Here is a 56136-nt window from a genome sequence, read left to right on the forward strand (position 1 = left end):
GGGCGCCGGTTCGGCGCCGTTCACGCCGACGCGGGGCCGGGACCAGGACGCGGCGAGCCCGGCCTCCGGCGGCGGCGCCTTCACGGCCGCCGCACGGGCGTCGACGACCCGCGGACCGGGACCGATGGGCACCTTGGCGCCCGCGAGACGCACGGGGCCGGTGTCGGGCGCCCCTACGGCGGCCGGGGCGTGCGCCGGGGGCGGAGGCACCGCCGGGCGCCCTCCGCCACTGCGTCCGCTTCCCGAGGCGGGCTGCTTGACCGGCGGACGGCCGCCGCGGCGCGTCTCGATCAGGCCGACCGCGCGCTCGGGCAGCCAGGCCGAGGCCGTACCGCTGTCGTCGGAGCCGGAGCCGAAGAGGTGGGGCGCGAGCTGGGCCTGGAGGTCGGCGGGGTTGGGGCGGGCCGTGGCGTCCATCTGCATGCACGACTCGATGAGCGGGCGCAGCTCGTCGGGCAGCCCTTCGAGGTCCGGGCCCTCGCGGAGCAGCATGAAGACCGTCTCGACGGGGTTGGCGCCGTGGAAGGGGGCGTGTCCCGTGGCCGCGAAGACGAGCATCGAGCCGAGCGAGAAGACGTCGCTCGCACCGGTGACGCTGCGCGAGTCCTTCGCCTGCTCGGGCGACATGTAGGCGGGGGTGCCGACGGCGACGTTGGTCATCGTCAGACGGGTGTTCGAGACGCCGGACGCGATGCCGAAGTCGATCACGCGGGGCCCGTCCTCGACCACGAGGACGTTCGAGGGCTTCAGGTCGCGGTGGACGAGCCCGGCGCCGTGGATCGACTGCAGCGCCTCGGCGACACCGGCCGCCAGCCAGCGCACGGCCTGGGCCGGGAGCGGCCCGCACTCGTTCACTATCTCCTCGAGCGAGGGCGCGGGCACGTAGGCGGTGGCCAGCCACGGCACGGCGGCGCGGGCGTCGGCGTCGACGACGGCCGCCGTGTAGAAGCCCGAGACGGCACGGGCGGCCTCGACCTCGCGCGAGAAGCGGACCCGGAACAACTGGTCCTCGGCGAGCTCGGTCCTGACCGTCTTGATCGCCACGCGCCGGCCCGAGGCCGAGCGCGCGAGATAGACCAGCCCCATGCCGCCGGCACCCAGCCGGCCCAGCACCTCGAACGGCCCGATCCGGCGCGGATCGTGCTGCGTCAGCTGATCCACCACTTGCCTGCCACCTCCCCGTACGGGTCACGTCATCCACGTATGAACGCGGCCCAGTGCAGCGTCTCACCACCGCACCGCCATGGCGGCACGCACCCCGATTCTTCCTGGCCGAGCCGCCGGTTGCGAACCCGGGGCCGGATCGGGGTGTCTTGTGACAAAACAACCGCCCCGGCAGAGGTACGGCCGCCAGGGCGCCCCGGTTCAGAGCCGAAATGCGCCCCTCACCCCAGAAGTACCCCGCCGCGGACCCAGGAAGTGCCGTCCCTCACGTCGAAAAGCCGTGCGCCTCGCCGCAGAAGCGTTTCGGCCTTTGCGGGCGAAGGACCCCCGGCGTCCTCCGACGGTGCGGCGCCCTCACCGCCGGCGCGGCGTCACGGCCGGCCGGGGCACCCTCACCGTTCGAGGACAGCGAACGACGCACCCTGATTGTCGCTGACGACGGCCACCCGACCGTACGACGTGTCGAAGGGTGTCACCTGGACACGTCCGCCGAGCCTGTTCACCGTCCCGAGTGTCTCCTCGCAGTCCTCGACTCCGAAGTGGACGAGGAAATGGGGCGGCATCTCGGCCGGAAAGACGCCCGTCACGGGAACGCGGCCGAAATCGGGGGTGGCCTCGGACCCGAACAGCGCGTCGTGGAACAGGGCGCCGTAGAAGCGGTCGACCGTCGCGGTGTCGCGCGCGTACAGCTCGGCCCAGCAGAAGGTGCGGCGCTCGTGCCGCTTGCCGAAGCCCGCGTGGGTGCCGGGCTGCCAGAGTCCGAAGACGGCGCCCTCCGGGTCGGTGGCGAGGGCGGAGGTGCCCAGCTCGCCGGACAGGCCCACGGCCGTGGGTACGGCGATGATCCCGCCGTCCGCGGCGAGGATCCGGCGGGCGAGCGCGTCCGCGTCCGGGGTCGCGAAGTACACCGTCCACACGGTGGGCATCCGCCCGTCGAGCTTGGGCGTGAGCGCGGCGACCGGCTCACCGTCCAGCTCCGCCCAGCCCTCCGGACCGGCCTCCTCGGGGAACGTCCAGCCGAAGAGCTCGCCGTAGAAGCGCTTGCCCGCCTCCACGTCGGGGAGCTGGGCGTCGACCCAGCAGGGCACACCCTCGGAGAACCCTGCGACAGCGGCAGATTCGGCCATGCGGCCAAGCTAACGGCCCTTCCGGCATCCCGCAGGGCGTGCGCACCTGCTCCGGTGACGCCCCGTGCCTGCTCAGGGGGCCCGCGAGGCGATCCGGGGCCCTGCTCGGCGCCGTTCCCGAAGCGCTCCCGGGGACGCTCCCCCGGACCTCCCCGGCAGCGTTCCCGTACGCGTTCCCCGGACCTGCCCGGGGGCTTCCCGTACGCGTTCGCGGGGCGTTCCCGGCGGTCTTCGCGTCCGCGTTCGCGGGGCGTTCCCGTACGCGTTCGCGGGGCGTTCCCGCCCGCCTTCCCCTCCGCGTCGGCGGGGACGCTCCCGGCGGTGCTCACGGCGGTGCTCCCCGCAGGCTCCCGGGTGCTCCCGGCGAACGTGTCCGGAAACGCGCGCAGGCCCTGCCGCGCCCCTCGTTGAAACCGCTCCGAACCCCCTCCGGACCCCGGCGATGTACGGCCGCACCCCATTTGCAGTCGGCCGAATCGCGCTCCGATCACCCCTCGGTAAGCTGACGGCATGACAGGACAAGTGCGTACCGTCGACGGCCGCGTGGCCGGACGACGTGGGCAGGCGACCCGGCAGAAGCTGCTCGACTGCCTCAGCGAGATGCTCAGCTCATCGCCCTACCGGGATGTCAAAGTCATTGACGTCGCCCGGAAGGCAGGCACTTCACCCGCGACCTTCTACCAGTACTTCCCGGACGTCGAAGGCGCCGTCCTGGAGATCGCCGACCAAATGGCCGCCGAGGGCGCCGCGTTGACCCAGCTGCTCGAAGGCCGTTCCTGGGTCGGCAAGGCGGGCTGGCAGACCGCGCAGGAACTCGTCGACGGCTTCCTGGAGTTCTGGCGGAAGAACGACGCGATCCTGCGCGTGGTCGATCTCGGCGCCGCCGAGGGAGACAAGCGGTTCTACAAGATCCGCATGAAGATCCTGAACTCCGTCAACAACTCCCTTACGGATTCGGTCACCGAGCTCCAGGCCAAGGGGAAGGTCGACAAGGACGTGAACCCGGCCGCGATGGCCGGCTCCCTCGTCGCCATGCTCGCGGCGGTCGCCTCGCACCAGAAGGGCTTCCAGACCTGGGGCGTCAAGCAGGCCGAACTCAAGCCGAATCTCGCGCTGTTGGTGTATCTGGGCGTGACCGGGAAGAAGCCGACGAAGTAGATTCCCGCTTCCGAACGCCCCAGCTCCTGTCATGCGGGCGGCAGTTCGCTCCGGAGGAACATTCCGGTGAACCGCCGCCCGCTGCGCTGTCCGGGCCCCGAGAACCCGCGGCCCGCCGGCCCCGCCGGAGCGTCCCCTCAGTCAGACCGGCCCCCGCCCTCCCCCGAGTCGGCCGGCACCGCACGGCGCACGATCCTGAAGAGCCGTATCTCCCTCTCCACCCGGGCCTGATACGTGGCGTACGGCGGCCAGAACGCCAGCACCGTCCGCCAGACCGCGTCCCTCTCCTCGCCCGTGAGGAGCCGGGCGGTCACGGGAATGTCCTCGCCCTTCCAGTTGATGACGGCGTCGGGCCGGGCGAGCAGGTTCGCGGTCCACGCGGGATGGTCACTACGCCCGAAGTTGGACCCGACGAGAATCCACCCGGCCTCGCCGGCACCGTCCGCACCGCTCGCCGAACCCGAACCCGGCACCCCCGCCTCCGGCATGCACGCCAGCGGGGTACGGCGCTCCAGACCGCTCCGTGCGCCGCGCGCGGTCAGGACGACCCCCGGCAGCATCTGGGCGCTGAGCAGCACCTTCCCCCGGGTGAGCCGGTGCACGGCACGGTCGAGGGCCGGGATGAGGTGCGGGGCGGTCCTGGCGAACAGCCGGGTGGAGGACACCCTCTGCACCAGCCGCACCCCGGGCATCCGTCTCGCCCCGGTCCCCGTCCCCGCGCTCCCGCCCGCCCCGTCCCCCGTACCGCCGCCCGTGCCCCTGCCGGTACGTCCACGCCCGCCCGCCGCCATCACACCGTCACCTCTCCGCCGTCGAAGAGCCGCGCCGCGTCGGCCGCGTGCGCGCGCAGCCGGTGGACGGGGCCGAAGAGCAGTTCATCGCCGGACGCGCGCTTGAAGTAGAGATGGACGTCGTGCTCCCAGGTGAAGCCGATGCCCCCGTGGAGCTGGACGCCCTCGGAGGCGGCGGTGCGCAGTGCCTCCAGCGCCTGGGCGAGCGCGAGCCCGCCCACGCGCTCGCCGCCCGTCCCGGTGGCCCAGGCCGCGTAGTACGCCGCGGAGCGGGCCGACTGCACGCCCACATACACGTCGGCGAGCCGGTGCTTGACCGCCTGGAAGGACCCGATCGCCCGCCCGAACTGCTCACGTCTGCCGACGTGTTCGACGGTGCGCTCCAGTACCCGGTCGGCGGCGCCCACGGCCTCGACGGCGAGGACGGCGGCGGCGGTGTCCCCGACGGCGGCCAGCGCCCCGGGCACGTCGGCGTGGTCCTCACCCAGCAGTTCGGCCTCCACGTCACGCAGTTCGAGCCTGGCCTGCGGCCGGGTCGCGTCCAGGGAGGTCTGCCGCGTGCGGACGAGCCCGTCGGCGTCGCCCCTCACCAGGAACAGCAGCGTCCGCGACCGCGCGAACCCGCCGGTGTGCGCGGCCACCAGCAGCAGCCCGGCGCTGTGCCCGTCGAGCACCTGCGCCGCCTGCCCGTAGAGCCGCCAGGCGCCGTCCGCGCGCCGCGCCTGGACGCCCCCCGCGCGGCCGCCGCCGGCCCAGTCGCCGCGGTTGTCGCCGACCAGCCCGAGGGCGGTGGCCAGGCCCGTGCCGGGTACCGCGAGGGCGGCGGTCAGCGCGCCCGAGGCCAGCGACGGCAGCAGGGCGGTGCGCTGCGCCTCGGTGCCGAGGGCCAGGATCAGCGGGGCGGCGAGGACGGCGGTGGACAGCAGGGGCGAGGGCGCGAGGACGCGGCCCGACTCCTCGCAGACGAGGGCGAGTTCGGTCGCCGAGCAGCCGGCGCCGCCGTACGCCTCGGGGAGGGCCAGTCCGGGCAGCCCGAGCCGGCGCGCGAGGGTTTCCCAGAGGGCCGGGTCGTGGCCGGCGGGGGTCGGCTCCGCGGCCCGCAGCTCCTGCGGTCCGCACCGCTTGGCCAGCACCTCCCGCAGCGTACGGCGGATCTCCTCCTGTTCCGCGGTGAGACGGGCGTCCATGGGCGGGCTCCTCCCTCGTCGGGGGGCTGATCCGGCAAGCCGATCTGACGGGGCGTCATGTTAGGGCGGAGGGAACCAGAAGCACAGGGGTGCGACGACCTCCCGGCGGACGGCAGATCTGATGTACCGTCAGATTCATGACGCATGCCACCTTGGGCCACAGCCGTCGGAAGGTCGCCGTCGTCGGCATATCCCTGTCCGACTGCGGCCGTGTGGACGAGGCGACCCCGTACGCGCTGCACGCGCAGGCCGCGCGCCGCGCACTGGCCGACTCCGGCCTGGACCGCTCGGTGATCGACGGTTTCGCGTCGGCGGGGCTCGGCGTCCTCGCGCCCGCCGAGGTGGCCGACTACCTGGGACTGCGGCCCACCTGGGTCGACTCGACCTCGGTCGGCGGGTCCACCTGGGAGGTCATGGCGGCCCACGCGGCCGACGCCATAGCCGCGGGCCACGCGAACGCCGTCCTGCTCGTCTACGGCTCCACCGCCCGCGCCGACATCAGGGCGGGCCGTCGCACCGGCGACCTCTCGTTCGGCGCGCGGGGCCCGCTGCAGTTCGAGGTCCCGTACGGCCACACGCTCGTCGCCAAGTACGCGATGGCCGCGCGCCGCCACATGCACACGTACGGCACCACGCTCGAACAGCTCGCCTCGGTGGCCGTCCAGGCCCGCGCGAACGCGGCCCGCAACCCGGAGGCGATGTTCCGCGACCCGGTCACCGTCGACGACGTGCTGGCCGGGCCGGTGATCGCGGACCCCTTCACCAAGCTGCACTGCTGCATCCGCTCCGACGGCGGCGCGGCGGTGCTGCTGGCGGCCGAGGAGTACGTGCGCGACTGCCGTACGGCCCCGGTGTGGGTGCTCGGAACCGGCGAACACGTCTCCCACACCACCATGTCCGAGTGGGCCGACTTCACCGTCTCCCCGGCGGCGGTGAGCGGCCGGCTCGCCTTCGGGCGCGCCGGGGTCCGCCCGGCCGAGATCGACTTCGCGGAGATCTACGACGCCTTCACCTACATGACCCTGGTGACCCTGGAGGACCTCGGCTTCTGCGCCAAGGGCGAGGGCGGCGCCTTCGTGGACGCGGCGAAGGGGCGGCTCCTGGTGGGTGGCGAACTGCCGGTGAACACCGACGGGGGCGGGCTGTCGGCCCAGCACCCGGGCATGCGCGGCCTGTTCCTGCTCGTGGAGGCCGTACGGCAGTTGCGCGGCGACCTCCCCCGGGAGCGGCAGGTGCGGCGCCCGGACGGCACCCTGCCCGAGCTGGCGGTCGCCTCCGGCACGGGAGGCTGGTTCTGCTCGTCGGGCACGGTGGTGCTGGGGCGGGGGTGAGGGGAGCCCGGGACACCGGGCGCTGAAGCGGGGTGAGGGAGGCCCGGATACCGGGCGCCGGGCCCGGGACACCGGGACACCGGGACACCGGGAGGAGATCAGGGACTCCGCGCTTACGCGCCTGCGGGCCAGCACGAGAGGCACCGGGCGACGCGCCGGGGTGAGCGGCGCCGGGCCGACGGAAAGAGATACGGGACGCCGGGCTTACGCGCCTGCGGGCCGGGACAAGCGCCGCGGGCGCGACAGGCCGGCCGGCCGACGGGCCGGGGTCAGGGACGCCGACCGGAGCGAGCGGCGCCGGGCAGACCGAGCGGAGTGAGCGAGGCCGAGCCCACCCGCCGGGATGAGGGCCACCGGCCGCCCCGGGTGATACTCGGAGCCATGGAACCGGATCTTCATGAGCTGCTGCGATCGCTGCGGGTGTGGGACACGGAGCTGCCCGCCTTCGCTCCGGAGGACGCTCCGGCGGACCCGCTGACCCTGTTCACCCGGTGGTTCGCGGAAGCGGTGGCGGCCGGGCAGGCCGAACCGCACACGATGACGCTCGCGACGGCCGACGAGGACGGTTCGCCCGACGTCCGGACGGTGATGCTGCACGGCGCGGACGACGACGGCTGGGCGTTCGCCTCGCACGTGACGAGCCGCAAGGGCCGCCAGCTCGCCGCGCGGCCGTACGCGGCCCTCGGCTTCTACTGGCCCGCGCAGGGCCGCCAGATCCGGCTCCGCGGCGAGGTCACCACGGCCTCTCCCGAGGAGAGCCAGGCGGACCTGCACGCCCGCTCCACGGGGGCACTGGCCGCCGCCCTGGTGGGCCGGCAGAGCGAAGTCCTGCCCTCGCGTGCCGAGTTGGACCGGGCCTCGGACGCGGCCTGGGAGCGGGCCGAGAGGACCCCGGACTCCCCCGCCCCCACCTGGACGCTCTACCGCCTCCGTCCGGACGAGGTCGAGTTCTTCCAGGGTGACGCCCGCAGGCGCCACGCCCGGCTCGTCTACCGCCGCACGGAGGCCGGCTGGACCACCGAACTGCTGTGGCCGTGAACCACCGGCCCCCCATTCCCCGCCTCCTCCCCCGCCCTACACCTCGTACGTGAAGTCGTACGCCGCGAAGTCGGAGACGGGCCGGTAGCCGATGCGCCGGTACAGACCGTTGCTGGTCGGGTTGGCGAGGTCGGTGAAGAGCAGCACCTCCTCGACCCCGGTGGCGACCGCGGCCCGGCTCACCTCGGCGGTGACGGCACCCGCGTACCCCCGGCCGCGCAGGTGGGCCGGGGTGTAGACGGGGGCGACTCGGAGCTGTCCGGCGACCGGCGGTGTCGCGCCCGCCATGGCGACGGGGGTGCCTTCGGGGTCCTCCCAGAGGGTGATGCCGCCGTACGAGATCCGGTCGTCGGCCCAGGCGCCGCCGTCGCGGTGGGCTCCCTCGCCGATGGCCTCGGCGAACTCCGTGTACCAGCGGGCGACCAGGTCCCGGTCGCCCGCGTCGGCGACCCGGGGACGGCCGGGCGGCGCGGGCTCGGGCACCACCAGGTCACCCAGACGGTAGAGCCGCTCGCTCCGCCGCGGCACCGCCTTCGCCCCGGTCCGCCGCGCCCAGGCCCCGGCGAAGACCTCGACGGTGTCCGTGTCGGCGGAGACCCCGGGCACCTCGGTTCCCGCGTCCGCCAGCAGCGCGGCGAGGGCCTCGGCGCCCGGCTCGTCCAGCGAGGTGAGGTTCAGCCGGTACGGCGGCGTACGGAAGAAGGCGGCCCGAACCTCCCCGTCCCGCTCCAGCGCTCCGAAGACGGGCACGTCCTTCCCGTACTCGCCCATCCCCCGCCTGCGCAGCGCCTCCGTCACGGTCAGCGCGACGGTGTGCCGTGCGGGACGCGAACGGAGGAAGTCTCCGGCCCGGGCGAGAAAGGCGTCGAGGTCGTGGGTGAGCTGCCATGCGTACGTCGCGGAGGTCATGTCCGATGATCTCTCGCGGCCCGGGAGCCGTGCCCCCGAATTTCGTCCAGCGAATGACCCGTGGGCCCGGAGGGGCTTGAATGGCTGGATGGCCGAAGCCCATGTGCAGTTCTCCGTCCAGCCCGCCCCCGAGCTGACGGGCCTCGGGCTGCGGCTGCGCCCCTGGGACCCGGAGTCCGACGCCGACGTGTCGGCCTATCTGCACGGGCTGACCGATCCCGAGTTCCAGCGCTGGAACACCCCGCTCAGGTTCGTCCGGGACATCGACACCGCCCGTGAGGCCCTGCGGACCCGCGTCGCGGCGGCGACCGGCGGGACCGGGGTCTCCTTCTGCGTCACCGACGCGGGGAGCGGCGAGACGCTGGGCCACATCGGCGTCAACGAGATCGACCACGTCATGAGCTGTGCCCGGGTCGGCTACTGGGTGCTGCCGGAGGCCCGCGGCGGCCGGGTCGCCACCCGCGCCCTCACCCTCGCGGCGCGCTACGGCTTCACCGACCTCGCGCTGCACCGCCTCGACCTGGGGCACGCGGTGGGCCACGAGGTGTCCTGCAAGGTCGCCGAGCGCTGCGGATTCCGGCACGAGGGGACCCTGCGGGGCGCGATGTTCGAGGCAGGCCGCCACGACGCGTTCCGCGACGTGCACCTGCACGGACGCCTCGCCACGGACCCCGAGCCGCCACCGGCCCGGAACCCGTCACCCCCCGGGACCTGAGGCCGGCCGGAACACGGGAATCCCGTCCCGGAAGGCCACCTCCAGCGCCATCCCGATCCGCAGCGCCGCCTCCTCGCACCCGACGACCTCGGTCATCATCCGGGGGCCCTCCGCGAGGTCGACGACGGCGGCCGTGTACGGCACCCGCCCGCCGAACGGCGGCAGGTCGTTGCGGTGGACGACGGACCAGGTGTAGAGCGTGGCGCGTCCGCTCACGGGGTGCCAGCTCACGTCCTCGCTCCAGCAGTGCGGGCAGAACTCCCTGGGGTAGTGGTGCACGCGGTCGCAGGCCGCGCAGTGCCGGATCAGCAGCCGCCCCTCGGCCGCCGCGTCCCAGTACGGCCGGGTGAACGCGTCCGCCTCGGGAACGTCGAACCCGCCCCCGGAGCTCCCCGCACGCGCGGCCCCGCTCACCGGAAGAGTCCCAGGGCGTCGTCCAGGGACCAGGTCTGCCAGGACATCGCGAACAGGGCGACGGCCGAGACCAGCGCCATCATCGCGTTCTGCCCCTGCTCCGCCCAGTCGTGGATCATGAGGGTGAAGTAGAGGACGTTGAGGAGCAGCCCCGCGACCAGCGCGACGGGGGTCAGCAGCCCGGCCACCAGCCCGAGGCCAAGAGCCAGCTCCGCGTACACGACGACGTACGCCATTGTCCGGGGGCGCGGCGCGACGATCGTCTCGAAGCCCGAACGCACCGCGTTCCAGCGGTGCTTGGACGCGACGTCCGCCGCCCACGCGATGCCGGTGCCGCGCTCGAACCACCCCTTCCTGTCCTTGTGCCGCCAGCTCTCGAGCCACCAGAGGCCGAGTCCGATCCGCAGCACGGCCATCCACTCCGCCCCGCCGAGCCAGATCGTGTCCATGGCCGAACCTCCCGCAGAAGCAGCACATCTGACGGTACGTCAGTTTCGATGCCTCGCAACGCCCGCGCAAGAGCCCGGCACCCGCCGACGGCGACCGCGCGGCCGCCCTGCCGCCACCCCCTCCCGCTCCACCCCTCCCAGGGGGCGCGCGAAGCCGGTCCCGCGCTCCCGCAAAGGACGTACGGGCCGCCGCTCACCTGCGACAACGACACACGTTTCCCACACCCGCACCCCACCGAAGTGACCTACGCCACCGGACCCACCCACCTCTCCCACAGTCGTGACCACTTCGCAACCGATTCCGGTCTTGACCGAGACCTATCAAGCTGAGTCGTGATTACGCTCGCGCTATGGCCGACTCGACTGCTTCCACGACCTCCCGCACGGTGCCCTCCCACGAGGACCGCCCCGTGTACGTCATCGGAGGCGGCCCCGGGGGGCTCGCGGCGGCGTACGCGCTGCGCGCCCGGGGTGTGCGAGCCGTCGTGCTGGAGCGGTCGGACCAGGTCGGCGCCTCCTGGCGGGGCCACTACGACCGGCTGCACCTGCACACCACACGCCGGCTGTCCGCGCTGCCCGGGCTGTCGATGCCGCGCTCGTTCGGCCGGTGGGTGTCACGTGACAACGTGGTGCGCTACCTGGAGAAGTACGCCGAGCACCACGGCCTGGAGATCGTCACGGGTGTCGAGGTCTCGCGCATCGAGCCCGCCCCGGGCGGCGACGGCTGGCTGCTGCACGCCACCGGCGGACGCGAGCTGACCGGCAGCGCGGTGGTCGTGGCGACCGGCCACAACCACACCCCGCGCGTCCCCGACTGGCCCGGCCGCGACACCTACACCGGCACGCTCCTGCACGCCGGCGAGTACCGCAACCCCGCCCCCTACGCGGGCCGCGACGTGCTCGTCGTCGGCATCGGCAACACCGGCGCCGAGATCGCCGTGGACCTGGTCGAGGGCGGCGCCCGGCGCGTACGGCTGTCCGTCCGCACCGTGCCGCACATCGTGCGCCGCTCGACGGCGGGCTGGGCCGCGCAGTTCACGGGCATCGCCGTACGACGGCTGCCGGTGCGGCTCGTCGACGCGCTGGCCGGGCCGATGGCCAAGCTGAGCGTGCCGGACCTGGCGTCGCGCGGCCTGCCCCGCCCCGACACGGGGCTCTACTCCCGCGTCAACGCGGGCTCCATCCCCGTCCAGGACGTCGGGATCATCGACGCCGTCTGCAAGGGGAAGGTCGAGATCGTGGCCGCGGTGGAGGGGTTCGAGGACGGCAAGGCCGTGCTCGCCGACGGAGGCCGGGTCGATCCCGACGTGGTGATCGCCGCGACCGGGTACTCGCGGGCGCTGGAGGGCATGGTCGGGCATCTCGACGTGCTCGACGGGCGGGGGCGTCCCGTCGTCCATGGCGGGCACGCTCCGCGGAACGCGCCCGGCCTGTACTTCACCGGCTTCACCAATCCCATCAGCGGGATGTTCCGCGAGCTCGCCCTCGACGCCGAGAAGATCGCGAAGGCGATATCCCGCCACCAGGCCAAGCCCCAGCCCACCAGCTGACCGTTCTCTCGCCCCCTCCGCCCCTACCCGTCCCGTACCTGGGGCTCCGCCCCAGACCCCCGCTCCTCAATCGCCGGAGGGGCTGGATTGTTGCCCCGTACCCGAGAGGTGGGCCCCTGGGGCTCCGCCCCGGACCCCGCTCCTCAAACGCCGGAGGGGCTGAACTTCTGCCGGCCGGGGCTGGAAACTTCCCTGGCCGGGCCTGAGGCTTTCGCCGGTCGGGGCTGGGACCGTCACCACGATGTACCCGCAGTCGGGATCCGGCCGGAGGGGACGTGCCGGTACATCGATGGCCGTCGCCACCAACGGTCACTTCTCTGCCCGACAGCGACGGCCTGATGCACCGGCACGGCCCCGACCCACCCACCGGACCGAAGCCGGTAGTACCCCAACAGAAGCCCACCCCTGCACAACGGTTCCTGACACGACGTCAGTTGCGTAATCTGACACTGCGTCAGTTAACAATTGGCTGTCACACAGGAGCGGGCGGACCGATGCTTGGATCAACCCACGGCACCCTCACCACCGACTCCCGCCGGGCCAGGGTCATCGCCTGCGGCGAGCAGCCCTCCCCGGTCGTGCACGGACGCCCGGCCGAGGTCGACGACCTGGACGTCAGCGGTCGCCCGCTGTACGCCACCGTCCCCGACCTGGACCGTTTCTTCCGTCCCGAGTGCGTGGCCGTCATCGGCGCCTCGGACGCAGAGGGACGGTCGAACACCGGGATCACCCGCCAGCTCATCGCCTGGGCCCAACGGGTCGGCGCCCGGCTCCACCCGGTACACCCCACCCGCCGCACGGTCTTCGGCCTGCCGTGCCTCCCCTCGGTGGCGGACATACCGGAGCAGGTGGACCTGGCGGTGCTCCTCGTGGCCGACCCCCTCCCGGTGATCGGGGAACTCACCGAGGCCAAGGTGAAGTTCGCGGTCGCCTTCGCGTCCGGCTTCGCCGAGACCGGGACCGAGGGCGCCGCCGCCCAGACCCGTCTCGCCGCCGCCGTCCACGGCTCCGGCCTGCGGCTGCTCGGCCCCAACACCAACCTCAACGCGTTCGAGAACTTCCGCGACGACCTCGACGGCCCCGCGGTCGCCCTCATCACCCAGTCCGGCCACCAGGGCCGGCCGGTGTTCGCGATGCAGCAGCTGGGCGTCCGCCTGTCCCACTGGGCCCCCACGGGCAACGAGGCCGACCTGGAGACCGCGGACTTCATCTCGTACTTCTCCGAGCGGCCCGAGGTCGGCGCCATCGCCTGCTACGTCGAGGGACTCAAGGACGGCCGCTCCTTCCTGCTCGCCGCCGACCGCGCCGCCCGGCGCAAGGTGCCCGTCGTCGCGGTGAAGGTCGGCCGCACCGAGACCGGCGCCCGCACCGCCGCCTCACACACCGGCAAGCTGACCGGCGCCGACGCGGTGGTCGACGCGGCGATGCGGCAGTACGGCGTGATCCGCGTCGACGGACTCGACGAACTCCAGGACACGGCAGCCCTGTTGGCACGGGCCCGCCCCCCGCAGGCCGACGGGGTCGTCGTCTATTCGATCTCGGGCGGGACGGGGGCGCACTTCGCGGACCTGGCGAGCGAGGGGGGCCTCGACCTGCCGGTGCTCTCGGAGGCCAAGCAGGCCGAGCTGCACACCTGGATACCGGACTACCTGAACGTCGCGAACCCGGTCGACAACGGCGGGCATCCCGTCGGCGACTGGCGCGGCCGGAAGATCATCGACGCGATCCTCGCCGACCCGGCGGTCGGCGTCCTGATCTGCCCGATCACCGGGCCCTTCCCGCCGATGAGCGACAAGCTGGCGCAGGACCTGGTGGACGCGGCGGAACAGACGGACAAGCTGGTCTGCGTGGTGTGGGGGTCGCCGGTCGGTACGGAGGCGGCGTACCGGGAGACGCTGCTCGGGTCGTCCCGGGTCGCCACCTTCCGTACGTTCGCCAACTGCATCACCGCCGTCCGCGCCCACCTCGACCACGCACGGTTCACCGCCGCCTACCGCTCACCCTTCGACGAGGCCCCGCGCACCCCGTCGCCCTCCTTCCGCAAGGCCCAGGCCCTGATGCGCCCCGGCCAGCAGCTGAGCGAGCACGGGGCCAAGCAGCTGCTGCGGGCGTACGGGATCCGGGTGCCGCGCGAGCAGCTGGTGACCAGCGCCGCGGCGGCCGTGCGGGCGGCGAGCCAGGTCGGCTACCCGGTGGTCATGAAGGCCTCCGGCGCGCAGATCGCCCACAAGACGGAACTCGGCCTCGTCAAGATCGGGCTGACCTCCGCCAGCCAGGTCCGCGACGCCTATCGCGAGCTGACCGACATCGCCCGCTACGAGGGCATCTCGCTGGACGGGGTCCTCGTCTGCCAGATGGTGGAGCGGGGCGTCGAGATGGTCGTCGGCGTCACGCACGACCAGCTCTTCGGGCCGACCGTGACCGTCGGGCTGGGCGGAGTTCTCGTCGAGGTGCTGCGGGACTTCGCCGTGCGGGTGCCGCCGTTCGGTGACGACCAGGCGCGGGCCATGCTGTCCGAGCTGCGCGGCCGGGCGCTGCTCGACGGGGTGCGCGGGGGTCCGCCGGTGGACGTGGACGCGCTGGTCGAGGTCGTGATCCGGGTCCAGCGGATGGCGCTCGAACTCGGGGACGACATCGCGGAGCTGGACATCAATCCGCTGATGGTGCTGCCTCGCGGACAGGGGGCCGTGGCCCTGGACGCGCTGGTGCTGTGCCGCTGACCCACGCTCCCGGCCTCCCCGCCTCGCCTCGCCCCGCCTCGCCTCGCCCCGCCTCGCCTCGCACGAAACGGAGCAGCTCCATGACCGACGTCCCGCGTGCGACCACCGCATCAGCCGCACCACCCCGGACACCCGCCGACTCGTCGATACGCCATTCCACCGACAACGCCGTCTCGTGGATCACCCTCGACCGGCCCGAGGCGATGAACGCGCTGACCTGGGACCAGCGTGAGCGGGTGATCGACCTGCTCGCGGCGGCGTCCGCCGACCCCGGCGTGCGGGCCGTGGTCATCACCGCCACCGGCCGCGGCTTCTGTGCCGGAGCGGATCTGCGGGGCGGTCCGCCCGCCGGGGAGCGGGTGCCCGGCGACGTCGCCCGGACCATCCGGCTGGGGGCGCAGCGCCTGATCGCGGCCGTCCTCGACTGCGAGAAACCGGTGATCGCGGCGGTCAACGGCACGGCGGCCGGGATCGGCGCGCACCTCGCCTTCGCGTGCGACCTCGTCCTCGCGGCCGAACCGGCCCGGTTCATCGAGGTGTTCGTGCGGCGCGGGCTCGTGCCGGACGGCGGCGGGGCCTATCTGCTGCCGCGTCTCGTGGGTCCGCAGCGGGCCAAGGAGCTGATGTTCTTCGGGGACGCGCTGAGCGCGGTGGACGCCGAGCGGATCGGGCTCGTCAACAGGGTTGTGCCGGCGGAGGAGTTGGAGAAGACGGCGCGGGCCTGGGCCGAGCGGCTCGCCGCCGGGCCCACCCGGGCGCTCGCGCTCACCAAGCAGCTCGTCAACGCCTCCCTCGACACCGACCGCGCCGCGGCCTGGGCCGCCGAGGCCGCGGCGCAGGAGATCAACATGACCACGGCGGACGCCAATGAGGGTGTGACGAGCTTCGTGGAACGCCGGGCCCCGCGCTTCAAGGGCCGCTGACGAACCGAACTCCGCACACCCGAATCCAGCAGAAGCGGGGGCCCGGGTCCGGGTCCGGCTTCGGGTTCGGCCGGTGGGTGGGTCGGGGCCGTGCCGGTGCATCAGGCCGTCGCTGTCGGGCGGAGAAGTGACCGTTGGTGGCGACGCCATCGATGTACCGGCACGTCCCCTCCCGTGCGTACCCGGCTGCGGGTCGTCGTGGTGACGGTCCGGGGCTGCTGCCCCAATTCCGTACGTGGCCTGGTGCGGGTGCGGCGGGGTGGCGGTCTGGTCACCCCCACCGCAATTCCGTGGGTGACCCGGTGCGCGTGTGCCGTGGTGGCGGTCCGGGTCACTGCCGGCGCAGGATGCGCAGGTCCCCCGCGTCGGGGTCGCCGAAGAGCACGAAGAGTTCCGGGTGGGTCCCGGTGCCGCCGATGGTCCAGTACGTGTCGTGGCCGCAGTCGGCGACGCGGACGACGACGCCGTCCCGTCGCTCGGAGCCGGGCCCGTCGGCGTACGGGTCGTAGCGCCCCCTGGTGTCGAGGAACCAGGTGCCGGCGCCGTCGCAGCGCGTGAACTCCTTGGTGGCCACGTCCCCGAACTCGGGCTGGGCGGGCACGGAGGAGAGTTCGGCCCGGCCGTCGGCGCTCAGCCGCAGCACGGCCCCGTGATCGCCGCGCCAGACGCCGGTGAGCCGGTCGGCGCCGAGCTTCGGGGGCTCGTACTCCCGGACGAGTCCCGTGGCCAGGCCCACCGTGCCCGCCGCCACGACCAGGACGCACGCCCCGAGGGCCACGAGAGCGGAGCGGAACCAGACACGCCCGCCGTCCGGCGGATGTCCGGCGACCCGTTCGCGCCGCCGCGACCGGGCGGCCGTCAGCACGGGTGGGACACCCGACACGGCGAGCAACAGGGCTCCGGGGCCGACGGGTTCGAGACCGAGGAGAAGAACGGCGAGCGCGGTCCAGAAGACGCCGAGCACCAGGACGAAGCTCAGGTGCCAGGCGCCCTCGGGGCCGGGTGCGCGGCGGCGCGCGAGACGGGCGAGCGTGGCCGCGGGCATCGTGAACGTCACCGCGTGCAGCAGGCCCAGGGCGGCGAGCAGGGGCGGCCCGAAGACCAGCACGCACAGCAGGCCGACGGCGGCGAGCCCGCCGCCGAGGCCGGCACCGTGGTCGTCGTCGTCGAACGTCCCGACCCACCGGACGGTGACGGCGACCGCGAGCTGCACCGCGCAGACCGCGGCGGCGAGGTTCACCTCCGCGCCGGTCCATGCCGACCGGGGGCGTGCGGGGCTCCCGGAGTTCGCCGACCTCATGGGGCGAAAGATACGCGGACGAAACACGCCGCACCGCGCGGGGGTTGCACCCGCACGCCTCTGTCCCGGCACTCCGCACCCCCGCACCGCGGGCGTCCCGAACCCCTTCCTATCTGACACTCCGTCAGCTTCAATGGTGGATGTGATGGGACACGCAGGGATGGCCGCCGCAGCCGTCCGCTACCTCAGGTCGGCCGGGGCCCCCACCGTCGCGGGGCCCGTCGAGGCGTTGCCGCGCCCGGATCTGCGCGCGGTCCGCGAGGACGAGCGGGCGCCGGTCGATCCGGCCCGGTTCCGCCACGTGCTGGGCCACTTCGCGACCGGCGTGACCGTCGTGACGGCACCGGCACCGGAGGCGGAGACGGAAGAACCGGCGGGCCCGGCCGGCTTCGCCTGTCAGTCGTTCGCCTCGCTGTCCCTGGACCCTCCGCTGATCTGCTTCATGGTCGGCCGTACGTCCACGACCTGGCCGCGCATAGCCCGCGCCGGCGTCTTCTGCGTCAACGTGCTCGGCGCGCACCAGGGCGACCTGTGCCGCGGCTTCGCGGTGAGCGGCACGGACAAGTTCGCGGGCGTGGCCTACGACGCCGCTCCGGTGTCCGGCTCCCCCCGCCTCGCGGGCGCCGCGGCCTGGATCGACTGCACGGTCCACGCGGTGCACACGGGCGGGGATCACCTCATCGTGGTGGGCCGGGTGGACGCCCTCGGCGCGAGCGGTGACGGCGAGGACGGCGAGGACGTGCCGCCGCTGCTCTTCCACAAGGGCAGGTTCCTCGTCTGACCCCCGTCACGCGGAAGCCGGCGCCACCATGGGTGCCCCCGGCACCGCCGGACGGCGGCGGCGGATGACCAGGGCCATCAGCGCGGCCGCGGCGCACAGCGCGCCCGAGGCGTACCAGACGACGTCGTACGAGCCGAAGTGGTCGCGGGCGACACCTCCGAGGAGGGCGACGAGCGCGGCGCCGACCTGGTGGGAGGCGAGGACCCAGCCGAAGACGATGGCGCTGTCCTCGCCGTACTGCTCACGGCACAGGGCCAGGGTGGGCGGGACGGTGGCGACCCAGTCGAGGCCGTAGAAGACGATGAAGAAGATCATCGGCGGGTGCACGCTGGGGGCCAGCAGCATCGGCAGGAACAGCAGCGAGATGCCGCGCAGGGCGTAGTAGACCGCCAGCAGGCGGCGGGGCTCGAAGCGGTCGGTGAACCAGCCGGAGGCGATCGTGCCGATCACGTCGAAGACGCCGATGACGGCGAGGAGCGAGGCGGCCGCGGTGATGGGCATGCCGTGATCGTGGGCGGCGGGCACGAAGTGCGTCTGGACCAGGCCGTTCGTCGAGGCGCCGCAGATCGCGAACGTGCCGGCCAGCAGCCAGAAGGGGCCGGTGCGGACGGCGGAGAGCAGCACGGTGACCGCGCGCCGGGCGGCGCCCCTCACCGGCTCGGGCTTGGGCACGAACTCCTTGGCCCCGTACGGCATCTGGCCCACGTCGGCGGGGTGGTCGCGCAGCAGCAGCCAGACGAAGGGGACGACCGCGAGGGCGGCGAGGGCGACGGTCACCGCGGCCGGGCGCCAGTCGTGTTCGGTGACGATCCAGGACAGCAGCGGCAGGAAGATGAGCTGGCCCGAGGCCGAGGCGGCCGTCAGGATGCCGGTGACCAGGCCCTTGCGTTCGGTGAACCAGCGGTTGGTGACCGTCGCCGCGAAGGCGAGTGCCATCGAACCGGACCCCAGACCCACCAGCAGGCCCCAGCACAGGAGCAGTTGCCAGGCCGCCGTCATCCACACCGTCAGCCCGGAGCCGACCGCGATCACGGTCAGGGCGACCGCGACCACCCGGCGGATGCCGAAGCGGTCCATGAGCGCCGCCGCGAACGGCGCCGTCAGCCCGTACAGCGCGAGGTTGATCGACACGGCCGCGCCGATCGTGCCGCGCGACCAGTGGAACTCCTCGTGGAGCGGGTCGATCAGCAGTCCGGGGAGCGACCGGAAGGCGGCCGCGCCGATGATCGTCACGAAGGTGACGGCCGCGACGAACCAGGCGCGGTGGATGCGGTGGGAGCGGGCGGGGCGGACGGGCCGGGCGTCCTCCGGGGCCTGCGCGGCTTCGGTTGTCTGGGTCACGTCCTAGAGCTTCGGGGAACGGACAGCGGTGAACCACTGGCCCGGAAGACAGCATTCGCTAGGATCGGGCCATGGCCCTTCCGGATACGTTGCCTCCGCACCGCGTCGTCGTCCTCGCCCTGGACGGTCTGCTCCCCTTCGAGCTGGGCATTCCGCAGCGCATCTTCGGCAAGGCGCGGGACGCGGACGGACGCCCGCTGTACGAGGTGGTGACCTGCTCGGCCCGGCCGCCGGGCCCGGTCGGGACGGACGCGGACTTCTCGGTCCTCGTCGGCAACGGGCCGGAGGCGCTGGCGACGGCGGACACCGTCGTCGTCCCGGCCTCGTACGAGCTCGGCCCCGTGCATCGCGAGGGCATCCTGACTCCGGAGCTGGCGGCCGCCCTCGCGCACATCCGCCCGGGCACCCGTCTCGTCTCCATCTGCACCGGCAGTTACGTGCTCGCCGCCGCCGGCTACCTCGACGGCCGCCCCGCCACCACGCACTGGATGCACGCCGAGCACTTCCAGCGGCTCTTCCCGCGGATCAGCGTCGACGCGGACGTGCTCTTCATCGACGACGGGGACGTCCTCACCTCGGCCGGGGTCGCGGCCGGGATCGACCTGTGCCTGCATCTCGTACGCCGCGACCACGGCGCCGCCGTCGCCAACGAGGTGGCCCGCCGGACCGTCGTCCCGCCGCACCGGGACGGCGGCCAGGCGCAGTACATCCAGCGCCCGGTCCCGGAGGCGCGCTCGGCCGGCACGACCGCCGCCCGCGCCTGGGCGCTCGGCCGCCTCCACGAGCCGATCCAGCTCCGTGACATGGCCGAGCAGGAGTCCATGTCGGTGCGCACCTTCACCCGGCGCTTCCGCGAGGAGGTCGGGGTCAGCCCCGGCCAGTGGCTCACGCAGCAGCGCGTGGAGCACGCCCGGCACCTCCTGGAGTCCAGCGACCTGTCCATCGACCACGTGGCCCGCGACGCCGGCTTCGGCACGGCCCAGTCGATGCGCCAGCACCTCCAGGCGACCCTCGGCGTCACCCCGACCACCTACCGGCGCACCTTCAGGTCGGGCACCGGGGCCGACCGCTGACCTCTGGACGGCCGCCCCGGGACCTGCCCGTCGGCATCCGCCGGGCGGGCGGTCAGAACGTGAGCACCGCCCTCGCCACCTTCCCCGCGTGCGCGTCCTCGGCCGCCCTCTCGAAGTCCTCGACCGGGTACGTGGCCGTCACCAGCTCGTCGAGGAGCAGCCGGCCCTCGCGGTAGAGCTCGGCGTACAGGGCGATGTCCCGCTGGGGGCGGGACGAGCCGTAGCGGCAGCCGAGGATGGACTTGTCGAGGTACATCGAGGAGACGAGGAAGGACGCCTCGGCCGTCGCCGGGGGGACGCCGAGGAGGACGGCCTGGCCGTGCCGGTCGAGCGCGTCGACGGCCTGGCGGATGAGTTCGACGCGGCCGACGCATTCGAAGGCGTGCTGGGCTCCGGTGGGCAGGATGTCCTTCACCCCCTCCACGGACGTCAGGAAGTGCGTCGCGCCGAACCGCCGGGCCACCGACTCCTTGGCCGGATTGGAGTCGACGGCGACGATCCGCAGCGCGCCCGCGAGCCGGGCGCCCTGGATGACGTTGAGACCGATGCCGCCCGTGCCGATGACCAGGACGGTGTCGCCGCGGTCGACCCGGGCCCGGTTCAGGACCGCTCCGACGCCCGTCAGGACCCCGCAGCCGATCAGCGCGGCCGAGGCCGGCGGGATGTCCTTCGGGATACGGACCGCCTGCACCGCCTTCACGACCGTGCGCTCGGCGAAGGCCGAGTTGGCGGCGAACTGGTACAGCGGTTCGCCCGAGCGCGAGAACGGCCGCTGGGGCATGCCGATCGCCTTGCGGCACATCGTGGGCCGCCCCCGGTCGCACTCGGCGCAGGTCCCGCAGTTGGCGAGCGTGGACAGCGCCACGTGATCGCCGGGCTCGACATGGGTGACGCCCGCGCCCACGGACTCCACCACGCCCGCGCCCTCATGACCGAGCACCACGGGAACGGGGAAGGGGATGGTGCCGTCCACCACGGAGAGATCGCTGTGGCAGAGCCCCGCCGCCGAGACTGCCACCCGGACCTCTCCGGGCCCCGGATCCCGTACCTCCAGGTCGTCCACGACCCGGGTCCTCTTTCCGTCGAAGATCACGCCTCGCATCGCGCCGGCTCCCCTCTCCCCGGGCCGCCCCGGGCTGTTCCTGGGCTGTTGGTTCCGGGGCCGGTCAGGGCCGGCCCCGGGGCTCCTTCGGCAGGCCGAGCGCGCGCTCGGCGATGATCGTGCGCTGGATCTCGTCCGAGCCGCCGTAGATCGTGTCGGCCCGGCTGAAGAGGAACAGGTGCTGGGAGTCGTCCAGTTCGTAGGGCAGCGCGGCCGACCAGTCCGCCGGACCCACCGCCGCCGCGGCCCCCCGCACCAGGACCGCCGCCTCACCGAGCCGCCGGTGCCAGCCGCCCCACAGCAGCTTCGCCACACTCGGCGCCGCCTCGCTCCCGGGACTCCCCGAACCGCCCAGCGTGCGCAGGGCGTTCCACCGCATCGTCCGCAACTCGGCCCAGAGCCGCACGAGTCGCTCGCGCACGAGGGGATCCCGGTCCGCTCCCGTCGCCGCGGCCGTCCGCAGCACGCGCCCCAACTCCTCGGCGAAGCCGATCTGCTGGGCGAGCGTGGAGACCCCGCGCTCGAAGCCGAGCAGGCTCATGGCGACCTTCCAGCCCTCGCCCTCACCGCCGACCACGTGCCCGGCCCGCGCCAGGGCTCCGTCGAAGTACACCTCGTTGAAGTCGCTCGTGCCCGTGAGCTGACGGATGGGACGGACCTCGACCCGGCCGGGCTGGTCCATGGCGACCAGGAGGAAGGACAGTCCGTGGTGGCGGGTGGAGCCCGGCTCGGTGCGGGCGAGCACGAAGCACCAGTCGGCCTCGTGGGCGAGCGAGGTCCAGATCTTCTGCCCCGTGACCCGGTACGCCCCCGGAGAACCGGCGCCCGTCTCCCGTACTGCGCTCGTGCGGACGCCGGCCAGGTCCGAGCCGGCTCCGGGCTCGCTGTACCCCTGGCACCACAGCTCCCTGCCCTCGGCGACCGGCGGCAGGAAGCGGCGCTTCTGCTCCGGTGTGCCGTGGGCGATGAGCGTCGGCGCCAGCAGGTTCTCGCCGATGTGCCCGGAACGGGCGGGCGCCCCGGAGCGGGCGTACTCCTCGGCCCACACGACCTGCCGGGTCAGGCCGGCGCGCCGGTTGCCGTACCCGTCCTCCGCCCAGCCGAGCCCGATCCAGCCCGCCTTCCCCAGTTCCCGCTCCCAGTCACGGCGTCCCGGGGTGCCGGTCAGGTGCTCCTCCAGCCAGGCCCGCGCCTCGCGCCGGAAGCTCTCGTCCTCGGGACCGAATGCGAAATCCACGCGCTCTCCTCCCCACCGGACCCGGGACACCCGGACCGGGAACGGTCACGCGTTGGGGCGCGCCTTGTCCGCGGCCGCCCGCGCCATCGCCTCCAGCTGTTCCAGCAGCGGCATCGGATCGACCCCGACGGTCCCGGGCAGGAAGTCGGCGATCTTCTCCGGGGTCCAGGCGCCCTCGGCGTACCCGGCGCGCAGTTCGCGCGGCTGGGCCCATACGGCGATCTTGGGTCCGGCGATCGTGTAGACCTGCCCGGTGATGCGTTCCTCGCGGGCCCGGTCCGACAGCAGGTAGACGACGAGCGCGGCCACGTCCTCCGGTTCGCCGATCTCCTTCAGCTCCATGGGCACGTTCGCCGACATGCGCGTACGGGCGACGGGCGCGACGGCGTTCGCGGTGACTCCGTACTTGTGCAGACCGAGGGCCGCGCTGCGCACGAGCGAGATGATCCCGCCCTTCGCCGCGCTGTAGTTGGCCTGCGCCACCGACCCCTGGTGGTTGCCGCTGGTGAAGCCGATCAGGGTGCCCGAGCCCTGTTTGCGCATCACCGCCGAGGCGGCCCGGAAGAGGGTGAACGTGCCCTTGAGATGGGTGGCGACGACGGGGTCCCACTCCTGTTCGGACATGTTGAAGAGCATCCGCTCGCGCAGGATGCCGGCCACGCACACCACTCCGTCGATCCGCCCGTACGAGGCGAGCGCGGTGTCGACGACGCGCTGCCCGCCCGCCATCGTCGAGATGTCGTCGGCGACCGCGACCGCCTCCCCGCCGGCGGCCTCGATCTCCTTCACGACGGCCTCGGCCACCGAACTCGTGGGCTCCTCGCCCTCGACGGACACGCCGTGGTCGTTGACGACGACGCGGGCGCCCTCCGCGGCCGCGGCGAGCGCGACCGCCCGGCCTATCCCCCGGCCCGCGCCCGTGACGGCGACGGCCTTGCCCGCAAGGAAGTTCCCCATGCCCGGCCCCTTCCCGCAGTTTCTGACGGTCCGTTAGATTCAACTCGGATTCTACGACCCGTCAGATACCTGGAGACAAGCCCCCGGGGAGGACTCATGTCGCAGCCGGCGCTCCGTCCGGAGTTCCACGAGATCGCCAAGCGCGTCAACAACTGGGGGCGCTGGGGGGCCGACGACGAGATCGGAACGCTGAACCTCATCACGGACGAGGTGGTGCGGGAGGCCGCCGGGACGGTGCGGACGGGGCTCCGGGTGCCGCTCGCGCTGCCGCTCCAACAGGACGGTGTACAGACCGGGATGATCCCGGGGCGGGTCAATCCCCTGCACACGATGGTGCAGATCAACCAGGAGATCTTCGGCCCCGGCACGGTGGCGTGCAGCGACGACGCCGTGACCATGGGCCTCCAGGCGGCCACCCACTGGGACGCGCTGCCGCACGTCTCGCACTCCGGCAGGCTCTACAACGGGCGCCCCGCCTCCACCGTGACCCCGCACGGCGGCGCCGAGTTCAGCGGGATCGACAAGCCGCGGCACATCGTCTCGCGGGGCGTCCTGCTCGACGTGGCGCGGGCACGCGGTGAACACCGGCTGGCCGGCGGGCACGCGGTCACGCCCGAGGACCTGGAGGCGGCGGAGGAACTGGCGGGCACGCGGGTGCGGGCGGGCGACATCGTGCTCGTACGGACCGGGCAGATCCAGGTGTACCTGGCGGGCGACAAGCACGGGTACGGGTATCCGTCGCCGGGGCTGTCGGTGCGCACCCCCGAGTGGTTCCACGCGCGCGATGTCGCGGCGGTCGCCAACGACACCCTGACCTTCGAGATCTTCCCGCCCGAGATCGAGGACCTGTGGCTGCCCGTGCACGCGCTCGACCTGGTCGAGATGGGGATGCTGCAGGGTCAGAACTGGAACCTCGAAGAGTTGTCCACAGCCTGTGGACAAGAAGGCCGGTACACCTTCCTGCTGTCGGCGATGCCGGAACCCTTCGTCGGCGGCACCGGCACCCCGGTGGCACCCGTGGCGATCCTCTGACACCCGGTCCGAGACCTGTCCGCACGAGGGCCGCGGTCCGAGACCTGTCCGCACGGGAGCCGCGGTCCGAGACCTGTCCGTACGAGGGCCGGCTGGCGGCGCGCTTCCCCCACTCTCGACTGCGCCCGGCCGAAGGTCCCCACCTCACCCCGGGCACGGCACCGCGCGCCGCCATCCGCCTCCGGCGTACCCGCCCTGCCTCCCCTGGCCGTGGGGGAGCCGACGCCGAATCACGACCCACCCTCGCCGAGGGCCCCCGTCACCGGAACCCTCGTCGTCCCCTCGCGGCGAATCGCTGAACACAAGCGTGATCAAACGGACACGCCACGTCAACAGCCGATCGGGGATTTGCGGCGTTCCACCCTATTTGAGACAGCGCGTACGGAAGCACGACCCGGCGCATTCGGCCACTACCGCGGCCGTGTACAGCGGTTTCGTGCATACATGCACGCAACGCGAGGCCCGCGAGGACGGGATCGCCTCGGCGAACCGGGACGCCCCCGCACGGCGACGACGAGGAACGGGGCCCGACGTACCGGCCCTAGACCGCCTCGTACGCGAAGCCGCCGTAGGCGCCGTACGGGGAGTCCTGCGCGGCGTCCGAGGCGCAGCGGTCCAGCTCGCACCAGATGCGTTTGCCGGCCCCCTCGGGGCTCCAGCCCCAGCGGTCCGCGAGGCCGTCGACCAGTTCCAGGCCACGGCCGTTGGTCTCGTCGCCGTCCGCGTGCCGGGGCATCGGCGGCCGGGCACTGCTGTCGGCCACCTCGAGACGGACGGTGGCGGCCCCGGCGCCGCCGGGCAGGCACAGGCGCAGCACGGCCGGACACCCGGTGTGCACCACGGCGTTGGTGACGAGTTCGGAGACGAGCAGGATCAGCGTCTCGGCGAGTGGTTCATCGGCGTCTATCCCGGACCCCGCGAGCCTCGAACGGGCCCACCGCCGGGCTCGCCCCACCTCTGCGGGGTCGGGCCGGATCTCCAGCTGCACTTGAAGCACCTGCACCGCTCACACCATCCGAACCGGCGGACACATCGCCTCGCGCCTCACAAGGGCCACGATCGTAGCCATTTTCTGCATGGCCAGAACAAGGATCACGGAACGTGATTCCCTTGCGAGACAGCATGGTTGACGTACAGTCACCCCAACAAGCGCTTCGGGCATATTCCAGCGCGAAGGAGTACGCGTGCGGCATACTGTGCGACGCTCGCCATGGGAAGTCGAACAGGCAGGTACGGGGCTCCGTCCTGCCTCGCGAGCGGCGCGCATCGCCGGGTCCGGCGCGGCCTCGGGGGCAACACCGGGATGGCTCAGCCTCAGAACCACTCGCATCCCACACAAGGTACCGGAGCCCGGCGCCGACTCCAGGCCGTGACAAGTCACGCCTAGGACACAACCAGGTCTCAACGCTCCGTGATCCCGTTTTGCCACGATCCGCGACATCCACCCCCGTTCCTCCCGCGACGCCCCAGGACAGCGGCCCTCTACGCCTCGGCGGTCACCAGATCCTCCGCCAGCGATTCCTCGCTCTCCGTAGCGCCCCCGGCACGACGGGTCCGCGTCCAGGCCCGCTTCAGGTGCAGATGGACGTCGGACTCCCAGGTGAAGCCCATGCCGCCGTGCACCTGGAGACAGTCGCGGGCGCCGCGCACGGCGGCCTCGTCGGCGAGCAGACGGGCCGCGGCGACGTCCACGGGGTCGGCGGTGACCGAGGCGGCGTAGACGGCCGCGCGGGCCACCTCGACCCGCGCGAGCATGCCCGCGCACAGGTGCTGCACAGCCTGGAAGGCTCCGATCGGCTGCCCGAACTGCTCGCGCGTCCGGGCGTGTTGCACGGCGCTCTCGCAGGTCCGGGCGGCGCTGCCGAGCTGTTCGGCCGCGGTCAGGAGCGACACGAGCAGGTGGTCCGGCGTCCCGGCCCTCCCGCGTGCGCCGCCCCCGGCCGGCCGGCCGTCGGCCCGGGGCAGCCGGTGCAGGGGTGTCAGCGGGTCCACCGGGACCAGCGGTTCCGCCCCGGTGGCGTCGCCCCGGACGACGTCGGCCTCGTCCAGCCATTCCACGAGCCCGCCGTCGGCGGACGTCACGACCACGTCCCCGGCGGCAGCCCCGGGCACGGCGGCCGCGGCGAGATGGGTGGCGATCAGCGGTCCCGGCAGCAGGACCCGCCCCGCCTCCTCGAACGCCAGCACGGCCTCCGGAAGGCCCAGCCCGACGCCGCCCTCGGCCTCGGGCAGGCGCAGCGCGAAGAAACCCGCCGCGCCCAGCTCGCGCCACAGCTCCCGGTCGAGCACCCGCACGCCCTCCGCAGGCCTCTCGCCCGCCCCTTCCGTCCCGCCCGTCGCGCCCTTCCCGTCCGGGCCGCTCTTCCCGTCCGGGCCGCTCTTCCCGTCCGGGCCGCTGTTCCCGTCGGCCCGGTCCACGGCCGCGCGCAACGCCTCTCGTCCGAAGCGGCCCCGGAGCAGTTCGCGAATGCCCTGCCGCAGAGCCCGTTGATCATCAGTGAGCCGGAAGTCCACCGGTCGGATTCACCTCCCCCTGGGAAGGCCGAGGATCCGCTCGGCCACGATGTTCCGCTGGATCTGCGAGGTGCCGGCCGCGATCGTGTACGACAGCGAGGAGAGCCGGTCCAGGGTCCACTCCCGTCCCAGGTCCAGCGCCTCGGGGCCGAGAACCTCCGCGGCGGCGTCGAACAGCTCCTGGCGGGCGTGCGAATAGCTCAGCTTGAAGACCGAACCGCCGACGCCCGGCACGCCCCCGGTGCCCTGCGCCTCGCTGACGTTCCACTGGGTGAGCCGCCACAGCGCGCGGAACTCGGCGTTCAGCCTGCCGAGACGGCGGCGCAGGACGGCGTCGTCCCAGCGGCCGTTCTTGCGTGCCTCCCGCGCGACCTCGGTGAGGACGCGGCGGCAGGCGACCACCTCGCCGACGAAGGCGGTGCCGCGCTCGAAGGAGAGCGTCACCATGGTCACGCGCCAGCCGTCGTTCTCGGCGCCGACCCGGTTGGCGACCGGGACGCGCACCTCGTCGAGGAAGACCTCGGCGAACTCGGTGGAGCCCGCGAGCGTGCGCAGCGGGCGGACGGTGATGCCGGGCGCGTCCATCGGCATCGCGAGCCAGGTGATGCCCCGGTGCTTGCGCGCGGCGGGGTCCGTCCGCACCAGCAGCTCGCACCAGTCGGCCACTTCGGCGTGGGAGGTCCAGATCTTGGAGCCGCTGACCACGTAGTCGTCTCCGTCGCGCCGCGCGCGCGTGCGCAGTGCCGCGAGGTCCGAGCCGGCGTCCGGTTCGCTGAAGCCCTGGCACCAGACCTCCTCGCCGCGCAGCACGGGCGGCAGCCAGCGCGCCCGCTGCTCGGCGCTCCCCTCGGAGGCGATGGTCGGCCCGGCGTGCAGCAGCCCGACGAAGTTGGCCCCCACGTAGGGGGCGCCGGCCTTCTCGGTCTCCTCCAGGTAGATGAGGTGCTGCGTCGGCGTGGCACCCCGGCCGCCCGCGTCGAGGGGCCAGTGCAGGCCCGCGTACCCGGCGTCGTACAGCATCCGCTGCCAGCCGAGGTCGTAGGCCCGTCGGGCGGGCCAGTCGCGCGGGGACGGTTTCGGCGGCAGCGCCGGAAGGACCGAGGCGAGCCAGGTCCGCAGCCGCGCGCGGAACTCCTCCTCCTCGGGGGTGTACGTCAGGTCCACTACAGGTCCAGGTCCAGCATGCGGATGGCGTTGCCGCGCATCAGCTTGTGGACGGTCTCGTCGTCGAGGCCCTTCACATGGTCGAGGGCGACCTCCTTGGTGTGCGGGAAGGTCGAGTCGACGTGCGGGTAGTCGGTCTCGAAGGTGGCGTTGTCCCGGCCCACCACGTCCAGGGACGCGACTCCGTGCTTGTCGCGGAAGAAGCAGCAGAAGATCTGCCGGTAGTAGTACGTCGACGGGGGCTCCGGGATCAGGTCCCTGACGCCGCCCCAGGCGCGGTGCTCCGACCAGACGTCGTCCGCGCGTTCCAGGGCGTACGGGATCCAGCCCATCTGGCCCTCGGAGTAGGCCAGCTTGAGGCGCGGGAACTTCACCAGGACGCCGCTGAACAGGAAGTCCATCATCGAGGCCATCGCGTTGTTGAAGGACAGCGAGGCCTGGACGGCGGGGGGCGCGTCGGGGGAGGCGGCCGGCATCTGGGAGGACGAGCCGATGTGCATGTTCACGACCGTCCCGGTCTCCTGGCAGACGGCGAAGAACGGGTCCCAGTACCCGGAGTGGATGGAGGGCAGTCCGAGGTAGGTGGGGATCTCGGAGAAGGTGACGGCCTTGACGCCCCGGGCGGCGTTGCGGCGGATCTCGGCGACCGCGAGATCGATGTCCCACAGCGGGATCAGGCACAGCGGGATCAGCCGGCCGCCGCTGTCGCCGCACCATTCCTCGACCATCCAGTCGTTGTAGGCCCGCACACAGGCCAGGGCCACTTCCTTGTCGTGCGCCTCGGCGAAGGTCTGGCCGCAGAAGCGCGGGAAGGTGGGGAAGCAGAGGCTGGCCTCGACGTGGTTGAGGTCCATGTCCTTGAGCCGCTCGGCGGGGTCCCAGCAGCCGCGCCGCATCTCCGCGCGGGTGATGCCCTCCAGCGTCATCTCGTCGCGGTCGAAGCCGACGGCGGCGATGTTGCGTTTGTACGGGAACTTGAGGTCCTCGTAGATCCACCAGTCGGTCGGCGGGCCGTCCGGGTCCATGGTGATCTGGTACTTGCCCCCGACGTAGGCGAGTTCCCCGATGCCGGCGGTGAGCGGCCTCGGTCCCCGGTCGTGGTACTTCCGCGGGAGCCAGGTCTCGAAGAGGTGTGCGGGCTCGATCACATGGTCGTCGACGCTGATGATGCGGGGCAGTTCGGTCATGGTCCCCTCCGCCTGGCGTACGTTTCTGATGACCCGTCAGATTCATCCGTACGAGCAGGCTAGCCCCGCGCCTATGGACCGACAAGGCGCCGGGCCCTACGCTCTGCGCACGATCTGACTGCCCGTCAGCTCTGTCCGCCGACGCGAACGACCACAGGGGGCCGAAGTGAACGACACCGCACACGCCCTGAGTTCCGCGCGCACGCTGTGGGAACTGGTCGACCGCCGGGCCGGCCTCACCCCCGACCGGCCGGTCCTGCTCCAGGGCGACCGCTCCCTGAGCTTCGGCGAGCTGCGCGACCGCGCCGAACGGGTGGCGGCCGGCCTCCACGACAGGGGCGTACGGCCGGGCACGGTGGTCGCCTGGCAGCTGCCCACCCGGATCGAGACCGCCCTGCTGTCCTTCGCGCTGGCCCGCCTCGGCGCCGTCCAGTCGCCGGTCATCCCCTTCTACCGCGACCGCGAGGTCGGCTTCGCGCTGCGGGAGTCGAAGGCCGAGTACGTCGCCGTCCCGGGCGAGTGGCGCGGCTTCGACCACACCGCGATGGCCCACCGGCTCGACGCGAAGAACGTCTTCGAGGCGTACGACGCGCTGCCCGACGGCGATCCCGCCGTCCTGCCGCCCCCGCCCGCCGACGGAACCTCCGTCCGCTGGATCTACTGGACCTCGGGCACCACCTCCGACCCCAAGGGCGTGCTGCACACCGACCGTTCACTGATCGCGGGCGGCTCCTGCCTCGCGCACGCGCTGCGGCTGTCCGGGAGCGACGTCGGCTCGATGGCCTTCCCGTACGCACACATCGCCGGGCCCGACTACACGGTGATGCTGCTGCTGTACGGCTTCCCGGCCGTGATGTTCGAGCACTTCGCGCTGCCCGCCGCCCTGGAGGAGTACCGCAGGCACGGTGTGACGGTGGCGGGCGGGTCGACCGCGTTCTACTCGATGTTCCTCGCCGAGCAGCGCAAACGGCCCGGGGAGCCGGTCATCCCCACCCTGCGGCTGCTCGCCGGCGGCGGGGCCCCGAAGCCGCCGGAGATCTACCACTCGGTCGTCCGGGAGATGGGCGTGCAGCTCACCCACGGATACGGGATGACCGAGGTCCCGATGATCACGATGGGGGCGCCGGACGACACGGCCGAGAACCTGGCCACCACGGAGGGCAGGCCCCCGGAGGGCATGGAGATACGGATCGTGGACGCGGCGGGCGCCGCCCGGCCGTGCGGGACCGACGGCGACGTGCGGCTGCGGGGTGAGGCCGTGTGCCAGGGATATCTGGACCCGGCGCAGACCGCGGAGGCGTTCGACGGGGACGGGTTCCTGATCACCGGGGACGTGGGGCACCTGACCGGGAGCGGTCACCTCGTCCTGACCGGCCGGGTGAAGGACATCATCATCCGCAAGGGCGAGAACATCTCCGCGAAGGAGATCGAGGATCTGCTGCACCGCCACCCGGCGGTCGGCGACGCCGCCGTGATCGGGCTGCCCGACGCCGAGCGCGGCGAGCGCGTCTGCGCGGTGGTGGAGCAGCCGCCGGGCGCGCCGGAGCTGACGCTGGCCGCCGTGACGTCGTACCTGCGCGGGGAAGGGCTGTCCGTGCACAAGCTGCCGGAGCAGCTGGAGGTCGTGGACGCCCTTCCGCGCAACGAGGCGCTGCGCAAGGTGCTCAAGTACCGGCTCAGGGAGCGCTTTTCGGGGTGAGATCCCCACGGCCCGCTCCGGCCACCGCGGCCGGCCCGCCTACTCCGGCACGGTGAAGTAGCGGGCGAACCCGCTGACGATCTCCGCCTCGCCGATCCGTCCGTCCGTGTCCGCGTCCAGGGCGGCGGCCACGGTCGCGGCGACGCCCTCGCCCACTCCGAGCGCCCCGAGGACACGCGTGACCTCCGTGACGGTGGCCGCGCCGTCCCCGTCGGTGTCCGCCACGGCGAGGGCCGCGTGCAGGAAGGGGCGGGCGATCTCGGCGAACCGCTCCGGGTTGTCGCGCAGCCGCTTCACGGCGCCGCTCACGAACTCCTCGCGCGTGATCCGCTGGTCTCCGTCACGGTCCGCTATCCCGGCCATGCCCTGCCAGAACGCCTCGGCCCCGATGTAGAGGGCCTGGCCCTTGTCCGACCGGGCCGGGGTGCCGAACTCGGCGAGCACGGACTTGGTCGCGGCGCTGAAGTCCTCCCGGTCGATGTAGCCGTTGCCGTCCTGGTCGAAGCCGGCGAACCGGGCGGCGATCCTGCGCTCGTACTCGGAACTGACCATGGTGTTCTCGGACCGCCTCACTACTCAGCCGGCCGCGGCCGGACTGCGGTTCATCTGGGACGGAGCGTACGACGACCGAACCGTCCGGGGTGCCGGAAAGCGTCGGTTGTGCCAAGACCGCAAGAATTGCGAGACAAGGAAAAGCGGCCGGAAAGCGGCGGGCGGAGGGCGGAAGGGGGGCGGGAAACGGCCGTCCCCGGGCGCGGTGGGCCAGGGACCGGCACCGGGCGCCGTCAGGCCGACAGCGGGCGGGACTCCTCGTCCGTGGCCGCGTCGACGTCGGGGTACACGTCGAAGAGCCGGCGCACGCCGAGGGCCCCGAGGACGCGGTTCACATGGGAGCCGTCGACCGCGCCCCGCGCGGGCAGTATCAGCCGCAGACGTCCGCGGCACGAGCGCATGAGACGGCGGGCGGCGATCAGCACGCCGACACCGCTGGAGTCGCAGAACTCGACCTCGGACAGGTCGAGGACGATGCTGTGCCGGCCCGCGGCCACCACGTCGTGGACGCTCTGGCGCAGCCCCGGCGACGTCACGAGATCGAGTTCGCCCGACACCCGGAGCACGGTCCACTCGCCGTCGGTCATGTCGGACACGTGCGTCACCTTCAGCGTCACCGCCACGCCTTTCGCTCGCCTCGCCCAGCAGAAACGGAAGCACTCCGTACGCTTCCTTCCAGCGCGGCTGCCCAGCCGTCCTTCCATGAAACACGGATCGCCCCGGGAAGAAACGCCTGTCTACGGTCGAAAATGCTTGCCGAGGGTTCTCTTTCGGTCGCATACGACCAGTTGCTGTCAGGTACGGGTGTGGAAGCGGCGTGCTTCTACCATCCACGGGCCGCCCAGGGGCGCACATTGACGCAAAGGGGCGTGCGTCGTCGGACGTGCCGACTACATTCAGGACAGCGGGTGCGCTCAGGCTGGACGGCACGACCGCATGGCTGGACAACGACAGGGGACACGGCCGGTACACAGGCCGGACGCAGGGACGGGCGCCGGGCACGACCAGGGGTGAGGGGGCCGTATGGCGACGCAGGACGCACCACCCCGCTGGGACCGCAAGATGCAGCAGCGGCTCTCACGCGGGGAGGCCGCCGCGCTCGGAGAGCTCTACGACCGGTTCGCCTCGCTCGTGCACGGTCTCGCCCATCGCGTCCTCGGGGACGAGCGGGCCGCCGACGGCATCACCCGCGAGGTCTTCACCCACGTCTGGGAGAACCCCGACGCCTACGACCCGAAGCAGGGTCCGCTGCGCTCCTGGGTGGCCACCCTGACCCACCGCCTGGCCGTGCAGCGCCTGCGCGCCACCGAGACCGCCGCGCTCGCCCGCGGCGGCGACGGCACCGCCGAGGAGCTGGAGCGAAAGGTGCGCAGCGCCTCCGTCGCCGCCCGCGCGGACTACATCGTCACGTCCATGCCCGCCCCGCTGCGGACCGCTCTGGAGCTGGCCTACTTCCAGCGCCGCGACTACCGCCAGGCGGCCGCCGACCTCGGCGTCACCGAGGACGAGGCCCGGCGCCGGCTCCGTCTCGGCCTGCAGCTGCTCTCCACCGCCCACGACGCGGGACCCGCCGGCGGAGCGCCTGAACCGGGGGGTGCGCCGTGAGCGGGGAACCTGACCGGTTCGCGTCGTCCGGCGGCGAGGAGGGGCGCCCGGACGGGTACGAGGACGGGCGGAAGGACGGGCACGGGAACACGGACGAGAACGAGGACGGGCACAGCGGCATGCACGAGGACGGGCACGAGGACGCCGGCGGCACCGGGCCGCTGCCGGGCGGGCCGCCGCGCATCCCGCCGCCCCGCGCCTCCGTGGAGGACACCGGGCTGCCGCTGCCGGTGCCAGGACCGGCCGTCGCACCCGAGCCGGCGCCGCCGGTCCTCGAACACCGGGTCCTGAAGTCGCTGCTCGGGGCCTGGGCGCTGGCCGCGTGCTCCGCGGACGAGACGAACGCCGTCGAGGACCACCTCGGACACTGCGGCCCGTGCGCGGAGGAGGCGCTGCGGCTGCGCGGGGCGGTCGGGCTGCTGCACCCGGCGGAGAGTCTCGACCTGGACCCGACGCTGCGCACCCGCGTCCTGACGAGCTGCCTGGACCGGCGCCCGCCGCGCATCCCGGTACCCGAGTGGGCGGCTCCGTACGACGCGGAGACCGCCCGGCTCGACGCCCTGCTCCAGGACATCGGCGGCTCCGAATGGCACGCGCCCGTGCGGCTGCGGTGGTTCGAGGGCGACGGGCCCGTGAGCCGCCGTACGACCGTCGCCGGGGTCATCGCCCATCTGCTGAGCGTCGACGGACTGGTCGCCGTCGCGCTGGGGCTGGACGACCCGGTCGGCGTGGCGGGCGCGGCCCGTGCGGAGGGCGTGGAGCGGCCGACACCTCAGGAGCGCACCGAGGCGTACTGGCGTTCCTCGCGCGTCCCGCCCACCCGGTCCGTGCGCGGCCCCTGGCGGGAACAGAGCCACAGCATCGTCCGGAGCGTGTCGTTCGTGGAGGAGGGCGCCCCGGCCGCCGGCGGGGTCGCGGGCGGTGAGGCGTCCGGGCGGCTCACCGTGGCGTACGGCGGATTCGAGCTGCCGCTCAGCGACTCGATGCTGGACCGGGCCTTCGAGTGCTGGGTGCACGCGGGGGACATCGCCGACGCGGTGGACTACCCGTACGAGCCGCCCGCTCCCCGGCATCTGCACCGGATGATCGACCTGGCCGCGCGGATGCTGCCCGTCTCGCTCGCCGAGCGGCGCCGGGCCGGGCTGTCCTCCCGGTCGGTCCGGCATCTCGTCACGGCCGGGGCTCCGGGACGCAGCCTGCGCCTGGAGATCGAGGGCTCCGGGGGCGGCGAATGGCTCATCCCGCTGGACTCGCCCGGCGCCGTCGGCTCCGCCGACCACGAGGTGGCCCATGTCGCCCTGGACGGCGTCGAGTTCTGCCGCCTGGCCGCCGGCCACGTCTCCCCCGAGGAGGCGGCCGCCGGACAGGACGGCGACCGCGACGTCATCAGGGACGTCCTGTCCGCGGCGGCTTCACTGAGCCGGATGTAACCCGGCGGTCAGGTGGTCAGGCGAAGACGACCGTGCGGCGGCCGTTGAGCAGGATGCGGCGCTCCGCGTGCCACTTCACCGCGCGGGCGAGCGCCTGGCACTCCACGTCACGGCCGATGGCGACGAGCTGGTCGGGGGTGACGTCGTGGCCGACCCGCTCGACCTCCTGCTCGATGATCGGGCCCTCGTCGAGGTCGGCGGTCACGTAGTGCGCCGTGGCGCCGATGAGCTTGACCCCCCGGGCATGCGCCTGGTGGTACGGCTTGGCGCCCTTGAAGCTCGGCAGGAACGAGTGGTGGATGTTGATGATGCGGCCGCTGAGCTGCTTGCACAGGTCGTCCGAGAGGACCTGCATGTAGCGGGCGAGGACGACCAGCTCGACGCCCTTCTCGCGCACCAGCTCCAGCAGCTGCGCCTCGGCCTCGGCCTTCGTGTCCTTCGTCACCGCGATGTGGTGGAAGGGAATGTCGTACGACCCCACCAGCTCGGCGAAGTCGGTGTGGTTGGAGACCACGGCGGCGATGTCCACGGGCAGTGCGCCGATCCGCGCGCGGAAGAGCAGGTCGTTCAGGCAGTGGCCGAACTTGCTGACCATGAGGACGACCCGCATCCGGTCCTCGGCCCGGTGGATCTGCCACTCCATGTGGAAGGCGTCACCGATCGCCGTGAAGCTCGCGCGCAGTTTCTCCACCGTCACCGGCGATTCGGCCGAGAAGTGGACGCGCATGAAGAACAGACCCGTGTCCTGGTCGCCGAACTGCTGACTGTCCACGATGTTGCAGCCCGTCATGAACAAGTAGCTCGACACGGCATGCACGATGCCCTGCTTGTCGGGGCAGGAGAGAGTCAGGACGTACTGATCGGCGGCGGGCGCGGTCCCGCGGACGGACGGCTCATTCATGCGGGACAGGGTTTCATATCGGGCGCCCGCACAGGAGTGCCGTCCCGCCACGCGGACGCAGCGAAGCCCGGGCGCCGGCCGCCTCGGAACGCCGCACGGACGCCGCGCAGGCCGCCTCGGAACGCCCTACGGACGCCACGCAGGCCGCGCCGGAACGCGGCGCGGGGGCTACGCCGACCGCGTCAGGATGCGCAGGACCTCGAGGGTGCGGGGCGGCGCGTCCGGGTCCTCCCCGTCGCTCGACGCCAGCCGTACGTGCGCGGCGCGCGCGGCCTGGAGGGCGTCCGGCCACCCCTGGTGGTCGAGATAGGCCGAGACCGGCGCGTCGGGTCCGACCTGGTGCATGATCCGCAGGACCCGCAGGACGGCACTGTCGACGAGGGCCGCCTCCTGGGAGTCCCGGAAGATCGTGCCCACGTATTTCTCGGCCGACCAGTTGTCCAGCCAGGTGTCCTCGACCAGGCGGTAGACGGCGTCGGTGACGTCGCCGTATCCGTCGACGCCGGCGAGCCAGACGTCTCTCTGGAACGCGGGGTCGGAAAGCATGTGCAGCGCGGAGCGCACATTGCTGCGCCAGCGCCACCACGGCATGTCGTTCAGTGGCATGCCGCCCATGGTGGATGAGCGACGGCCGCGACGGGAAGAGTTCTCCGAGTCTTGCACGGTCACCGATCGTACGTTCTTCGCGAAAAACAGTTCATCGACCCCTGTAATTCACCTCTGCGTCACCTGGTGTCGACCGCGGGTCACATAAATATTCTCGGTGTGGCGGAATCGTGCATGCCCATGACCGGTAGGCGAAGCACGCGCACCACCTCCCCCACTCCGCCCCGGCCCCGCAAGGCCACGCTGCTGTACGCGAGCGCCCTCGTCGCGTGCGCGTCGGTCGCCGTCGGATGCGGGGTCATCCCTGGTGCCACGGGGGGCTCCGGGGGTGGCCCCGTCAAGGTGATGACCTGGGCCCCCGAGAAGACCAACGCGACGAACAAGCCAGGCATGCCGGCCCTGGCGAAGGCCTACGCGCGCTGGGTCAACGCCCACGGCGGCATCAACGGCCGCCGGCTGGAGGTCCTCACCTGCAACGACCACAACGACCCGGTGGACGCCGCGCACTGCGCCGAGCGGGCCGTCGACGAGGACGTCGTCGCGGTCGTGGGCTCCTACAGCCAGCACAGCCGGGCGTTCCTCGCCCCGCTGGAGAGCGCGGGCATCCCCTACATCGGAGGCTTCGGCGTCACCGACGACGAGTTCACCAGTCCCATCTCCTACCCCGTCAACGGCGGTCAGGGCGTCCTGCTGGCGGGCCTCGGCGAGCAGCTCGGCAAGAACTGCGGCCCCGTCTCGCTCATACGCCCCGACACCATCGCCGGTGACGAGCTGCCGGTGCTGCTCGACGCCGGCCTGAAGGCGCTGGGCCACTCGCAGGCCGCGGACCAGCGGGCGGCCGAGGACGCCACCGAGTACTCCCGGCCGACCCAGCAGGCACTTCAGCACGCGACCTCCGATCCGGCCAGGCAGGGCTGTGTGGTCCCGGCGCTCGGAGACCGTACGAACACCTTCATGGACTCCTTCCGGCGCGACGCCGAGGACCACCCGGCGGTGCACACCGGCACGGTGATCGGCAACGTCGACCAGTCGCTGATCGACGCGACCGGCGGCAAGTCGGGCCCGTACGAGGGCTCGTACGTCACCGGCTGGTACCCGACCGCCGACGACTCGCGCTGGAACCCGATGCGGGCGGTGATCAAGGAGCAGGCCTTCGGCGACAACCGGATCGACCCCGCGGACGCCGGGGTGCAGACCACCTGGATCGCCTACACCGTGCTGAGGAAGGCCATCGAGTCGCTCGGCGCGGGAGAGGTCTCGCCCCTCACCGTCCGGCGCGAACTCGACAACGGCCTCAAGGTGAACACCGGCGGCCTCACCCCGACGCTGAGCTGGCGCTTCGACGCGGAGACGGCGGCCGCCGACTTCCCGCGCCTGGTCAACGCCAACGTCACCTTCCAGGTCGTCAGCGGCGGTCAGCTCACGTCACAGCGCAAGGGGTTCGTGAACATGACGAAGACCCTGGCCCGGACGAGCTGACGCCGCGACGGGTGACGCTCGCCGCGCGAACGTCGCCTGCCACGGCAGTAGGGCCGAGGGCCGGACGGCGCTCACGACGAAGGCCCGGTTCCCGCACCGTTCGGTGCGGGAACCGGGCCTTCGCGCGTGCTCAGAGCTGGGTGCGGGCCCGCTGCGTCAGGCCGTACTTCGCCGCGATGGAGTTCCACAGCGTCGCGGCCTTCCCCTTCTGGGCGGAGGCCGTTCCGCTGGCCCGGTCGCCCGCCTGGGTCTGCCCCGTGGTGCGGGCGCTGCCCTTGCGGCAGCCCTTCTTGTCGTTGGCGACCTGGTCGGCCCAGGCCGCGTAGTGGTTGTCGGCCGAGGCCGAGGCCTTCCAGCCGCTGTTGAGGGCGGCGGTCAGCTCGGCCTGGTTCGGCAGCTTGTCGACCGCGAGGCCCGAGAGCCGGGTGACCAGCTCGCCGCGCTGCTTGGCCGCGTCCCGCAGATCACTGGCCGCCTGGCCGAGGTTGTTGCACGCCTTCACGTTCGCCACGGCCCTGATCACCGAGTCACGGCTGCTGGCGCTGTCCGCGAGGAGCTTGTCCAGTTCGACGGCCTGCGCCTTCGCCGGGTCGGCGGCGGGCGCCGACGAACCCGCCGTGGCGGGCGCCGTCGCGGCCACCGTCTTGCCGGTGTCGTCCTGGGCGCCGTCGTCCCCGCCACCGCCGCTGAGCAGCGCGCCGGCGCCGACACCGAGCACGATGATGCCGATGCCGACCGCGGCGATCAGCGGAACGCGCGAGCCGCTGCGGGCACCACCGCCGTCACCGTCGGCCGGACCGCCACGCCGTCCCGCGGCACGTCCGCCGGGCGCGCCGGGCGCCGGCTGGGCGCCGTACCTGTCGCCCGCGCCGTACGGGGCCTGCGGGCTTCCCGCGTCGATGCGGGGCAGCATCTGCGTCGACCCGGCCACCTCCGGCTCGCTGCGGAAGAGACTGTCGAACTCCGCCGGGGGCTGGCGCTCCTCGGGCGCGCCGGAAGGCACCCCGAAGGACCCCGACTGCTGCGCGGGCACGGGCGGGATGTACTGCGTGGCGTCGGCGTCCGAACCGCCCTGCCCCGGGTAGTGCGGGGCGCCGGCCACGACCTCCGGCGGCAGGGCGCCCGGCCCGACCGGCGGTATGAACTGGGTGGCGCCCTCGTCCGGTGCGGCGGCGACCGGCGGTATGAACTGCGTCGCCCCCTCGTCGGCACCCGGGGCGGCCGGTATGTAGGGGATGTACTGGGTGGCGCCGTCCTCGCCGCCGGACGGGAGCTGCGTCCCGGGGCCGGTGTGCCCGCCGTGCTGGTCCTGGGTCCCGTAGGCGCCGTACCCGTCGTATCCGGCTGCGGCGCCCGGGCCGTGCGCCCCCGGCGCATAGCCGTTCTGGGCGCCGTACGCCGAGGAAGGCGCGCTCTCGGGCGGCAGCGGTGCGGAGCCGGATCCCGGTGCGGCGAAGCCCTGCGCCTGCTGTGCGCCGTGCGGGTCCGCCGCCGGCCAGCCCTGCGCGCCGGAGGGCGCGGAGGCGCCCCACGACGGTTCGGCGTTCGCGGGCGCGCCCCAGCCGTCGGCGGATCCGGGGGCGGAGGCCGCCGACTGGTCGGGGCCCCACTGTCCGCCCCAGGCCGGGCCACTGACCGGGGTCACGCGGTCACCCGTCGTACCCGGCAGCAGGGGCTCGCTACCGTCGGAGGGCAGCACGATGCCTTCGTGCGCGGGCCGCGCCGAGGGCTCCTCGCCCTGTCCGCTCTGCGTCACCGGGACTCCTACGAATGGGGGACCTTCGGAATCATCGGCTCACGCTACCGGGTCCCCGCAACCCGGTGCCACGCAGCACCGGGGGTGACCGCCGCCCCTTGTGACACGGGTAACGAAAGCGCCCCCGAATGCGCTGTATCTCACTCCTCTCCCGCGCAGCGCCCTCGTTTTCCCGGCGTTCACGCCCCTACGGGCCATATGTTCACGGACGCGGGTCCGGAAGGCGGCGAAGCGAAATGATCACACCTCGCTCCGACGGCCCCGCTCGCACGCCCCGTTCCCCCCACCCCCCCATCTACGGTCACGCCGCGGCCTGCAGCTCCATGCGCGCCCCGAACTCCCGGACCACGGCCTCGTCCTGGAAGGGCGCCAGACGCTGCTGCAGGTCCTCCAGGTACTCGGCGCCGCGGTTGGAGCGGAGCGTGCCGAGGAGTTCGACGGCCCGCAGACCGGTGTGGCAGGCCTGCTCCACCTCACGCTTCTGGACCTGTGCCGTGGCCAGCAGGACATAGCCGATGGCCCGGCGACGGGCCCGCGACTCGGGAAGGCCGGCCAGGGACTCCTCGGCGCACCGCGCGGCGGCCTCGGCCTGGCCGAGGTCCCGGTGGCAGTGGGCCAACTCGTCGGCCAGATAGGCCTCGTCGAAGTGCGCGATCCACGCCGGGTCGTCCCCGGAGGCCGCGTCCGCGTTCTCCAGGGCCGTGACGGCCTTCCCGGACGCCACCTGCGCGGCGCGCGCGTCGCCCATCAGCGCGTGCCCGCGCGCCTCGGCCGCGTGGAACATCGACTCCGCCCGCGGAGTCACCCGGCCCCGCGACCCTTCCTGGGCCGCGCGCGCCAACTGCGCGATCTCGCGCGGGTTGCCGAGCTGGGCGGCCAGGTGGCTCATGGACGCGGCGAGGACGTAACCGCCGTAGGCGCGGTCGCCGGCCGCCTGCGCGAGCCGCAGCGCCTGGATGTAGTAGCGCTGGGCGAGCCCGGGCTGGCCGGTGTCGATGGCCATGTAGCCGGCGAGTTCCGTCAACCGGGAGACGGCGGCGAACAGTTCACGTCCGACCGCCTCGCGGTAGGAGCCGGCGAGCAGCCCGGAGACCACGCTGTTCAGGTAGTGCACGACGACCGGGCGCACATGCCCGCTGCCGTACTGGTGGTCCAGGTCGGTCAGGGCCTGGGTCATCGCGCGGACCGCCGCCACGTCCGAGAGCCCGACGCGCGGGCCCGCCGACCGGGCCACCTGCGAGTCCGGCGACGAGATCAGCCAGTCGCGGCTCGGCTCGACGAGCGCGGAGGCGGCGACGGACGAGCCGGACAGGAAGTCCCGCCGCCCCACGTCGCTGCGCCACAGCTCGCAGACCTGCTCGATCGCGCCCAGTATCGTCGGCGAGAACTGGAGACCGACGCCGGACGCCAGGTTCTTGCCGTTGGCCATGCCGATCTCGTCGATCGTGACCGTCCTGCCGAGCTTGCGTCCGAGCGCCTCGGCGATGATCGCCGGTGCCCGCCCCCGGGGCTGCTGGCCGCGCAGCCAGCGCGCGACGGACGTCTTGTCGTAGCGCAGATCGAGTCCGTGCTCCGCTCCGCACATGTTCACGCGGCGGGCCAGCCCGGCGTTCGAGCAGCCCGCTTCCTGGATGAGTGCCTGGAGCCGTTCGTTCGGCTGCCTGGCGATGAGCGGCCTTGCGGCCATGGCGTACCCCCTGTGGCTGCGGTGCCCTGCCCACGCACCGAGTTGACGTGTCCTCACCGGCCGGTGCACCGAAGCCCGGCCAGGAAGATCAATGCCCCGCGGACATGCCGAAGATGCGAGACATGTGAGGATTGCCGGGGTGAGCGCGGTCGCCCGGCCCCACCCCTGATTACCCGCTACCGGCTGCCGCTGCCCCCGCGCGCCCCCACACGTGCATCCATGCGCCCCGGGCGGGGAATCGATGCTCCTCCCCCGCGCGCGTGTCCCCCGTAACCCGGGGTGGACGCGGAAGTTGAGATCCACGTGGAAGAGATCATCACAGGAACCGAGTCCGCACACATTCCCCAGCAGCGCGGCGAATCGCTGCCGGAAACCGCCGTGCGCTATGCCGAGGAACGTCACTGGGACGTGTTCCCCGGCACCTGGCTGGTGACGGCCGGCGGGGTGCAGCTCTGCTCCTGCGGTGAACCCGCCTGTGCCGCGCCCGGCGCGCATCCGGCGCGCGAGGACTGGGCGGCCCAGGCCACCGGCAGTGCGACCGTGGCACGGCGGCTCTGGTCGGCGCGGCCGGAGGCATCCATCCTGCTGCCCACGGGGCGTTCGTTCGACGCGATCGACGTGCCCGAGACGGCCGGGTTCCTGGCGCTCGCCCGTATGCGGCGGATGGAGCTGACCCTCGGTCCGGTGACGTGCACCCCGGACCGCCGCATGCACTTCTTCGTGCTTCCCGGGGCCGCGGAGAAGGTCCCCGACCTGGTGCGGGCGCTGGGCTGGCCGCCCGCCTCGCTCGATCTGACCACCCTCGGCGAGGGCGCCTACGTGGCCGCGCCGCCGACCCGGGTCGGTTCCCGGGGTGCCGTGCAGTGGGCCTGCCGGCCGACGCCCGCGAACCGCTGGCTGCCGGACGCGGAGGAGCTGATCTCGCCGCTGGCCTACGCCTGCGGGCGGGACCGGTAGCGACCCGCCGGGAGCGGTGGATCGGCCGGGGCCCGGCGGGAGCGGGTGGCGGGCGGCCCCGGGCCCTTAGGGTGCCTGTATGAGCGAGGGAGCGAAGGGCGGCGGCGTGCCCGCCGTGCGGGTGCGGGGGCTCTGGAAGCGGTTCGGTGAGCAGGTCGCCGTGGCCGGGATCGATCTGGAGCTTCCCGCCGGGCAGTTCATCGGGCTCGTCGGGCCGAACGGCGCCGGCAAGACCACGACCCTGTCGATGGTGACCGGGCTGCTCAGGCCCGATCAGGGCACGGTCGAGGTCGTCGGTCACGACGTCTGGCACGACCCGGCGGAGGTGAAGGCCCGGATCGGCGTGCTGCCCGAGGGACTCCGGCTCTTCGAACGCCTCTCGGGGCGTGAACTGCTCGGCTACACCGGCCGGCTGAGGGGGCTGCCCGGCCCCGAGGTCGACAAGCGCGCCACCCAGCTCCTCGACGTCCTCGACCTCGCGGGCGCGCAGCACAAGCTCGTCGTCGACTACTCGACCGGCATGCGCAAGAAGATCGGCCTGGCCTGCGCGCTGCTGCACAACCCCGAAGTCCTCTTCCTGGACGAGCCGTTCGAAGGGGTGGACCCGGTCTCCGCGCAGACGATCCGGGGCGTCCTGGAGCGGTACACCGCCTCCGGCGCCACCGTCGTCTTCTCCTCCCACGTGATGGAACTGGTCGAGTCGCTGTGCGACTGGGTCGCCGTCATGGCCGCGGGGCGCATCCGCGCGCACGGTCCGCTCGCGGACGTGCGCGGGGCGGCCCCCTCGCTCCAGCAGGCATTCCTGGAACTGGTCGGCGCGCACGGCCGCGGCACCACGACCGACCTGGACTGGCTGGGCGGCGGGACCCGCCGGTGAGCGCCCCCGCCGGCGTCTCCGCCGCGTCGATCACCCCCGTCGTCGTACGCCTGAAGCTGTCGCTCCTGCGCAACGGCCTGCGGCAGTCCGCCGGCCGGCGGGCCGCGTTCATCGCGTCCACGGTGCTCGTGCTGCTCTTCGCCGCGCTCCAGCTGCTCGGTCTGATCGCGCTGCGCGGCAACGCGCACGCCGGCGCCGTCGGCGTCCTGCTGGTGGCGATCCTGGCGCTGGGCTGGGCGGTGATGCCGCTGTTCTTCCCCAGCGGCGACGAGACACTCGATCCGACGCGGCTGGTGATGCTGCCGCTGCGGCCGCGACCGCTCGTCCGGGCGCTGCTGGCCGCCTCCCTGGTCGGTGTCGGCCCGCTCTTCACGTTCTGCCTGCTGCTCGGTTCGGTGATCTCGGTCGCGCACGGGGCGGCCGCGTACATGGCGGCGGCGGTCGCCCTCGTGCTCGCCCTGCTGGTCTGCGTGGCGCTCGCGCGGGCCGTCGCGGCCGCCAACATCCGGCTGCTGTCCAGCCGCAAGGGCCGCGATCTGGCGGTGCTGAGCGGGCTGGTCGTCGCGGTCGGCGCCCAGCTCGTCAACTTCGGTGCCCAGCGGCTCGGTTCGGCGGGCGGGCTGTCGGCGCTCGATCCGGTGACGGACGTGCTGCGCTGGGTCCCCCCCGCGTCGGCGATCGGCGCCGTGGACTCGGTGAGCGAGGGGTCGTACGGGGCCGGCATCGCCCAGCTCGCGCTGTGCGCGGCCGCCCTGACGGGGCTGCTGGCGCTCTGGTCCCGCCATCTGACCCGGCTGATGACCTCGCCCGACGGGTCCACGCTCCAGGCCGCGGAGCCCGCCGCCAAGGAGCGCGGCCCTTCGGGGCTCGCCCGGCTGCTGCCGGCCGGACGCACCGGCACGGTCATGGAGCGCAGTCTGCGGTACGTGTGGCGCGACCCGAAGACCAAGGCGGCCTGGGTGACCTCGCTGGCCATCGGGCTGATCGTGCCGGTGTTCAACGCGCTCCAGGGCACCGGCTCGGTCTACTTCGCGTGCTTCGCGGCGGGGATGCTCGGGATCCAGATGTACAACCAGTTCGGGCAGGACACGTCCGCGTTCTGGATGGTGGCGCTGACGATCTCCTCGACCCGTGACGCGTACGTCGAACTGCGCGGGCGGGCGCTGGCCCTGCTGCTGATCACCCTGCCGTACGCGACGCTCGTGACCACCGTGACGACCGGGCTGCTCGGCGCCTGGGGCAAGCTGCCCGAAGTGCTCGGCCTGTCCTTCGCGTTGCTCGGCGCGATGCTGGCGACCGGCGCGTGGTCCTCGGCCCGCTTCCCGTACTCCATTCCCCAGGAGGGCTACAAGAACGTGGCCCCCGGTCAGGCCGGTCTCGCCTGGATCGCCATCTTCGGCGGCCTGATCTCGGCCGCCCTGCTCGCCTCCCCCGTCATCGCCCTGACGATCTGGCTGAACGTGAGCGCCCACGGCGACCGCTGGACCTGGCTGCTGCTGCCCCTGGGCGCCCTGTACGGGGCGCTGATCACGCTGCTGGGGCTCAGGCTCGCGGCACCCCGGACGGCGGGGCGGCTGCCGGAGATCCTGACGGCGGTCAGCAAGGGGTGAGCGCGCGGGCCGTCACCGGTGGTCGCCGGGCGTCGGGAAGTCTCGCGGCGTTGCGGTGCGCGTCTCCCTGGAAGGTGGGCTGAGCGGCCGAGACGGCACACCGCGCCGCTGTGCCCATTGGCACAGCACGCAAGCGGAATATGAAGATCCAGTGAAACTTCGTGATCATCTCGTAATGCGTCAGGGGCGGTACCGGCACTAGCCGGTGAGCACTCCGTCCAGAAAGGGCTCGATCGCGGCGCGCCACGCCTCGGGCTGGTCGTAGTGCACGAGGTGGCCGGCGTCCGCGACCTCGGCGTACTGGCCGCGCGGCAGGACCCGGACCATCTCCTGGGACTCGGCCCGGCCGAGCTCGCCGTCGAGGCCGCGCACGACCAGGGTCGGGCACTGGACCTGGGCGAGCTCCTCCCAGTGGGCGTCGTACACCCATGTCTGGCGGGACTTGAGCATCTGGCCGGGTTCGAAGACGGGGCGCCAGCCGTCCGGGGACTCGTGCATCACCTCGGCGTAGAACTCGCCGCGGGAGGGGTTCGGGCGCTCCACCCAGGGATCGTCCTCGCCGAACCACTTCCGTACGTCGGCGAGTGTGGCGAAGGGGGCGGGCCAGGCCTTGAACCAGTCCTCCCATTCGCGCTGGGAGGCGGAGCCGAGCGCCGAGGCCCGCATGTCGCAGATGATCAGGGCGCGGACGAGATCGGGACGCTTGGCGGCGAGCTGCCAGCCGGTCAGTGCGCCCATCGCGTGGCCGACGACGACGGCCGGTCCGAGACCGAGCTGGTCGAGGGCGGCTTCGGCGTCCTCGACGTAGGCCTCACGGGTGTACTCGGCCTCCGGGGCCTTGTCGCTCTGTCCGTGGCCTCGCTGGTCGAGGGCGATGGCGCGGTGCCGCTCGGAAAGCCAGCGGGCGGTGGACGCCCAGTGCGAGGCCCGGCCCATGAGGCCGTGCAGTAACAGCACGCCGGGCACCGCGGACGCCTTCGGCCGGTCGTCCTTGGGAGGGTCGGCGTACTCCCACGCGGCAAGGCGTACACCGCCCGCTCCCGTCACGTCGATGCGCCGCACCATCGGTAATGGCACCCCCCTGGCTCGCTCGGACCCGCTCGCTCCCACTCCTGCCGGCCGGTCCACTCGTACCGCTTTCTGCCGCTGTTCCCGGTGTGCCGGTCGATGCCCTCACGCACTCCGCCACATCGTCACGTTATCGAATGGGGATTCGAAACTGGCCTTTCCGGCCGCAACACCCCTCGTTCGAGTGACCACTCATCAGGATTGACCGCCGTCGCCCGGGGGAGATCTTCTGCGGGAGGCGGACCGCTCGGGGAAAACGGTCCGAAGGGAATGACCCTGGGAGCTCGGGGCTCCGGGTCAGCACAGGGGAGGTGAGGCCCCGGCGCCGGAAGGCGCCGGGGCCCTCTCCGCATCTGCGGCACATCCTCACGCCCCCTCCCCGACCGTGCACCGTCGCTCTCCGACACGGTCAAGAGCCCTCAGGTCATATGCCTCACGCGACAGCCTCGCACGCAAACGGTCTCGGCGCTGCGATTCGGCACACTGAATCTTGGTTTCGACAAGGTCGCGGAGGCATCACAACTGCCTCTGATGTCACAGCAGTTGACACGCCCGGGGCGGTGCGGGCCGGGTGTGCCCCGCGGTGTCCGGCGTGCTCCCGGACGCCGACGTGGAGGTCAGCGGCTGCCGGCCCCTCGGTCGGCGCCCGGGAACTGCCCCTCGCGGGTACCGGACGGTGCTTCAGCGCTTGGCGACGAACACATGCGAGGCGATGTCCGCCTCCAGCTCCGCGGCCTCGCCGCCGCTGCCGACGAGGACTCCGCCGGCCGACTCGGTCACGCTGACCACGGAACCGGGCTGCACGCCCGCCCGCCGCAGCGTGTACATCAGCTGGGCGTCCGTCTGGATCGGCTCCCCGATCCGCCGGACGACCACGGTCTTGCCGTCCAGACCCGGGTCCAGCTCGGACAGCGCCACCATGCCCTCGTCCAGGAACGGGTCCGCGCCGTCCTTCTCGCCCAGCTCCTCCAGGCCCGGGATCGGGTTTCCGTACGGCGACTCGGTCGGGTGGCGCAGCAGTTCGAGGACGCGCCGCTCCACCGCCTCGCTCATCACGTGCTCCCAGCGACAGGCCTCCGCGTGCACCTGCTCCCACTCCAGGCCGATCACGTCGACGAGCAGGCACTCGGCGAGACGGTGCTTGCGCATGACGCGGGTGGCCAGGCGCCGGCCCTCGTCCGTCAGCTCCAGATGCCGGTCGCTCGCCACCGCCACCAGACCGTCGCGCTCCATCCGCGCCACCGTCTGGCTCACCGTCGGGCCGCTCTGGTCGAGCCGCTCCGCGATCCGGGCGCGCATGGGGACAACGCCTTCCTCCTCCAGCTCGAGGATGGTGCGGAGATACATCTCCGTGGTGTCGATCAGTCCGGACATTCGTGCCCCTCGATTAGCTCTGCCGGAGACTCGATGGCCCACCGGCGTGTGCGCTGGCCCTGAACTCAATTCTGACGCATAGCACTGACAACCGTGCCTCGCCGTCCGAACCGCTTGATATCGATCGCGTGGAATCCGCGCGGACAGGCGCCCGTCGGCCCCGCGGGCACCCCCGACCGCCGCGCCCGCGGGCGCCCCCGAAAGCCGTATTGACAGGGCAGTGGTCCAGACCGCAACGTGATCCGCGACACTACGGGAGTACGGGCACGCCGGGCCACCGGTCCGGCCGTCCTCCCGCCCCGCGCCGACCCGGCGCCGACGAGATCTCCAAGCCGACGAGACTTCTAAGGGGCTTCGCCGATGAGCGACAGCAAGCTGGCCGGGCAGTTCTTCGACGCCGCGATCGGCCTGCTGCGGCAGGTACGCGACGAGGACACCGGGGAGATCGAGGCGGCCGGGACCCTGATCGCCGACACCGTCGTGGACGGCGGCCGGCTCTTCGCGTTCGGCGCCGGCCACTCCTCGCTCGCCGCCCAGGACGTCGTCTACCGCGCGGGCGGCCTCGCCCTGATGAACCTGCTCACCGTGCCGGGAGTGGTGGGCGTCGACGTCATGCCCGCGACCCTGGGCTCCGCCCTGGAGCGGGTCGACGGCCTGGCGGGCGCGGTCCTGGACTGCAGCCCGCTGCGTTCCGGCGACCTGCTGGTGATCATCTCGCTCTCGGGCCGCAACGCGCTGCCCGTGGAGATGGCGATGAAGGCCCGCGCCCTGGGAGTGAAGGTCATCGGCGTCACGTCCGTCGCCTACGCCACCGAGACGACGTCACGGCACGTCTCGGGGACCTATCTCAAGGACCACTGCGACGTCGTCCTCGACTCGCGGATCCCCGTCGGCGACGCCGAACTCACCCTGGACTCCATCGAGGCGCCCTTCGCCCCCGCCTCGACCGTCGTCACCTCGGCCCTCCTCCAGGCCGTGATGGCCACCGCGGCCGGCGCCCTCGCGGAGCGCGGCACCGAACCGCCCCTGCTCCGCTCGGGCAACGTCGACGGCGGCCACGAGTGGAACGACCGGGTCATGACGGAGTACGGGGACCGGATCTTCTACCGGCGCTGAAGGCAGGCCCGGCGAGGGCACGCCGCGGGCGGCGCGGCCTCAGGGCCCGTCCGCCGGCTCCGCCAGTTCCGCCAGGTCCAGGGCCATCGCGATCCGTACGGCCACGTCCTCCGCGTACATCGCGTCCGCGCGCTCGAACCGGCTGCGGCCCGCGCTCCGCAGGAACGTCACGACCCCCAGCGTCCGCCCGCGACTGCGCAGCACCGCGCACAGGGCGTGCACGGAGTCGCGCGGCCACTGACGGGCGAGCGCCCATTCGCGCGCCCGCTCGGGGTCGGCGGCGGCCGCGTCGGCCCGTACCGAACCGGCCCGGTCCACGCACTGGAGCGCGGGGTGCCCCTCCCCGTAGCGCAGGGGCAGTCCGGCCTTCCCGGTGATGTGACTCGGCCCGGGCGAACCGGCGGGCGTGGCGACCGTCCGTACGAGCCGCACGGGCCCCTCTCCGTTCGCCGGCCCGCCCGGGACCACCCGGTCGACCAGGGCGTGGTCGGCGAAGCCGGCGAGGGCGAAGTCCAGGTGGACGGCGGCGGCCTCGCCCGGGTTCTCGCACTCGGCCGCGGCCCGCGCGGCGCGGTGCAGCTGGTTGGCGCGGAAGCGCAGCAGCGCCGCCTCCTGCTCGGTCTGCTTGGCCTCGGTCACGTCCTGGAAGAGCCAGCCGACGCCGAGCGGCACGGGCTCCTCGGCGAGCGGTGAGGAGAGCCGCACGAACCCGCTGCGCCAGCACCGCCGCTTCTCGCCCTCCGGCGTGCGCAGGCTCACCCACATGTCCGCGGGGGCCGGCGGCGCGCCCTCGGACAGGACGTGGGTGAGGGCGCCCTCCAGCTCCTCGACACCCTGGGACAGCAGGTCCCCCAGGGGCCGTCCGAGGGCGGAGCCGCGTCCGGTGCCGAGGGCCTGTGCGGCGTAGGCGTTGACCACGGCGGGCCGCAGGTCCGCGTCGACCAGCACCACGCCCCAGCCGGCGTCCTGGAAGAGCGCCTCGCTCAGGGCGATCGAGCGTTCGAGGTCGATCTGGGTGTGCACCTCGCTGAAGGCGCAGTACACCCCGGCGGGCTTGCCGTCCGGGCCGCGCACGGCGGCGGACTGCGTACGGACGAGCACCCTGCCGCCGTCCTTCGTGAGGAGCGCGAACTCGTGCACCTGGCGGCCGGGCGCCTCCATGGCGGACATCAGCCGGCCCTCGACCTCCTCGGCGTCCGCGGTCCGCACGGCCCAGCCGGCGAATCCGCGCCGCCCCACGGCCTCGGCCGCCGTCCACCCGAGAATGCGCTCGGCCTCGCGGTTCCAGTGGGTGAGGACCCCGTCGGCGTCGAAGGCGCACAGGGCGGCGTCCATGCCGTCCAGCAGCGCGGCAAGCAGATCGGAGCCGTCCCGCTCGGGCTCGTCGGGCCCCAGCTCGTCGGTGGTCCCACTACGCCGGGAAGCACTCACCTGGACCCCCTGCAGGCTGCGTCCGTGTGTACGGCGCGACAGTTCGCTCACTCGTCACCATTCAACTCGAACGTGACTCAGCCCACACCTCGTTCCTCGAAGAACGAGGGAAATCCCTGTGCGCCGCGAACGAGGCGAATAAATCGGTTGAGGCGCGCGGGACGGCTTCCTAGAGTGCTTCACACGTAGGAGAGGAGGTGGTTCGGCTCATGACGGAAACCCGGACATACGAGGTGGCTGCGGGCTAGCGGCCCGTTGTCGGACTCGGTTCGGCGCCGGACCGGCATGCGACACGCATGCAGCCGGCCCAATCCAACGCAGTCACCCGACCCGTGAGCTCGCCGGTGCGTCCGGCCGGCCCCGTCGCCGCAAGGCGGAGGGACCCGAGCTCGCGGGTCGTCTGCGTTCCCGGCCGCGCTCCCGCGGCCCGTGCCCGCTTCCGGACGAACTCCGAGTGACCCGGGTCACAGGTGGTTCGCGGGGAGAGCAGTACGCTGTGCCCATGCTTCCGATGCTCGTCCGACGCCGCCACGTGGACTACGTGCGCGTCACGAGCATGGGCTGTCGGCCTTCCGCCTGACCGGCCCCCTTCGCACGGCTTCTTCCCTCCCCGGCACCCGTGGCCCCCGCCCCACCCCCGGCGGCCGCCCCGGGCACCCGTAGACCCCGCGGACGCACCTCATGACGAACACGTCTTCCATGCTTTCCACGTCTTCCACGCCTGCCCCGAGCCGGCGGCCCCTCCCCTCGTACCAGCAGCTTCCGATCATCGACCTCTCGGCGGCCGACCGCGGCCCCCAGGCACGGGCGCTGCTGCACGCGCAGCTCCACAGCGCCGCCCACGACGTGGGGTTCTTCCAGCTCACCGGGCACGGAGTGACCGAGGCCGAGACCGGCGCGCTGCTGCGGGCCATGCACCGGTTCTTCGCGCTCCCCGAGGCCGACCGGCTGGCCCTCGACAACGTCTTCTCCCCGCACTTCCGCGGATACACGCGGACGGGCGACGAGCGCACCGGCGGCAGCCGGGACTGGCGGGACCAGCTCGACATAGGCGCCGAGCGGCCCGCGCGGGCGCCGCGCCCCGGGGAGCCCGCGTACTGGTGGCTCCAGGGACCGAACCAGTGGCCCGCCGCGCTCCCGGAGCTGCGGACGGCCGCACTGACCTGGATGGAGCGGCTGAGCGCGGTCGCGGCCCGGCTGCTGCGCGAACTGCTGACCGCCATCGGCGCTCCGGCCGGCTTCTACGACCCGATCTTCGGCGACCGGGCGCATCCGCACCTGAAGCTGGTGCGCTATCCGGGAAGCGCCGGCGACGGGGCCGGCCAGGGCGTGGGCGCGCACAAGGACTACGGATTCCTGACGCTGCTGCTCCAGGACCACATCGGCGGGCTCCAGGTGCAGCGCGAGGACGGCCGCTTCCACGACGTGCCGCCGCTGCCGGGGGCCTTCGTGGTCAACCTGGGCGAGCTCCTGGAGGTCGCCACCAACGGCTACCTCGTCGCGACCAACCACCGGGTGGTGAGCCCGGCCGGGGCCACCGAGCGGTTCTCGGTGCCGTTCTTCTACAACCCGCGCCTGGACGCCCGGATCGAGCCGCTGCCCTTCCCGCACGCCTCCGCCGCGCCCGGCGTCACCGACGACCCGTCGAACCCGCTCTTCGCCGAGTACGGCTTCAACGAGCTCAAGGGCAAGCTGCGGGCGCACCCGCTGGTCGCCGCCCGCCACCACGCGGAGCTGCTCGCTCCCGCGTGATGACGGACGGCCCCGCACGCGGCCGGTACGGCCCGCACGGGGTCAGTGCACGATGTCCTCGAATCCCTCGATCTCCTGGACACCGCGCGTGCCGGGGCCCACGTAGTGCGCGGAGGGGCGCACCAGACGGCCGGTGCGCTTCTGCTCCAGGATGTGCGCCGACCAGCCCGCGGTACGGGCGCACGTGAACATGGACGTGAACATGTGCGCCGGGACCTCGGCGAAGTCCAGGACGATGGCCGCCCAGAACTCGACGTTCGTCGCGAGGACACGGTCCGGGCGGCGGGCGTGGAGCTCGGCGAGGGCGGCCTTCTCCAGGGCCTCGGCGACCTCGAAGCGGGGGGCGCCCAGCTCGCGCGCGGTGCGGCGCAGCACCCGCGCGCGCGGGTCCTCGGCGCGGTACACGCGGTGGCCGAAGCCCATCAGGCGCTCGCCGTTGTCGAGGGCCTGGCGGACGTAGGCGTCGGCGTCCCCGGTGCGCTCGATCTCCTCGATCATGCCGAGGACGCGGGAGGGGGCGCCGCCGTGCAGCGGGCCCGACATCGCGCCCACGGCCCCGGAGAGCGCCGCGGCGACGTCCGCGCCGGTCGAGGCGATCACGCGCGCGGTGAAGGTGGAGGCGTTCATGCCGTGCTCGGCGGCCGAGGTCCAGTAGGCGTCGACGGCGGCGACGTGCTTGGGGTCCGGCTCGCCGCGCCAGCGGATCATGAACCGCTCGACGATGGAGTGGGCCTTGTCGATCTCGTTCTGCGGGACCATGGGCAGGCCCTGGCCGCGGGCGGACTGGGCGACGTACGACAGGGCCATGACGGCGGCGCGGGCCAGGTCCTCGCGGGCCTGCTCCGCGTCGATGTCGAGGAGGGGTTTGAGGCCCCAGACGGGCGCGAGCATCGCGAGCGCGGACTGCACGTCGACACGGATGTCACCGGAGTGGACGGGGATCGGGAACGGCTCGGCGGGCGGCAGACCGGGGTTGAAGGCGCCGTCGACGAGGAGTCCCCAGACGTTGCCGAAGGAGACGTGGCCGACGAGGTCCTCGATGTCGACGCCCCGGTACCGAAGAGCGCCGCCCTCCTTATCGGGTTCGGCGATCTCCGTCTCGAACGCGACGACTCCTTCGAGTCCGGGTACGAAGTCGGACATCAGGCGGCTCCTCGTGATGTGTGCGACGGATGGTGTTGTCGGGGTTGTGGTGACCCTGCGCCCCTGTGGGGGTGACGGTCGACGGTGAGGTGCTGCGCCGGCCGGTTCCACGGTCGTCCGCGAAGACTCCCGCATGCTCTTCGGTCGTCCTCCGCCGGCTCGCGGTCCGAAAGCGGTCACCCCGGTGATGCCCCGTACGGCTGCTCCTCCAACCGGAACGACATCAGCACGATATCCCCGAGTGCCATCTTCAGGGAGAGAACGCGGCACTGAGTGCCACCACGTGACGAAGGCCACCCGGCCCGCGAGGGGCCCGGATGCGGGAGGATGACGGCGTGAACGATCGTGCCCCGGACGAATCCACGAACGAGCCCCTCATCCAGGCCGCGGCCGAGGCCGCCGAGGCCGCGCACGAGGAGATCGCCGCCGACCCGGCCTCCATGCGGGCGCACTACCGCGCCGAAGGACTCGACGAGGGCGACCTCGCCGCGCATCCGATGGAGCAGTTCTCCCGCTGGTTCAAGCAGGCCGCGCAGGCCGCGGTGCACGGTTTCGTGCACGAGCCGAACGCGATGGTCGTCTCCACGGCGGACGCCGAGGGCCGGCCCAGCTCGCGCACGGTGCTGCTCAAGGGGTACGACGACCAGGGCTTCGTCTTCTACACGAACTACGACTCGCGCAAGGCCCGCGAGCTGGCCCAGAACCCGTACATCTCGCTGCTCTTCCCCTGGCACCCGCTGGCCCGCCAGGTCGTCGTCACCGGTACGGCGCGGCGCACGGACCGTGAGGAGACCACCGCGTACTTCCGCACCCGCCCGCACGGCTCCCAGCTCGGCGCCTGGGCGAGCACGCAGTCCGCGGTCATCTCCGGGCGCAGCGAGCTGGACGTCACGTACGCGGAGCTGGAGGCCCGCTACCCGGAGGGCGAGCAGGTGCCCGTGCCGCCGCACTGGGGCGGTTTCCGGATCGCCCCGCGGTCGGTCGAGTTCTGGCAGGGCCGCGAGAACCGTCTCCACGACCGGCTCCGCTACGTGGCCCGGCCCGACGGCGGCTGGCGGATCGAGCGCCTGAGCCCCTGACCGGGGCCCTGACTGGGTCCGGGGGCCGAGGGGCCGGGGGCCGAGGGGCCGGGGGCGGCCCGGGGCCGCGGCTCGGCCGGGCTCGGGGCCGCCGTTCAGCCGAGCGTCTCCTCCACGATCCTCCCCCACTGCGCCACGACCCGCTCCCGGCGCGCGGTGTCGTCGGTGAGCAGGTTCGCGAGGCCCAGTCCGCGCGCCATGTCGAGCAGCCCCTGCACCGTCTCGCGCACCCCGGGCCGGGACTCGTCCGCGCCCAGCAGATCGACCGCGATGCGGTGGCTCTCGCGGCCGACGCGGGCCTCCAGCTCGGTCACCCGCGCACGGAGCTGGTCCTCGTTCGAGGCCGCGACCCAGAGGTGGAGGGCCGCCCGGAAGAGCGGCCCGGTGTAGAGGCCGACGAGGGCCTCGACGACGGCACGCCGGTCGGCGGGGCCGTCGGGGAAGAGGTCCCGCAGGGCGGTGGAGCGTTCCTCGGCGACGTACTCGACGGCCGCCGTGAAGAGGTCCTCGCGGGTGGGGAAGTGATGCTGGGCGGCGCCCCGGGAGACCCCGGCGCGCTCCGCCACGACGCTGACCGTGGAGCCCGCCCAGCCGTGTTCGGCGAGGCAGGCCACGGCGGCGGCCAGGAGCCGCTGCCGGGTGGCCCGGCTGCGGTCCTGTTTGGGGACGTGCGGAGTACGTGCCGCGTGTTCCGTCGCGCTCACACCACCCATGCGGGATCCCGTCGTTCGAGGAAGGCCGTCATCCCCTCGCGGGCCTGAGCGGAGGAGAACAGCCGGGCCGAGAGCGCGGTCAGGTCCGCCGCGTCCCGGTCGAAGGTCTCCAGCACCTTAGCCGTGAGCAGCGCCTTCGTCTCGGCGAGGGCTTCGGGGGCGGACCGGCGCAGCCCGTCGAGCACGGGCGCGAGTACGGCGTCCACGTCGTCCCCCGCCGCGGTGAGCAGCCCGGTGCGGACGGCCTCGGGGGCGTCGAAGCGTTCGCCGGTGAGGTAGTACCGGGCGAGGGCGCGCGGGTCGGTGCGGGGCAGCAGCGGCAGCGAGATGACGGCGGGGGCGACCCCGATCCGCACCTCGGTGAAGGCGAAGCTCGCGGCCTCGCCCGCCACCGCGATGTCGCAGGCCCCGAGCAGGCCGAGGCCGCCCGCCCTGACGTGTCCGGCCACCCGGGCCACGACGGGCCTGGGCAGCTCGACGATCTGCCGCAGCAGACCGACGAACGCCTCCGGGGGCGGCGGGTCGCGCAGGTCGGCGCCCGCGCAGAAGGTGTTCCCGGTGTGGGTCAGGACGACGGCGCGTACATCGCCGTCCTTGCCGCAGCGGGTGAGCGCGTCGGCGAGCTCGCCCACGAGGGCGGCCGACAGCGCGTTGCGGGTAGCGGGCGAGTCCAGGGTGAGGGTGGTGACGCCGCGCTCGTGTCCGGTGCGGACGACGGTCATGACAGGCCTCGCAGTTCGCGGCGCAGGATCTTCCCGGAGGCCGCCCTCGGGACGGCGTCGATGAAGGTGACCACGCGGACCCGTTTGTACGGGGCGACGTGCTCGGCGACGTACAGCATGACCTCGTTCGCGGAGAGGTCGGCCGCCGAGGGCTGGCGCACCACGAAGGCGTGCGGGATCTCGTTGTTGTCCTCGTTGTAGGACCCGATGACGGCGGCGTCGGCGATGCCGGGGTGGGTGAGCAGCAGTGCCTCCAGTTCGGCGGGGGCGACCTGGAAGCCCTTGTACTTGATCAGCTCCTTGACCCGGTCGACGACGAAGAGCCAGCCGTCCGCGTCCACGTGCCCGACGTCCCCGGTGTGCAGCCAGCCGTCCGGGTCGATCATCGCGGCGGTCGCGTCGGGCCGGCCCAGATAGCCCTTCATGACCTGGGGTCCCCGGATGAGGATCTCGCCGCGTTCCCCGACGCCGACGTCCTTGTCCGGGTCGTCCAGGGAGACGATGCGCATCTCGGTGCCGGCGACGAGCCTGCCGACCGTCCCCGGGGGCGGGTTCTCGGCGTCCAACGGGACGACGTGCGTGCCGGGCGACAGTTCGGTCATGCCGTAGGCCTGGCCCACCGGCGGCACCCCGAGCCTGGCCGAGCAGGCGGTCGCGAGCGCAGCGTCCAGGGGCGCGGCCGCCGAGACGATGTACTGCAGGGACGACAGGTCGTACTCCGCGACGGCGGGGTGCTTGGCGAGCGCCAGGACGATCGGCGGCGCCACGTACAGGCCGGTGATGCGGTGGTCCTGGATGGCGCGCAGGAAGGTGTCGAGGTCGAAGCGGGGCAGCACGACGACGGTGGCGCCCTGCCGCAGCGGCGCGTTCATCAGGGCCGTCAGTCCGTAGATGTGGAAGAACGGCAGCACGGCGAGGATGCGGTCGCCGGGGCCCATCGGCATGGCCGGCGAGAGCTGGGCCAGGTTGGTGGCTATGGAGCGGTGGGTGAGCATCACCCCCTTGGGGACACCCGTGGTGCCCGAGGAGTACGGGAGCGCCGCCACGTCCTCCACGGGGTCGATGTCCGCCTGCGGTTCGGGCGCGGTGCTGCCCAGCAGGTCGAGCATGGACCGGTGGCCCTCCGCCAGGTCGCAGACGAAGATCTCCCGTATGCCGCCCGCGAGTTCGGCGGCCCGGCGGGCCGTCTCCAGCAGGGGCGAGACGGTCACGAGCCAGCGGGCCGAGGAGTCCTTCAGCTGCTTGGCGAACTCCTCCGCCGTGGCGAGCGGGTGCACCGTGGTGACCGAGGCGCCCGCGCGCGTGGCCCCGTAGAAGACCACGGGGAAGGCGATCGTGTTGGGGCTGTGCAGGGCGAGCACGTCGCCCTTGCGCAGCCCCGCCTCGGCGAACGCGGCGGCCAGCCGCCGGTGGAA

The 56136-nt window shown here is 72.9% G+C and carries 49 protein-coding genes (2 of these 49 running past the window's edge); 20 read left to right on the forward strand and 29 right to left on the reverse strand.

Features of this window, described 5'->3' with window-relative positions; genetic code table 11:
* Window positions 1-1164 carry the 5' portion of a PQQ-binding-like beta-propeller repeat protein gene (locus ACFYYF_RS28160; RefSeq protein WP_388780388.1) on the reverse strand. 1161 nt of this gene lie to the left of the window's left edge, so the window shows 1164 of its 2325 coding nt (coding positions 1-1164); it begins with the start codon at window positions 1162-1164; its stop codon lies beyond the left edge, outside the window.
* A 392-nt stretch (window positions 1165-1556) separates the two neighbouring features.
* Window positions 1557-2291, reverse strand: a complete 735-nt coding sequence (locus ACFYYF_RS28165; protein ID WP_361678400.1) for a VOC family protein — start codon at window positions 2289-2291, stop codon at window positions 1557-1559.
* A gap of 510 nt (window positions 2292-2801) precedes the next feature.
* Between ACFYYF_RS28165 and ACFYYF_RS28170 the strand changes: the two genes are divergently transcribed.
* Window positions 2802-3449, forward strand: a complete 648-nt coding sequence (locus ACFYYF_RS28170; RefSeq protein ID WP_361678403.1) for a TetR family transcriptional regulator — start codon at window positions 2802-2804, stop codon at window positions 3447-3449.
* A 137-nt stretch (window positions 3450-3586) separates the two neighbouring features.
* Here the strand turns inward: ACFYYF_RS28170 and ACFYYF_RS28175 are convergent, their stop codons facing one another.
* Both ACFYYF_RS28175 and ACFYYF_RS28180 read right to left on the reverse strand, forming a co-directional pair.
* Window positions 3587-4141 (reverse strand): nitroreductase/quinone reductase family protein, encoded by a 555-nt coding sequence (locus tag ACFYYF_RS28175; RefSeq protein WP_388780389.1) that lies wholly within the window; start codon window positions 4139-4141, stop codon window positions 3587-3589.
* A 98-nt stretch (window positions 4142-4239) separates the two neighbouring features.
* Window positions 4240-5427, reverse strand: a complete 1188-nt coding sequence (locus tag ACFYYF_RS28180) for an acyl-CoA dehydrogenase family protein (protein WP_388780390.1) — start codon at window positions 5425-5427, stop codon at window positions 4240-4242.
* A 137-nt stretch (window positions 5428-5564) separates the two neighbouring features.
* Between ACFYYF_RS28180 and ACFYYF_RS28185 the strand changes: the two genes are divergently transcribed.
* Window positions 5565-6758 carry an acetyl-CoA acetyltransferase gene (locus ACFYYF_RS28185; RefSeq protein WP_365482436.1) on the forward strand — a complete coding sequence of 398 codons (1194 nt, stop codon included), beginning with the start codon at window positions 5565-5567 and terminating at the stop codon, window positions 6756-6758.
* A 381-nt stretch (window positions 6759-7139) separates the two neighbouring features.
* Window positions 7140-7796, forward strand: coding sequence for a pyridoxal 5'-phosphate synthase (locus ACFYYF_RS28190; protein ID WP_388780391.1), 657 nt, complete (start codon window positions 7140-7142; stop codon window positions 7794-7796).
* A gap of 36 nt (window positions 7797-7832) precedes the next feature.
* On the opposite strand, the gene ACFYYF_RS28195 is transcribed toward ACFYYF_RS28190, so the two are convergent.
* Window positions 7833-8705: a GNAT family N-acetyltransferase gene (locus ACFYYF_RS28195; protein ID WP_388780392.1), complete on the reverse strand. Its 873-nt coding sequence runs from the start codon at window positions 8703-8705 to the stop codon at window positions 7833-7835.
* An 88-nt stretch (window positions 8706-8793) separates the two neighbouring features.
* On the opposite strand from ACFYYF_RS28195, the gene ACFYYF_RS28200 reads away from it, so the two are divergent.
* A complete protein-coding gene (locus ACFYYF_RS28200) occupies window positions 8794-9420 on the forward strand; it encodes a GNAT family protein (RefSeq protein ID WP_361678421.1) in 627 nt (208 codons plus the stop codon).
* Here ACFYYF_RS28200 and ACFYYF_RS28205 read toward each other — a convergent pair.
* Window positions 9403-9834: a Zn-ribbon domain-containing OB-fold protein gene (locus ACFYYF_RS28205; protein WP_388780393.1), complete on the reverse strand. Its 432-nt coding sequence runs from the start codon at window positions 9832-9834 to the stop codon at window positions 9403-9405. The two genes, ACFYYF_RS28200 and ACFYYF_RS28205, sit on opposite strands and share 18 nt — an antisense overlap.
* Entirely contained in the window at window positions 9831-10283 is a 453-nt protein-coding gene (locus ACFYYF_RS28210) for a DoxX family protein (RefSeq protein WP_361678428.1), read from the reverse strand. The genes ACFYYF_RS28205 and ACFYYF_RS28210 overlap by 4 nt, the downstream gene beginning before the upstream one ends.
* A 350-nt stretch (window positions 10284-10633) precedes the next feature.
* On the opposite strand from ACFYYF_RS28210, the gene ACFYYF_RS28215 reads away from it, so the two are divergent.
* The 3 genes from ACFYYF_RS28215 to ACFYYF_RS28225 all read left to right on the forward strand — a co-directional run bounded on the left by ACFYYF_RS28215 (window position 10634) and on the right by ACFYYF_RS28225 (window position 15476).
* Entirely contained in the window at window positions 10634-11833 is a 1200-nt protein-coding gene (locus tag ACFYYF_RS28215; RefSeq protein WP_388780394.1) for a flavin-containing monooxygenase, read from the forward strand.
* A gap of 494 nt (window positions 11834-12327) precedes the next feature.
* Window positions 12328-14553, forward strand: coding sequence for an acetate--CoA ligase family protein (locus ACFYYF_RS28220; protein WP_388780395.1), 2226 nt, complete (start codon window positions 12328-12330; stop codon window positions 14551-14553).
* 80 nt (window positions 14554-14633) lie between these two features.
* The gene (locus ACFYYF_RS28225) at window positions 14634-15476 is read left to right on the forward strand and encodes an enoyl-CoA hydratase/isomerase family protein (protein WP_388780396.1); all 843 of its coding nucleotides are present in this window, start codon (window positions 14634-14636) and stop codon (window positions 15474-15476) included.
* 331 nt (window positions 15477-15807) lie between these two features.
* Here ACFYYF_RS28225 and ACFYYF_RS28230 read toward each other — a convergent pair whose 3' ends face one another.
* Window positions 15808-16776, reverse strand: a complete 969-nt coding sequence (locus ACFYYF_RS28230; RefSeq protein WP_388780397.1) for a hypothetical protein — start codon at window positions 16774-16776, stop codon at window positions 15808-15810.
* Window positions 16777-16921: 145 nt separating this feature from the next.
* Here ACFYYF_RS28230 and ACFYYF_RS28235 point away from each other — a divergent pair, with 145 nt between their 5' ends.
* Window positions 16922-17557, forward strand: a complete 636-nt coding sequence (locus tag ACFYYF_RS28235; RefSeq protein WP_388780398.1) for a flavin reductase family protein — start codon at window positions 16922-16924, stop codon at window positions 17555-17557.
* A 6-nt stretch (window positions 17558-17563) separates the two neighbouring features.
* Here ACFYYF_RS28235 and ACFYYF_RS28240 read toward each other — a convergent pair whose 3' ends face one another.
* Window positions 17564-18898 carry an MFS transporter gene (locus tag ACFYYF_RS28240; protein ID WP_388780399.1) on the reverse strand — a complete coding sequence of 445 codons (1335 nt, stop codon included), beginning with the start codon at window positions 18896-18898 and terminating at the stop codon, window positions 17564-17566.
* A 71-nt stretch (window positions 18899-18969) separates the two neighbouring features.
* Between ACFYYF_RS28240 and ACFYYF_RS28245 the strand changes: the two genes are divergently transcribed.
* A complete protein-coding gene (locus tag ACFYYF_RS28245) occupies window positions 18970-19971 on the forward strand; it encodes a GlxA family transcriptional regulator (RefSeq protein WP_388780400.1) in 1002 nt (333 codons plus the stop codon).
* 52 nt (window positions 19972-20023) lie between these two features.
* Here the strand turns inward: ACFYYF_RS28245 and ACFYYF_RS28250 are convergent, their stop codons facing one another.
* The 3 genes from ACFYYF_RS28250 to ACFYYF_RS28260 form a co-directional block, all read right to left on the reverse strand.
* Window positions 20024-21073: a Zn-dependent alcohol dehydrogenase gene (locus ACFYYF_RS28250; protein ID WP_388780401.1), complete on the reverse strand. Its 1050-nt coding sequence runs from the start codon at window positions 21071-21073 to the stop codon at window positions 20024-20026.
* 64 nt (window positions 21074-21137) lie between these two features.
* A complete protein-coding gene (locus tag ACFYYF_RS28255) occupies window positions 21138-22310 on the reverse strand; it encodes an acyl-CoA dehydrogenase family protein (RefSeq protein ID WP_388780402.1) in 1173 nt (390 codons plus the stop codon).
* Window positions 22311-22355: 45 nt separating this feature from the next.
* The gene (locus tag ACFYYF_RS28260) at window positions 22356-23267 is read right to left on the reverse strand and encodes an SDR family oxidoreductase (protein WP_365482407.1); all 912 of its coding nucleotides are present in this window, start codon (window positions 23265-23267) and stop codon (window positions 22356-22358) included.
* Between the two features lie 96 nt (window positions 23268-23363).
* Between ACFYYF_RS28260 and ACFYYF_RS28265 the strand changes: the two genes are divergently transcribed.
* The gene (locus ACFYYF_RS28265) at window positions 23364-24299 is read left to right on the forward strand and encodes a cyclase family protein (protein WP_388780403.1); all 936 of its coding nucleotides are present in this window, start codon (window positions 23364-23366) and stop codon (window positions 24297-24299) included.
* Between the two features lie 541 nt (window positions 24300-24840).
* On the opposite strand, the gene ACFYYF_RS28270 is transcribed toward ACFYYF_RS28265, so the two are convergent.
* From ACFYYF_RS28270 to ACFYYF_RS28285, 4 genes are all read right to left on the reverse strand, one after another.
* Complete coding sequence (locus ACFYYF_RS28270; protein ID WP_361678464.1) at window positions 24841-25302, reverse strand: ATP-binding protein; 462 nt, start codon at window positions 25300-25302, stop codon at window positions 24841-24843.
* Window positions 25303-25781: 479 nt separating this feature from the next.
* On the reverse strand, window positions 25782-26813 hold the full coding sequence (locus ACFYYF_RS28275) for an acyl-CoA dehydrogenase family protein (RefSeq protein WP_388780404.1): 1032 nt from the start codon (window positions 26811-26813) through the stop codon (window positions 25782-25784).
* A 9-nt stretch (window positions 26814-26822) separates the two neighbouring features.
* Window positions 26823-27977, reverse strand: a complete 1155-nt coding sequence (locus ACFYYF_RS28280; RefSeq protein WP_388780405.1) for an acyl-CoA dehydrogenase — start codon at window positions 27975-27977, stop codon at window positions 26823-26825.
* Window positions 27977-29164 (reverse strand): amidohydrolase family protein, encoded by a 1188-nt coding sequence (locus tag ACFYYF_RS28285; protein ID WP_365482397.1) that lies wholly within the window; start codon window positions 29162-29164, stop codon window positions 27977-27979. The genes ACFYYF_RS28280 and ACFYYF_RS28285 overlap by 1 nt, the downstream gene beginning before the upstream one ends.
* A gap of 166 nt (window positions 29165-29330) precedes the next feature.
* Between ACFYYF_RS28285 and ACFYYF_RS28290 the strand changes: the two genes are divergently transcribed.
* Window positions 29331-30863, forward strand: a complete 1533-nt coding sequence (locus ACFYYF_RS28290; protein WP_388780406.1) for a class I adenylate-forming enzyme family protein — start codon at window positions 29331-29333, stop codon at window positions 30861-30863.
* A 39-nt stretch (window positions 30864-30902) separates the two neighbouring features.
* On the opposite strand, the gene ACFYYF_RS28295 is transcribed toward ACFYYF_RS28290, so the two are convergent.
* Window positions 30903-31415, reverse strand: a complete 513-nt coding sequence (locus ACFYYF_RS28295; RefSeq protein WP_361678479.1) for an EF-hand domain-containing protein — start codon at window positions 31413-31415, stop codon at window positions 30903-30905.
* Between the two features lie 233 nt (window positions 31416-31648).
* The gene (locus ACFYYF_RS28300) at window positions 31649-32002 is read right to left on the reverse strand and encodes an STAS domain-containing protein (protein WP_388780519.1); all 354 of its coding nucleotides are present in this window, start codon (window positions 32000-32002) and stop codon (window positions 31649-31651) included.
* A 436-nt stretch (window positions 32003-32438) separates the two neighbouring features.
* Between ACFYYF_RS28300 and ACFYYF_RS28305 the strand changes: the two genes are divergently transcribed.
* Both ACFYYF_RS28305 and ACFYYF_RS28310 read left to right on the forward strand, forming a co-directional pair.
* Window positions 32439-33020: a sigma-70 family RNA polymerase sigma factor gene (locus ACFYYF_RS28305; RefSeq protein WP_365482391.1), complete on the forward strand. Its 582-nt coding sequence runs from the start codon at window positions 32439-32441 to the stop codon at window positions 33018-33020.
* 119 nt (window positions 33021-33139) lie between these two features.
* Complete coding sequence (locus ACFYYF_RS28310; protein ID WP_388780520.1) at window positions 33140-34450, forward strand: MDMPI N domain containing protein; 1311 nt, start codon at window positions 33140-33142, stop codon at window positions 34448-34450.
* Window positions 34451-34466: 16 nt separating this feature from the next.
* Here the strand turns inward: ACFYYF_RS28310 and purU are convergent, their stop codons facing one another.
* Together purU and ACFYYF_RS28320 are read right to left on the reverse strand one after the other, a co-directional pair.
* Window positions 34467-35351, reverse strand: a complete 885-nt coding sequence (gene purU / locus ACFYYF_RS28315) for a formyltetrahydrofolate deformylase (RefSeq protein ID WP_361678485.1) — start codon at window positions 35349-35351, stop codon at window positions 34467-34469.
* Window positions 35352-35519: 168 nt separating this feature from the next.
* Window positions 35520-36020 carry a hypothetical protein gene (locus tag ACFYYF_RS28320; RefSeq protein ID WP_361678488.1) on the reverse strand — a complete coding sequence of 167 codons (501 nt, stop codon included), beginning with the start codon at window positions 36018-36020 and terminating at the stop codon, window positions 35520-35522.
* A gap of 117 nt (window positions 36021-36137) precedes the next feature.
* Here ACFYYF_RS28320 and ACFYYF_RS28325 point away from each other — a divergent pair, with 117 nt between their 5' ends.
* A complete protein-coding gene (locus ACFYYF_RS28325) occupies window positions 36138-37436 on the forward strand; it encodes an ABC transporter substrate-binding protein (protein ID WP_388780407.1) in 1299 nt (432 codons plus the stop codon).
* Window positions 37437-37566: 130 nt separating this feature from the next.
* Here the strand turns inward: ACFYYF_RS28325 and ACFYYF_RS28330 are convergent, their stop codons facing one another.
* Together ACFYYF_RS28330 and ACFYYF_RS28335 are read right to left on the reverse strand one after the other, a co-directional pair.
* Window positions 37567-39192, reverse strand: coding sequence for a hypothetical protein (locus ACFYYF_RS28330; protein ID WP_388780408.1), 1626 nt, complete (start codon window positions 39190-39192; stop codon window positions 37567-37569).
* Between the two features lie 301 nt (window positions 39193-39493).
* A complete protein-coding gene (locus tag ACFYYF_RS28335; protein ID WP_365482383.1) occupies window positions 39494-40879 on the reverse strand; it encodes a transcriptional regulator in 1386 nt (461 codons plus the stop codon).
* A gap of 303 nt (window positions 40880-41182) precedes the next feature.
* Between ACFYYF_RS28335 and ACFYYF_RS28340 the strand changes: the two genes are divergently transcribed.
* From ACFYYF_RS28340 to ACFYYF_RS28350, 3 genes are all read left to right on the forward strand, one after another.
* Window positions 41183-41836, forward strand: a complete 654-nt coding sequence (locus ACFYYF_RS28340) for a bifunctional DNA primase/polymerase (RefSeq protein ID WP_361678500.1) — start codon at window positions 41183-41185, stop codon at window positions 41834-41836.
* Between the two features lie 79 nt (window positions 41837-41915).
* Complete coding sequence (locus ACFYYF_RS28345) at window positions 41916-42713, forward strand: ABC transporter ATP-binding protein (protein WP_388780409.1); 798 nt, start codon at window positions 41916-41918, stop codon at window positions 42711-42713.
* Window positions 42710-44323, forward strand: coding sequence for a transporter (locus tag ACFYYF_RS28350; RefSeq protein ID WP_388780410.1), 1614 nt, complete (start codon window positions 42710-42712; stop codon window positions 44321-44323). The genes ACFYYF_RS28345 and ACFYYF_RS28350 overlap by 4 nt, the downstream gene beginning before the upstream one ends.
* A 198-nt stretch (window positions 44324-44521) precedes the next feature.
* Here ACFYYF_RS28350 and ACFYYF_RS28355 read toward each other — a convergent pair whose 3' ends face one another.
* Window positions 44522-45388 (reverse strand): alpha/beta fold hydrolase, encoded by an 867-nt coding sequence (locus ACFYYF_RS28355; protein WP_388780411.1) that lies wholly within the window; start codon window positions 45386-45388, stop codon window positions 44522-44524.
* 684 nt (window positions 45389-46072) lie between these two features.
* Window positions 46073-46765 (reverse strand): metal-dependent transcriptional regulator, encoded by a 693-nt coding sequence (locus ACFYYF_RS28360; RefSeq protein WP_361678512.1) that lies wholly within the window; start codon window positions 46763-46765, stop codon window positions 46073-46075.
* A gap of 360 nt (window positions 46766-47125) precedes the next feature.
* Between ACFYYF_RS28360 and ACFYYF_RS28365 the strand changes: the two genes are divergently transcribed.
* Complete coding sequence (locus tag ACFYYF_RS28365) at window positions 47126-47881, forward strand: SIS domain-containing protein (RefSeq protein ID WP_388780412.1); 756 nt, start codon at window positions 47126-47128, stop codon at window positions 47879-47881.
* 39 nt (window positions 47882-47920) lie between these two features.
* Here the strand turns inward: ACFYYF_RS28365 and ACFYYF_RS28370 are convergent, their stop codons facing one another.
* Window positions 47921-49312: a PAS domain-containing protein gene (locus ACFYYF_RS28370; protein ID WP_388780413.1), complete on the reverse strand. Its 1392-nt coding sequence runs from the start codon at window positions 49310-49312 to the stop codon at window positions 47921-47923.
* A 699-nt stretch (window positions 49313-50011) separates the two neighbouring features.
* Between ACFYYF_RS28370 and ACFYYF_RS28375 the strand changes: the two genes are divergently transcribed.
* Window positions 50012-51064 carry an isopenicillin N synthase family dioxygenase gene (locus ACFYYF_RS28375; protein ID WP_388780414.1) on the forward strand — a complete coding sequence of 351 codons (1053 nt, stop codon included), beginning with the start codon at window positions 50012-50014 and terminating at the stop codon, window positions 51062-51064.
* A 42-nt stretch (window positions 51065-51106) separates the two neighbouring features.
* On the opposite strand, the gene ACFYYF_RS28380 is transcribed toward ACFYYF_RS28375, so the two are convergent.
* Window positions 51107-52207, reverse strand: coding sequence for a citrate synthase 2 (locus tag ACFYYF_RS28380; protein ID WP_361678524.1), 1101 nt, complete (start codon window positions 52205-52207; stop codon window positions 51107-51109).
* A 440-nt stretch (window positions 52208-52647) separates the two neighbouring features.
* On the opposite strand from ACFYYF_RS28380, the gene pdxH reads away from it, so the two are divergent.
* A complete protein-coding gene (gene pdxH / locus ACFYYF_RS28385; RefSeq protein ID WP_361679057.1) occupies window positions 52648-53286 on the forward strand; it encodes a pyridoxamine 5'-phosphate oxidase in 639 nt (212 codons plus the stop codon).
* Window positions 53287-53381: 95 nt separating this feature from the next.
* Here pdxH and ACFYYF_RS28390 read toward each other — a convergent pair whose 3' ends face one another.
* The 3 genes in view from ACFYYF_RS28390 to ACFYYF_RS28400 are tightly spaced (each overlapping or abutting the next) and all read right to left on the reverse strand, a layout consistent with a single transcriptional unit that may run on beyond the window.
* Window positions 53382-53999 carry a TetR/AcrR family transcriptional regulator gene (locus ACFYYF_RS28390; RefSeq protein ID WP_361678527.1) on the reverse strand — a complete coding sequence of 206 codons (618 nt, stop codon included), beginning with the start codon at window positions 53997-53999 and terminating at the stop codon, window positions 53382-53384.
* On the reverse strand, window positions 53987-54721 hold the full coding sequence (locus ACFYYF_RS28395) for an enoyl-CoA hydratase family protein (protein ID WP_361678530.1): 735 nt from the start codon (window positions 54719-54721) through the stop codon (window positions 53987-53989). The genes ACFYYF_RS28390 and ACFYYF_RS28395 overlap by 13 nt, the downstream gene beginning before the upstream one ends.
* Window positions 54718-56136, reverse strand: the 3' portion of a protein-coding gene (locus ACFYYF_RS28400) for a 4-coumarate--CoA ligase family protein (protein ID WP_388780415.1). The gene runs 147 nt beyond the window's last position; the window shows 1419 of its 1566 coding nt (coding positions 148-1566); its start codon lies beyond the right edge, outside the window; its stop codon occupies window positions 54718-54720. The genes ACFYYF_RS28395 and ACFYYF_RS28400 overlap by 4 nt, the downstream gene beginning before the upstream one ends.

Origin of the sequence: Streptomyces sp. NPDC001914 (genome assembly GCF_042891215.1) — a bacterium.
In the GTDB taxonomy this organism is placed as follows: domain Bacteria; phylum Actinomycetota; class Actinomycetes; order Streptomycetales; family Streptomycetaceae; genus Streptomyces.

What these genes read in the sequence shown, in the direction of transcription:
- ACFYYF_RS28325 (WP_388780407.1), top strand. Translation starts at nt 36,138, where the DNA reads ATGACCGGTAGGCGAAGCACGCGCACCACCTCCCCCACTCCGCCCCGG.
- ACFYYF_RS28390 (WP_361678527.1), bottom strand. Translation starts at nt 53,999, where the DNA reads ATGGGTGGTGTGAGCGCGACGGAACACGCGGCACGTACTCCGCACGTC.
- ACFYYF_RS28380 (WP_361678524.1), bottom strand. Translation starts at nt 52,207, where the DNA reads ATGTCCGACTTCGTACCCGGACTCGAAGGAGTCGTCGCGTTCGAGACG.
- ACFYYF_RS28250 (WP_388780401.1), bottom strand. Translation starts at nt 21,073, where the DNA reads ATGCGAGGCGTGATCTTCGACGGAAAGAGGACCCGGGTCGTGGACGAC.
- ACFYYF_RS28345 (WP_388780409.1), top strand. Translation starts at nt 41,916, where the DNA reads ATGAGCGAGGGAGCGAAGGGCGGCGGCGTGCCCGCCGTGCGGGTGCGG.
- ACFYYF_RS28360 (WP_361678512.1), bottom strand. Translation starts at nt 46,765, where the DNA reads ATGTCCGGACTGATCGACACCACGGAGATGTATCTCCGCACCATCCTC.
- ACFYYF_RS28220 (WP_388780395.1), top strand. Translation starts at nt 12,328, where the DNA reads ATGCTTGGATCAACCCACGGCACCCTCACCACCGACTCCCGCCGGGCC.
- ACFYYF_RS28310 (WP_388780520.1), top strand. Translation starts at nt 33,140, where the DNA reads ATGCACGAGGACGGGCACGAGGACGCCGGCGGCACCGGGCCGCTGCCG.
- ACFYYF_RS28355 (WP_388780411.1), bottom strand. Translation starts at nt 45,388, where the DNA reads ATGGTGCGGCGCATCGACGTGACGGGAGCGGGCGGTGTACGCCTTGCC.
- ACFYYF_RS28185 (WP_365482436.1), top strand. Translation starts at nt 5,565, where the DNA reads ATGACGCATGCCACCTTGGGCCACAGCCGTCGGAAGGTCGCCGTCGTC.
- ACFYYF_RS28225 (WP_388780396.1), top strand. Translation starts at nt 14,634, where the DNA reads ATGACCGACGTCCCGCGTGCGACCACCGCATCAGCCGCACCACCCCGG.
- ACFYYF_RS28260 (WP_365482407.1), bottom strand. Translation starts at nt 23,267, where the DNA reads ATGGGGAACTTCCTTGCGGGCAAGGCCGTCGCCGTCACGGGCGCGGGC.
- ACFYYF_RS28210 (WP_361678428.1), bottom strand. Translation starts at nt 10,283, where the DNA reads ATGGACACGATCTGGCTCGGCGGGGCGGAGTGGATGGCCGTGCTGCGG.
- ACFYYF_RS28245 (WP_388780400.1), top strand. Translation starts at nt 18,970, where the DNA reads ATGGCCCTTCCGGATACGTTGCCTCCGCACCGCGTCGTCGTCCTCGCC.
- ACFYYF_RS28190 (WP_388780391.1), top strand. Translation starts at nt 7,140, where the DNA reads ATGGAACCGGATCTTCATGAGCTGCTGCGATCGCTGCGGGTGTGGGAC.
- ACFYYF_RS28215 (WP_388780394.1), top strand. Translation starts at nt 10,634, where the DNA reads ATGGCCGACTCGACTGCTTCCACGACCTCCCGCACGGTGCCCTCCCAC.
- ACFYYF_RS28200 (WP_361678421.1), top strand. Translation starts at nt 8,794, where the DNA reads ATGGCCGAAGCCCATGTGCAGTTCTCCGTCCAGCCCGCCCCCGAGCTG.
- ACFYYF_RS28175 (WP_388780389.1), bottom strand. Translation starts at nt 4,141, where the DNA reads ATGCCCGGGGTGCGGCTGGTGCAGAGGGTGTCCTCCACCCGGCTGTTC.
- ACFYYF_RS28170 (WP_361678403.1), top strand. Translation starts at nt 2,802, where the DNA reads ATGACAGGACAAGTGCGTACCGTCGACGGCCGCGTGGCCGGACGACGT.
- ACFYYF_RS28305 (WP_365482391.1), top strand. Translation starts at nt 32,439, where the DNA reads ATGGCGACGCAGGACGCACCACCCCGCTGGGACCGCAAGATGCAGCAG.
- purU (WP_361678485.1), bottom strand. Translation starts at nt 35,351, where the DNA reads ATGAATGAGCCGTCCGTCCGCGGGACCGCGCCCGCCGCCGATCAGTAC.
- ACFYYF_RS28300 (WP_388780519.1), bottom strand. Translation starts at nt 32,002, where the DNA reads ATGACCGACGGCGAGTGGACCGTGCTCCGGGTGTCGGGCGAACTCGAT.
- ACFYYF_RS28180 (WP_388780390.1), bottom strand. Translation starts at nt 5,427, where the DNA reads ATGGACGCCCGTCTCACCGCGGAACAGGAGGAGATCCGCCGTACGCTG.
- ACFYYF_RS28365 (WP_388780412.1), top strand. Translation starts at nt 47,126, where the DNA reads ATGAGCGACAGCAAGCTGGCCGGGCAGTTCTTCGACGCCGCGATCGGC.
- ACFYYF_RS28295 (WP_361678479.1), bottom strand. Translation starts at nt 31,415, where the DNA reads ATGGTCAGTTCCGAGTACGAGCGCAGGATCGCCGCCCGGTTCGCCGGC.
- ACFYYF_RS28235 (WP_388780398.1), top strand. Translation starts at nt 16,922, where the DNA reads ATGGGACACGCAGGGATGGCCGCCGCAGCCGTCCGCTACCTCAGGTCG.
- ACFYYF_RS28285 (WP_365482397.1), bottom strand. Translation starts at nt 29,164, where the DNA reads ATGACCGAACTGCCCCGCATCATCAGCGTCGACGACCATGTGATCGAG.
- ACFYYF_RS28195 (WP_388780392.1), bottom strand. Translation starts at nt 8,705, where the DNA reads ATGACCTCCGCGACGTACGCATGGCAGCTCACCCACGACCTCGACGCC.
- ACFYYF_RS28395 (WP_361678530.1), bottom strand. Translation starts at nt 54,721, where the DNA reads ATGACCGTCGTCCGCACCGGACACGAGCGCGGCGTCACCACCCTCACC.
- pdxH (WP_361679057.1), top strand. Translation starts at nt 52,648, where the DNA reads ATGCGGGCGCACTACCGCGCCGAAGGACTCGACGAGGGCGACCTCGCC.
- ACFYYF_RS28265 (WP_388780403.1), top strand. Translation starts at nt 23,364, where the DNA reads ATGTCGCAGCCGGCGCTCCGTCCGGAGTTCCACGAGATCGCCAAGCGC.
- ACFYYF_RS28230 (WP_388780397.1), bottom strand. Translation starts at nt 16,776, where the DNA reads ATGAGGTCGGCGAACTCCGGGAGCCCCGCACGCCCCCGGTCGGCATGG.
- ACFYYF_RS28165 (WP_361678400.1), bottom strand. Translation starts at nt 2,291, where the DNA reads ATGGCCGAATCTGCCGCTGTCGCAGGGTTCTCCGAGGGTGTGCCCTGC.
- ACFYYF_RS28375 (WP_388780414.1), top strand. Translation starts at nt 50,012, where the DNA reads ATGCTTTCCACGTCTTCCACGCCTGCCCCGAGCCGGCGGCCCCTCCCC.
- ACFYYF_RS28335 (WP_365482383.1), bottom strand. Translation starts at nt 40,879, where the DNA reads ATGGCCGCAAGGCCGCTCATCGCCAGGCAGCCGAACGAACGGCTCCAG.